The following is a 51653-nucleotide window of genomic DNA, read 5'->3' on the forward strand; positions in this document are numbered from 1 at the left end:
ACGCGGACGAGCCGGCGGACGACCGCCGCGGCGGGCAGCCGACCGCGGCCCGCCCGCCGCACGACCAGGCGCCCGCGGACGACGCCGCGCGCGCCGACGACGATCCCACACCGCCGGAGGACCAGCGACCCGTGCCCGAGAACGCCAGCACCCCGTCCGGTCTGCCCGTCCGCGTCCCCCAGGCCAACCTCGCGCCCCCGCTGCGGGAGGAGCCGGCCCCGGAGGACGCGGCGGACGAGGAGCCGGAGGATCCGGGCCGTTCGCCGGAAGAGGTGCTGCGGATCATGGGCTCGTATCAGAGGGGCACCCGCCGCGGGCGTGACGAGGCGGCCAGGGCGCTGGGCACGCGAACAGCAGAAGGCGAGGACGATCAGTGATGCAGAAGTCCGGTTCGTCGGCCGACCTAGGCTGGTTGCTGGACGATCTGGTGAAGCGGGTGCCGCACGCCCAGAGCGCGGTCGTGCTGTCCGCCGACGGCCTGCTGATGGCGGCCTCGCAGGGCATGAGCCAGGACGACGGAGAGCACCTGGCCGCCGTGGCCTCGGGCATCCAGAGCCTGGCCAAGGGCGCCGGCGCCAGGTTCGGCGGCGGTCCCGTGCGGCAGTCCATCATCGAGATGCAGTCGGCGTTCCTGCTGGTCACGGTGGCCGGCAAGGGGGCCTGCCTGGCCGTGCTCGCCGACGAGGAGGCCGACGTGGGGCTGATCGCTTACGAGATGGCCATGCTGGTCGCCAGCATGGGCCACCATCTGACCTCACCCGCCCGAGTACCGGGCGCCGAGGACCGGGTCGAGCGATGATTCCTCCAGAAGACGACGCCCTGTCGCAGGAGCCGCAGGAGCCGCACGGCGAGCGGTGGCTGGACGACCAGGCCGGTCCGATGGTGCGGCCGTACGTGATGACCAGCGGTCGGCTGGAGCCGACCCGCGGCGACTTCGACCTGATCACGCTGGTGGTGGCCATCGGCCCGGAGCCCGAGGGCGAGATCGGGCTCGGCCCGGAGCATCTGGCCATCATGCGGCTGTGCCAGCAGGTGATGTCGGTCGCCGAGCTGACCGGTCATCTCGACCTTCCCGTCGCCACCGTCCGGGTGCTGCTGGGCGATCTGCTCGACAAGGGGCTGATCACCATGCAGGAACCGCAGCCGGAGGCGGACATGCACGACATCAGGCTCTACAAGGCGGTGATCGATGGTCTCCGAGCCCTCTAGGCGCGCGCTGGACGGCCGCAGGCTGCCCACCGCGGTCAAGATCGTGATTGCGGGCGGGTTCGGCGTCGGCAAGACCACCATGGTCGGCACGGTGTCGGAGACGCAGCCGCTGCGCACCGAGGAGCTGCTCACCGACCAGAGCGTGGGCGTCGACGACGTGTCCGGCGTGGAGCGCAAGGCCACCACCACCGTCGCGATGGACTTCGGCCGCATCACCATGCGCGACGAGTACGTGCTGTACCTGTTCGGCACGCCCGGCCAGGAGCGCTTCTGGTTCATGTGGGACGAGGTGGCGTACGGCGCGCTGGGCGCGGTGGTGCTCGCCGACACCCGCCGGTTGAAGGACTGCTTCCCGTCGGTCGACTACTTCGAGCGCCGCGGCACCCCGTTCGTGGTGGCGGTGAACTGCTTCGAAGGCGCCCGCCAGTACGACCTCGAAGAGATCGAGATGGCGCTGAACCTGGGCCCGGACGTCCCGGTGATGCTGTGCGACGCCCGCAAGCTCGACTCGTGCAAGCGTGTTCTGATCAACCTGGTGCTGCACGCGATGAAGGTCCGCGGCGTCGGCGAACCCGCCGCCCTCACCGCCGAGGCGCACCAGGCCTGACGTCGCGGCGGTTTCCGCGAGGGGGCGGGCGGCGGACGCCGTCCGCCCTTTCTCATCGCGCGCGGGCGCCTGGGCGGCGCCGATGCTCAACGCCGCCGGCACACGGCGGCGGTCTCGTCGGTGCGGGTCGCGCCACCGTCTGGTTCCCTGACCTGCGGCGAACGTTGTCGAACGAGGTCGAACGAGCCCGTACGGCCGACGCCCTTGTCGGCGGCGCGGGCCCGCGGCGAGCGTGGGTGCGGCCGGTCCCCTTCACCGGGGCGGCCGGTTCTGTCGCTTTCCCGAGGAGGGTCGTATGGCAGCCACGCTCATCCGACGCGGCACGGCGCTCGCCGCCACGGGCGCCGTCGCCGGCGCCCTGCTGTTCGCGTCCGCCACGCCGGCCGCGGCCGGCGGCGACGACGCGGTCCTCACGGCCACCCGCGGCGGCGTCTCCCCGACCGCCGCCGCCGCGGACGTGATCAGATGCACGCTGCGGGTGCACCAGCCGCACTACTCCCACCACGCGCACGCCGCGGACAAGCACCGCGTCAACGTCACCGCCGACGTCAAGTGCACCAAGAGGGTCGCCCGTCTGCGCATCAAGGTGCGCCTCTACAAGAACGGGCAGCCGTACAAGACCACCGGCTGGAAGTCGAACTCCGGCAAGAACTGGATCTCGTACAACGCCGCGCGGCGGTGCGTCAAGCGGCAGCGGTACCAGGGCCAGGCGTGGGCCCAGGTGGTGTTCCCGCCCGGCTACCGGCCCCCGGCGGCGGCCGGCACCGTCAAGAGCAGGGTCGTCACGATCAACAGGTGCACCCGCTAGCCGGATCGCCGACCGCGCGTCCGCCGCGCTTTCCCTCCTCCCCGGGCGCGGCGGACGCCCCGCGGTTCAGCCCGTGTCGACGTTCAGCCCGTGTCGACGTTCAGCCCGTGTCGACGTTCAGCCCGTGTCGACGTTCAGCGCGCGTTGACGTCGTCGCCGGTCTCGCCGATCGGGTCGTGGAAGTCGGCGCGGACGGTCTCCAGGCGCGGATCGTCCAGCAGCTCGGCGATCAGCGCCGCCGAGCCGGCGACGTAGGTGGAGTCCAGGTCGATGTCCGTCGCGACGCACCAGGCGCGGTCGGCCGGCCAGAACAGGTTCGGCGACTGGGGGAAGAACCAGCCGGGGCCGCGGTCGCCGATCCGCGTCGCGTCCTCCAGGGGCCCGCGCAGCAGGAGGTAGTCGCGGAACGGCAGGCGGACGCGCGGGCCGTCGAGCACCTCGCGCGGGAACCCGGCGGGCTCCGGCGGGTCGCCGGGCGCCGCCCCCTTGCCCGCCTGCAGCACGGCGGCGGCGGGCGGCCCCTGGATCCACCCCCAGCCCTCCCAGAGGCAGAACAGGCAGTCGTGCGCCTGGGAGGTGTGCCGGGCCAGCACCTCGCACAGAGCGCTCAGCAGCGGCGCCGGCAGGTCGCCTCGGACGGGCGGCTCGTCCCAGGGGGCGGGGTCGTCGCGGGTGCCGCGCCGCAGGGACGCCAGCGCCGTGAACTGCACGCGCGGGTGCACGACGCCTCCGGCCCAGTCGGCGACCTCCCGCCAGCGGACGGGCTCGCCCTCCGGGGACTCGGCCGGGTGCAGCACGCGCGCGCACGCCGCGAACCGGCTCGGCAGCAGCGCCCCCACCAGGGGACGGGTCTCCGCCACCTCTTCTTCCAGCCAGGCCGCCGGGGACACGTCCGTGACGGGACGCAGCCGTCCCGCGATTCCGTCCACCTGTCACTCCTCCGCGGTCAGATAGAAGCTGAGGTCGGCGCGGTGCGCGGCCGTCCGCGCGCGGCCGCGCGGCGGCGGGGAACCGGTGGACGCGCAGCAGCCCGGCCCGCCGGTCGCGCGCAGCGTCAGCCGGGTCGGCAGCCAGGACCGCCGCGTCCTGGAAACGGCGTCGATCAGCAGCCATTGATCGGGATCGGACGTCGAACAGGCGCGCAGGCGCAGCGGATTCGCCGGGGCGTCCGGCTCCAACGCCAGGCATTCCGATCCGGTCGCGCGGATGTGAAAATATCTGCCCGCGTGCGTGAAATGGAAACGCTGCCGCGCGACGGCCGCGCATTTCTCGCGCGTGACCACTCGGCGCGGGCCGTCCTCGCGCACGCTCAGGCACCGGCCGTTCCCGACGTGGACCCGGTACCAGCCCGGAGTGAGCGGCCCGGTGTCGGCGTCGAAGGTCGCCGCGGCGGCCGTCACGGCCCGCTCGGGCCGCTGACCGGTCCGCGCCTGCACCTCGGGAACGCTGCCCGCGGCGCCGGCCACGATGACGGCGGCCACCGCCAGTATCCGGGTGCGCGGGGAGATCCGCCCGTGTCGGGACGCGCGCACAGGGTCTGCCGCCTCGGCCGCTCCCCGCGCCGCGGACCGGGCGGTCTCCTCGGGCGGCGCCGGAGCGGGTCCGCCGACGGCGGCCATCGCGATCCGCCGCCGGGCCCCGATCCACTCGTCGACCGTCTCCTGGTCGCAGCCGCAGGCCCGGACGAACGCCGCCATGAGCGCCTCCGACGGCAGCGACTCTCGGCCCAGCGCGGTCGCCAGCGTGCTCGGCGCGAGATGGTCCCCGTTCCGCGCCGCGCGCCGGGCCAGTTCCCGGTACGAAAGACCGGACCAGGCTTTCAGCCGGCAGGCAAAAGCGACATATTCCGCGACACTTCGGGCATGCCGCGGAGACGGCGGTGCATGGGTCACCGTCGCTCCCCCAAAGAAATCATTTCCCCCGATATCCCCCGGCGGTCGAATTATGATCACAGGAATCGACCGAACGGTGCCATTATCTCCGAACCGTCGCCGCACGCCGCATCGCGTGCGCCATTTCTCACCCACCGGCCATAACCGGACAACCGCGAACCGAACCGTCCGAACGAGCGTCATCGACAATGACGCGGCGATCAAATGACGCGGCGATCAACGGTGTCGCCTCGCCGATCCAGGGGCAGGAACGTCGGCGGGTCCGGCGTCGCGGCGAGGACATCGCGCGTGGAACGCGGTGGAAACGTCGCGGCGGAGCACACCGTCCACGGGCGGCGGGCCCCGCAGAGCCCATGGCCGGGCGTTCCGTCCGGCACGGAGAGGAGAGCGCGAACCCCATGCCCACGCGAACATCGGGCCGCCGGCCCTCGCCGTCCGTCCCCGGACGCGCCCGCGCCGCCGCCTGCGCGGCGGTCGCCGTGCTCGCCGCGGCCGGCTGCTCGGACTCCGACGAGTCCCCGCCGGACGCCCGCGCGCCGTCGGCCGCCGCCGTCCCGACGACGTCCGCGGCCGACGGAACGCGGATCGCGGCGTGCGCCGACGGCAACTGCGAGATCCTGGTGACCGGGCCCGTCGAGATCGACGTGGGCGGCCACGGCGGCCTCAGGAAGCTGTCGGTGGTCAAGGTCGCGCCCACCGGCCTCAGCTTCACCGCGACCGCGGACGGCGGAGGCGGCGGCACCGGGACCCTCGAACCCGGCTGCACGCTGCGCTTCTACGAGAACGGCCAGAGCAGCGCGTGCGTCGCCGGCGGCTCCCCGCCGCCCCTGGAGCGGCAGAAGGGCGTGCTGGCGATGCGGGTGACGGCCGCCGGCCGCGACGGGGTCGTGCTCCGGCTGGCCTCCGGAGGGATCGGACCGCCGCCGGCCTCCCTGGCTCCGCGCATCACACCGCCCCGCATCGAGCCGCCGCGCATCGAGCCGCCGCGCATCGAGCCACCGCGCATCGAGATCCCCACGCCCGACCCGCCGTGACCGAGGGCGGCCGTCCGGCACGTCGCCCCCGAGCGGTCACCGAAGGCCGGCGGGCAGAATGATCACATGAGCGCGGTGGAGATCCGCACCGCCCACACCGCGGACCTGGACGGCGCGACGCTCGCCTCGGCACGGGCGCTGCTCGTCGACGTCTTCGAAGGGGACCTGTCCGACACGGACTGGGAGCACGCGCTGGGCGGCGTCCACGCGCCGGCCTGGGACGGGGACGAACTGATCGGGCACGCCTCGGTCGTCCAGCGGCGCCTGCTGCACGGCGGCCGCGCGCTGCGCACCGGCTACATCGAAGCCGTGGGAGTCCGCCGCGACCGGCGACGCGAGGGCCACGGCGCCGCCCTCATGGCCGCCCTCGAACGCGTGCTGAAAGGGGCGTACGAACCGGGCGCCCTGTCCGCCGCCGACGAGGCCGCCGAGTTCTACACGGCGCTCGGCTGGACGCGGTGGCAGGGCACGTCCTACGCGCTCACCCCCCAGGGCGTCATACGGACCGAGGACGAGGACGGCGGCATCTTCGTGCTCCCCCTGACCGCACCGGTGGACGTGACCGGCGCGCTCACCTGCGACTGGCGCGACGGCGACGTCTGGTAGCGCACGAACGAGCGCGGCCCGGGGGTCCCGGACCGCGGATGCCGATGCCGGAGGCGACGTCAGCCCGTGCGGGACACCACGTAGTCGCACAGGCCCGTCAGGGCCGCGCGGGCGGGGATGTCGGGGAGGGTGAGCAGCTCGGCGCGCGCGTCCTCGGCCCAGTCGCGCAGGTCGGCGCGGGCGCGGTCCATGGCCGGGTGGGCGCGCAGCAGGCTCAGCGCCTCCGAGTGCAGCGCGTCGTCGGTCAGGTCCTGGGTGAGCAGGTCGCGCAGCCGGGCGTCGTCCGGCCCGGAGCCGATGCCGGACTCCACGTGGTGGATGGGCAGGGTGCGGATGCCCTCGCGCAGGTCCGTGCCGGGGGTCTTGCCGGACTGCTCGGTCTCCGACGCGACGTCCAGGATGTCGTCCGACAGCTGGAACGCCACACCGATCTTCTCGCACGCGGAGGTGATCGTCTCGACCACGTCGGACGGGGCGCCGGCCAGCATGGCGCCGAGCCGACCGGACGTGGCGATCAGCGACGCGGTCTTGTCGGCCACCACCTGCAGGTAGTGCTTGAGCGGGTCGGCGCCCTCGGCCGGGCCGACCGTCTCCTGGATCTGCCCGCGCACCAGGCGGGCGAACGAGCGGGCCTGGATCCGCACCGCCTCCGGGCCGAGGTCGGCCAGCAGGTCGGACGCGCGGGCGAACAGGTAGTCGCCGGTGAGGATGGCGACGGTGTTGCTCCACCGGGAGTTGGCCGACTGCTCCCCCCGGCGCACCGTCGCCTCGTCCATCACGTCGTCGTGGTACAGCGTGGCCAGATGGGTCAGCTCGACGACCACCGCGGCCGGGATCACGCCGGGCGCCTTCGGGTCGCCGAAGTGGGAGGCGAGCAGCACCAGCATCGGGCGGAACCGCTTGCCGCCCGCCTCCACCAGGTGCCGGGACGCCTCGGTGAGCAGCGGGACCTCGCTGCGCACCGAGGCGCGGAGCAGGTCCTCGACCGCGGCGAGCCGTTCCCGTATGTCCGCCGCGAGACCATCATCGACGGTCAGGTCGAACGCAACGGCACTACTCACCAGGACCCCCGGTCTAGCGGACGAACATCTGCGACGCGGCGTGCCCCGCGAGGTCCAGCACGGGCTGGGGCAGCACGCCGAGTACAACAGTAGCCGTCAGACCGAGCGCCACGGCCGCCGCGGTGGCCGGTCCGGCCACCACCGACGGGCCGTCGGCCTCCGGCTCGGAGAAGAACATCACCACGATGACGCGGACGTAGAAGAACGCCGCGATCGCCGAGGCGATGACGCCGACCACGACCAGCGGGGTGGCGCCGCCCTGCACCGCCGCGCTGAACACCGCGAACTTGCCGGTGAACCCGCTGGTCAGCGGGATGCCCGCCATGGCCAGCAGGAAGAAGGCGAACGTGCCGGCCACCACCGGGGAGCGGCGGCCGAGCCCGGCCCAGCGCGACAGGTGCGCGGCCTCGCCGCCGGTGTCGCGCACCATCGCGACCACCGCGAACGCGCCGATCACGGTGAAGCCGTAGGCGGCCAGGTAGAACAGCGAGCCGGACAGGCCGTCCCGGGACGTGGCGACCACGCCGGTGAGCAGGAAGCCCGCGTGCGCGATCGAGGAGTAGGCCAGCATCCGCTTCACGTCGGTCTGGGTGACGGCGATGACCGCGCCCACGACCATCGTGAGAATCGCCACACCCCACATCGCGGGCCGCCAGTCCCACCGCAGGTTCTCGAACGCGACGTAGTACACCCGCAGGATCGCGCCGAACGCCGACACCGTCGTGCAGGACGCCATGAGCGCGGTGATCGGGGTCGGGGCGCCCTGGTAGACGTCCGGCTTCCACATGTGGAACGGCACCGCGCCGAGCTTGAACAGCAGGCCCACCGACAGCAGCGCGGTCCCGGCCAGCAGCAGCGTCTCCTGTCCCGCGTTGCGGCTGAGCTGGTCGGCGATGGCCGACAGCCGCACCGAGCCGGCGTAGCCGTACAGCAGCGCCACCCCGTACAGGAAGAACGCCGAGGAGAACGCGCCCAGCAGGAAGTACTTGACGGCGGCCTCCTGCGACAGCAGGCGCCGCCGCCGCGCCAGCCCGCACAGCAGGTACAGCGGCAGCGACAGGATCTCCAGCGCCACGAACATGGTCAGCAGGTCGTTGGCCGCCGGGAAGGTGATCATGCCGCCGACCGCGAACAGCATCAGCGGGAACACCTCGGTCTGCACGGTGCCCGCCGCCGCGGTCTCCTGCTCGGCCTCGCTGCCGGGCAGCGCCGCGGCCTGCGCGGCGAAGTGACCCTGCTGGCGCTCGGCGATCAGCAGCAGGCTGACCAGCGCCAGCACCAGCACGGTGCCCTGCACGAACAGCGTGGGGCCGTCCACGCCCAGCGCGCCCTCGGCGGCGACGTGGAACGGCTTGTCGAAGGCGAGCACGATCGTGCCGAGCAGCGCCGCGGCCAGGCCGACGGCCGTGAGCGGCAGCTGCACCAGGTACCGCCGGCGGCGCCCGACGAACGCCTCCACCAGCACGCCGACCACGGCCGCGCCGAACACCACCAGGATCGGCGCGATCTGCCCGTACTCGATGTGCGGCGCGGGGATCTCGCTCTGCGCCAGCACGGCGCTCACCGAAGTCGAGGTGCTCACGGACGCGCTCCGTTCTCAGCGACGATCTGGGGCGCCGGGTCGGCCTTCTCGACCCGGGCCAGCGTGTGCTGCACCGAGGGGTTGATCACGTTGAGGACCGGCTGCGGGAAGAAGCCCATCGCCACGATGATCGCGATGATCGGGGCGATGACGATCCGCTCCCGCACCGACAGGTCCTTCATGCCGGTGACGGCCTCCTTGGCCGGGCCGCCCATGGTGCGCTGGTACATCCACAGGATGTAGATGGCCGCCAGGATGACGCCGGTCGCGGCCAGCACCGCCGCCACCCGGTAGCGGGTGAACGTGCCGGTGAGCACGAGGAACTCCGACACGAACGGCGCCAGGCCCGGCAGCGACAGGCCGGCCAGCCCGGCGATCAGGAAGCTGCCCGCCAGCAGCGGCGCCACCTTCTGCACGCCGCCGTAGGCGTCGATCCGCACCGACCGCCGCCGCGTGATCATGAAGCCGACCACCAGGAACAGCGCGCCGGTGGCGAACCCGTGGTTGATCATGTAGAGGGCGGCGCCGGACTGCCCCTGCGAGGTCATCGCGAACACGCCCAGCACGATGAACCCGAAGTGCGACACCGAGGTGTAGGCGACCAGCCGCTTGAGGTCGACCTGCCCGATCGCCAGGATCGCGCCGTAGATGACGCTGAGCACCGCGAGCGCGATGACGACCGGGGTGGCCCACTTGGCGGCGCCGGGGAACAGCTCCAGGCAGAACCGCAGCATCCCGTACGTGCCGACCTTGTCCAGCACGCCGACGATCAGCACCAGCGCCCCGGCGGGGGACTGCGCCGCCGCGTCCGGCAGCCAGGTGTGCACCGGCACCATCGGCGCCTTGATCGCGAACGCGACGAAGAAGCCGAGGAACAGCCACTTGGCCGTGGTCGGGTCGATCTGCAGCCGGGTCAGCTCGCTGAACAGGAACGTGCCGTGCCCGAGGCCGCCCTCGCTCGCCGGCCGGTTCGACAGCGGGTACAGCCAGATGACGGCCACCAGCATCAGCAGCCCGCCGAACAGCGAGTACAGCAGGAACTTGACCGCCGCGTACGACCGCTGCGCCCCGCCGTAGTACCCGATGATGAAGTACACCGGGACCAGCATGGCCTCGAAGAAGACGTAGAAGAGGAAGACGTCGGTCGCCGCGAAGACGCCGATCATCATCGCTTCCAGCGCCAGCAGGAGCGCGAAGTACGTCTTCACCGACCGGCGCGGCTCGGTGTCCACGCCGCCGGAGCGGTCCGCCTCGTGCCAGGACGCCAGGATCACCAGCGGGACGAGGACGACCGACAGCCCGATCAGGGTGAGCGCGACGCCGTCCACGCCGAGCGCCCAGTGCACGCCGAACGCGCGGATCCACCAGTACGTCTCGTCGAACTGGAAGCGCGGCCCGCCGGTGTCGAACTGGGACGCCATCACCAGCGTGACCGCCGCGACCAGCAGCGACACGCCGAGGGCGGTCCGCTTGGCCAGCTCCTCGCGGGCCCGCGGCAGCACGCCGACGACCAGCGCGCCCACCGCGGGGAGCGCGATCAGGACGGACAGCCAGGGAAAGTCCTTCATCAGACGTTCACCACCAGCAGCGCCGCCACGACGATGGCCGCACCGAAGAACATGGACAGGGCATAGGAGCGGACGAAGCCGGTCTGCACCCGCCGCAGGCGCCCGGAGCTGCCGCCGATACCCGCGGCCAGCCCGTTCACCAGGCCGTCCACGCCGCGGTTGTCGAACCAGACGGCCAGGCGGGTCAGCCACTGGCCGGGCCGCATCAGCAGCGACTCGTTGATGGCGTCGCCGTACAGGTCCTTGCGGGCCGCGACGGTGAGGAACGACCCGGCGGGCGCGGTGCGCGGCACCGGGCGGGCCCCGTACTGCCGCCACGCGATGCCCACGCCGATCAGCATCAGCACGAACGTCGCGGCGCCCGGGGCGGTGATCCAGTGGAACTCGCTCTCGTGCGGGTGGCCGACGACCGGGCCGAGGAACTCGGAGAACCCGCCGAGGATGAGGAAGCCGCCCGCGAACAGCGAGCCGACCGCCAGCAGCATCAGCGGCACGGTCATCACCTTCGGCGACTCGTGCGGGTGCGCGTCCTCGTCCCACCGCTTGTCGCCGTAGAACGTCATGAACATGACGCGGGACATGTAGTACGCGGTGATGCCGGCGCCGATGACCGCGCAGGTGCCGAGGATCGCGCCGGACGTGCCGCCCTTGTGGAAGGCGGCCTCGATGATCGCGTCCTTGGTGAACCAGCCCGACAGCAGCGGGAACCCGATGATCGCCAGGTAGCCCAGCCCGAACGTGGCCCAGGTGATCACCATGACGGCGCGCAGCGCGCCGTACCGGCGCATGTTGACGTCGTCGTTCATGCCGTGCATGACCGACCCGGCGCCGAGGAACAGGCCGGCCTTGAAGAACCCGTGCGCGATCAGGTGCGCGATGGCGAAGGCGTACCCGGCCGGGCCCAGCCCGGCGGCCAGCATCATGTAGCCGATCTGCGACATCGTCGAGCCGGCCAGGGCCTTCTTGATGTCGTCCTTGCCGCACCCGATGATCGCACCGGCCAGCAGGGTGGCCGCGCCCACGATCGTCACGGCCAGCTGAGCGTCCGGCGCCATCTCGAAGATCGGCGCGGACCGGACGATCAGGTACACGCCCGCGGTCACCATGGTCGCCGCGTGGATCAGCGCCGACACCGGGGTCGGGCCCTCCATCGCGTCCAGCAGCCAGGACTGCAGCGGCAGCTGCGCCGACTTGCCGCACGCGCCGAGCAGCAGCAGCAACCCGATCGCGGTCGCCGTGCCGGTGCTCAGCTGGGACGCGGCGCCCGCGTGCTCGGCGCCCTCACCGAGGATCTGCTCGAACCCGACCGTGCCGAAGGTCGCGAACATCAGCATCATCGCGGTGATGAAGCCGAAGTCGCCGACCCGGTTCACCACGAACGCCTTCTTGGCGGCGGTGGCCGCGCTGGGCTTGTGCTGCCAGAAGCCGATCAGCAGGTAGGACGCCAGGCCCACGCCCTCCCAGCCGATGAACATGGCCACGTAGTTGTCGCCCAGCACCAGCAGCAGCATCGCCGCCACGAACAGGTTCAGGTAGGCGAAGAACCGGCGCCGGTCGGGGTCGTGCTCCATGTAGCCGATGGAGTAGACGTGGATGAGCGTGCCCACCCCGGTGATCAGCAGCACGAAGCTGATGGACAGCGGGTCCACCAGCAGCCCCATGTCGATCTTGAACGATCCGACGTTCAGGAACTCCCACAGGTGCAGCGTGCGGCGCCGCTGCTCCGGGTCGTATCCGAGCATCTGGACGAACATCGCCGCGCCCACCACGAAGGACGCGGCCGACATGGCGACGCCGAGCAGATGCCCCCACCTGTCGGTGCGGCGCCCGCCCAGCAGCAGGACCGCCGCGCCGGCCAGCGGCAGCGCGATGAGGAGCCAGGCGGCAGCCTGGATGCCTTCCGCTTTCATCCCCGGCCTCTCAGTACTTCAGCAGGTTCGCGTCGTCGACCGACGAGGACCTGCGGGTTCTGAAGATGGTCATGATGATCGCCAGGCCCACCACGACCTCCGCGGCGGCCACCACCATCACGAAGAACGCGATGATCTGGCCTTCGAGGTTGCCGTGCATGCGGGCGAACGACACGAACGCCAGGTTCGTGGCGTTGAGCATGAGCTCGACGCACATGAACACCACGATCGCGTTGCGCCGGACCAGCACGCCGACGCCCCCGATGGTGAACAGGATCGCCGAGAGGGCCAGGTAGTGCGCTGCACTCATCGACCTGCCTCCCCTTCGCTCGTCGCGGCGCCGGCGCCGGAGCCGTCCGCGGCGCCGGACGCGGAAATGCCGCCCTTGGTCTCGCGCTCCTCGGAGCCGGCCTCGCCCGCCTCGGCGGCCGCGGCGCGCACCGCCGCCAGGTCCGCCTCGACGGCCGCGGTCTCGCTGCCGCCCTCCAGGTCGGCGTGCCGCCGCGCGGTGTCGACGCGGGCCGCGATGACCGGGCTGACCGACAGCTCCGACGGGGTGCCGTCGGGCAGCAGCGCCGGCATGTCGACCGCGTTGTGCCGGGCGTAGGTGCCGGGGCCGGGCAGCGGACCGGGGTGCTTGCCGGCGAGGAACCGCCGCTTGGACAGGTCCTTCTGCGTCGGCTTCGGCGTGAGGCGCTCGCGGTGCGCCAGCACCATCGCGCCCAGCGCGGCGGTGATGAGCAGCGCGCTGGTCGCCTCGAACGCGAACACGTACTTGCCGAACAGCAGCCGCGCCAGCCCGATGACGTTGCCGCCCTGGTTGGCCTGCGCCAGCCCGGCCGAGTCGCCCAGCGCCGCGTTGCCGAGCCCGGCGCCCAGCAGGACCACGAAGCCGAGCCCGGCGACCGCGGCCCACAGCCGCTGCCCGCGGATCGTCTCCACCAGCGAGTCGGTGGAGCTCACCCCGACCAGCATGAGCACGAACAGGAACAGCATCAGCACCGCGCCGGTGTAGACGATCACCTGGACGAACGCCAGGAACGGCGCGTCCTGGATCGCGTACAGCGCGGCCAGCGACAGCATCACCGTCGCCAGCAGCAGCGCCGAGTGCACCGCCCGGCGCATGAAGACCATGCCGAGGGCGGCCAGCACCGACACGATCGCCAGCAGCCAGAAGAAGAACGGCTCGCCCGACTGCTTGTCGGCGACCTGCGCCACCACGGGCGCGTGCTGGGCCGCCAGCGCCTGCGCGTTCACTTGTCGTCTCCGCTCTTGCGCGTGCGCCGGCCCTCGCGCGCCGCGGCCGCGTCGCCGCCCTCGCCCTGCGCGGCGGGCGCGGACTCCTCGGGCTGCAGGCCGAGGCGGTAGTAGTCCTCCTCGGTCTCGCCGAGCCGCATGGGGTGCGGCGGAGCCTCCATGCCCTCGCGCAGCGGCGCCAGCAGCATGTCCTTGGTGTAGATGAGGCTCTCGCGGCTGTCGTCGGCCAGCTCGTACTCGTTGGTCATCGTCAGCGCCCGGGTGGGGCACGCCTCGATGCACAGCCCGCACAGGATGCAGCGCAGGTAGTTGATCTGGTAGACGCGCCCGTACCGCTCGCCCGGGGAGTAGCGCTCCTCCTCGGTGTTGTCGGCGCCCTCCACGTAGATGGCGTCGGCGGGGCACGCCCAGGCGCACAGCTCGCACCCGACGCACTTCTCCAGGCCGTCCGGCCACCGGTTGAGCTGGTGGCGGCCGTGGAAGCGCGGCGCCGTCGGCTTCTTCACCTCGGGGTACTGGACGGTCTCGCTCTTCATGAACATCTGGTGGAACGAGACCCCGAACCCCTTGACCGGGTTCAGGAAGTCAGTGAGTGCCACGTGCGACCTCCTTGGACGAGGTACGGGACGGGGTGGGCTTCCCGGTCTTCCCGTGGTAGTGCGGGGCGTCCAGCGGCGGCACCGGGAAGCCGCCCGCGGCGTCGGCGGGAGCGCCGCCCTTGACCCGGTCCCGGGCGCCCGACGCGGCCTCGGCCTCCTCGGCGGGCTCGCCGCGGACCATCTCCCACAGCACGGTCGCGGCCAGGACGACGGCGGCGACGATCGCGACGATCAGCATGATCTGCCGGACCTCGTAGCCCTCGTTCTTGAAGGCCTGGATGGTGGCCACCAGCAGGATCCAGCCGAGCGAGAAGGGCATGAGCACCTTCCAGCCCAGCTTCATCAGCTGGTCGTAGCGGACCCGCGGCAGCGTACCGCGCAGCCAGATGAAGAAGAAGATGAACGCCCACACCTTCACCAGGAACCACAGCACCGGCCACCAGCCCTGGTTGGCGCCCTCCCAGAAGGTGGAGATCGGCGCGGGCGCGCGCCAGCCGCCCAGGAACAGGGTGGTGGCCAGCGCCGAGAGGGTCGCCAGGTTGATGTACTCGGCGAGGAAGAACATCGCGAACTTCAGCGACGAGTACTCGGTGTGGAACCCGCCGACGATCTCGCCCTCGCCCTCGGGCAGGTCGAACGGGATGCGGTTCGACTCGCCCATCATCGTGATCACGTAGACCGCGAAGGACGGGAACAGCAGCACCGCGTACCAGGCGTCCGCCTGCGCCGCCACGATCTCCGAGGTCGACATCGTCCCGGCGAACAGGAACACCGCCACGAACGACAGCGACATCGCGATCTCGTAGGAGATGATCTGCGCGGACGAGCGCAGCCCGCCCAGCAGCGAGTACGGCGACATCGACGACCAGCCGGCCAGCACCACCCCGTAGGCGCCCATCGACGCCATGGCCAGCACCAGCAGCACCGCCACCGGCAGGTCGGTGCCCTGCAGCGCGGTGCGGTGCCCGAAGATCGACACCTCGGGGCCGAACGGGATGATCGAGAAGGAGATGAACGCCGGGGTCGCCGAGATCACCGGCGCCAGGACGAACACCACCTTGTCGACCCCGCGGGGGACGATGTCCTCCTTCAGCGCAAGCTTGATGCCGTCGGCGAGGCCCTGCAGCAGCCCGAAGGGGCCCGCCCGGTTGGGGCCGACGCGCAGCTGCATCCGGCCGATGACCCGCCGCTCGACCCACATGGTCAGCAGGACGGTCACCACCAGGAAGACGAAGATGACCAGGACCTTGCCGCCGATCAGCCACCAGGGGTCCTTGCCGAAGTCCTCCAGGGTGGGCCCGTCGCCGGCGGGCGCGGCGGCCAGTGCGGTCAAGCTCATGCGGCACCTCCAGCCGTGGTCGCGGAACCGGCGGCGGCGATCTCACCCGGCGCGATCTTGACGATCTGGCCGGCGTCGGCGCCGAGCTCCCGGTACAGCGCGCAGCCCGCGGAGTTGGTGGGCAGCCACACCACGCGGTCGGGCAGGTCCGGGACGATCTCCAGCGGCAGCGTCAGCGAGCCGCGGGTCTGCGAGGACACCGTGACCGCGCCGCCCTCGGCCACGCCGATCTCGGCGGCGGTCGCGGGCGACAGCCGGGCCACGGCGGGCTTGGCGGTGCCCGCCAGGTGCGGCTCGCCGTCCTGCATGCGGCCCTTGTCCAGCAGCAGCCTCCAGGTCGCCAGCAGCGCCTCGCCCTCGCCGGGACGCGGCGGCACGAACGGCGTCGCGTCCGGCGCCGCCGGCCGCTCGCCCCGGTAGGCGCCCAGCTCGGTCAGCTCGCGGCGGGCGGCGGCCGGGTCGGTCAGGCCCAGGTGCACGTCCATCTCGTCGGCCAGGGCGTTGAGCACCCGCAGGTCCGACAGCTTGCCGGAGGACTTCAGCGCGGCGTCGAACGGGCGGCCGCGGCCCTCCCAGTCGACGAACGTGCCGGACTTCTCCTGGACCGCCGCGACCGGCAGCACCACGTCGGCGCGGTCGGTGACGGCGCTGACCCGCTGCTCCAGGCTCACCACGAACGACGCCGCCTCCAGCGCCTCCAGCGCGGCGACCGGGTCCGGCAGGTCGTCGGGGTCGACCCCGCCGACCAGCAGCGCGCCGCGCTCGGTCTTGGCGGCGGCGAGGATGCCGGCGGTGTCGCGGCCGGGCGCGGCGGGCAGGTCGGCCACGCCCCACACGCGGGCGACCTCGGCGCGCGCGTCCGGGTCGGTGACGGGGCGGCCGATCGGCAGCAGCCCGGGCAGCGCCCCGGCCTCCAGCGCGCCGCGCTCGCCAGCCCGGCGCGGCACCCACGCGATCTTCGCGCCGGTGACCTGGCCGAGCCGCACCAGGGCGGACAGCGCGCCGGGGCTGGTCGCCAGCCGCTCCCCGGCCAGCACGACCGCGCCGGGCTCCGACAGCAGCCGGTGGACCGCCGCGGCCTCCTCGGCGCCGAGCGGCGCCCCCGCGGACGGCTGGGAGCCGTCGCCGGCGGTGATGAGGGCCCCGATCACCTCGGCCTCGGCGCCCGGCAGGGTCCGCAGCAGGGTGCCGCCCATCTTCTTCAGGCCGCGGGTGGCGTACGGGGCGATGGAGTAGACCTTCACGCCCTTCTTGCGGAAGCCCTTGCGCAGCCGCAGGAAGACGATCGGCGACTCCTCCTCCGGCTCGAACCCGGCGAGCAGCACCGCCGGGGCCTTCTCCAGCTCGGTGTAGGACACCTCGATGGAGCGGCCCGCGACCGAGGAGGCGAGGAACTCGGCCTCCTCGCGCGAGTGCGGACGGGCGCGGAAGTCGATGTCGTTGGTGCCGAGCGCGACCCGCGCGAACTTGGCGTAGGCGTAGGCGTCCTCGAGGGTGAGCCGTCCGCCGGTGAGCACGCCCGCGTTGCCGCGCGCCGCCGCCAGCCCCTTGGCCGCGATGGCGAGCGCCTCGGGCCAGGACGCGGTCTCCAGCACGCCGTCCTCGTTGCGGACCAGCGGGTGGGTGAGCCGGTCGGGCTGGGTGGCGTAGGTGAACGCCCACCGGCCCTTGTCGCAGTTCCACTCCTCGTTGACCTGCGGGTCGTCCCCGGCCAGCCGCCGGGTGACCTTGCCGCGCCGGTGGTCGGTGCGCAGCGCGCAGCCGGAGGCGCAGTGCTCGCAGACGCTCGGCGTGGACACCAGGTCGAACGGGCGGGCCCGGAACCGGTACGCCGCGCCGGTCAGCGCCCCCACCGGGCAGATCTGCACGGTGTTGCCGGAGAAGTAGGACTGGAACGGCCGGTCCTGGGCGGCCCCGACCTGCTCCTTGGCGCCGCGTTCGAACAGGTCGATGAACGGGTCCCCGGCGATCTGGTCGGAGAAGCGGGTGCAGCGCGCGCACTGGATGCACCGCTCGCGGTCCAGCAGCACCTGGCTGGACAGCGCGATCGGCTTGGGGAAGGTGCGCTTGGTCTCGGTGAACCGCGACTCGCCCCGGCCGTTGGACATCGCCTGGTTCTGCAGGGGGCACTCGCCGCCCTTGTCGCAGATCGGGCAGTCCAGCGGGTGGTTGATCAGCAGCAGCTCCATCACGCCGTGCTGGGCCTTGTCGGCGACCGGCGAGGTGAGCTGCGTCTTGACGACCATCCCCGGCATGACCTGGGTGGTGCAGGACGCCTGCGGCTTGGGCATGGCGCGCCCGTTGCCGGCGTCGGGGATCTCCACCAGGCACTGGCGGCACGCCCCGACCGGGTCGAGCAGCGGGTGGTCGCAGAACCGCGGGATCTGGATGCCCAGCAGCTCGGCGGCCCGGATGATCAACGTGCCCTTGGGCACCTCGATCTCGAAGCCGTCGATCGTGACCGGCACCATCTCCTCGGCCGGGACAACCTCGTCGTCGCGGGACTTGCCCTGACCCGCGGCGCCGCCACTAACCGTCACCGTCATCGGTCCTCACCTCCGGCCCAAATCGTCGATTTGGCCGGGTCGAACGGACAGCCGCCCTGCTCGAAGTGCTGGAGGTACTCGTCGCGGAACAGCTTGATGGACGACGTGACCGAGCTGGTCGCGCCGTCGCCGAGCGCGCAGAACGACCGTCCGAGGATGTTGTCGGACAGGTCGAGCAGGGTCTCCAGGTCCTCCTCGGTGCCCTGCCCGGCCTCCAGCCGCTTGAGCATCTGCTTGTACCAGTACGTGCCCTCGCGGCACGGCGTGCACTTGCCGCACGACTCGTGGGCGTAGAACTCCGACCAGCGCAGCACGGCCCGCACCACGCAGGTGGTCTCGTCGAAGATCTGCAGTGCCCGGGTGCCCAGCATGGACCCGGCCGCGCCGACCGACTCGAAGTCCAGCGGGACGTCCAAGTGCTCCTCGGTGAAGATCGGGGTGGACGAGCCGCCCGGCGTCCAGAACTTCAGCCGGTGCCCCGCGCGGATGCCGCCCGCCATGTCGAGCAGCTCCCGCAGCGTCACGCCGAGCGGCGCCTCGTACTGCCCGGGCCGGGTGACGTGCCCCGACAGCGAGAAGATCCCGAAGCCCTTGGACTTCTCCGTGCCCATCGAGGCGAACCAGTCCGCCCCGTTGGCCACGATCGAGGGAACCGAGGAGATCGACTCGACGTTGTTGATGACCGTAGGGCCGCCGTACAGGCCGGCGACGGCCGGGAAGGGAGGCTTGAGTCGGGGTTGACCGCGGTAGCCCTCCAGCGAGTCCAGCAGCGCCGTCTCCTCGCCGCAGATGTAGGCGCCGGCGCCGGTGTGCACGACCAGGTCCAGGTCGTACCCGGAGCCGAGGATGTCCTTGCCGAGGTAGCCGGCCTCGTACGCCTCGGCGACCGCCTGCTGCAGGCGCCGGATGACGTGCAGCACCTCGCCGCGCACATAGATGAACGCGTGGTTGGACCGGATCGCGTAGGCGCTGATGACGATGCCCTCGACCAGCACGTGCGGGTTGGCCATCATCAGCGGGATGTCCTTGCACGTGCCCGGCTCGGACTCGTCGGCGTTGACCACCAGGTACCGCGGGTTGGGGCTGTTCGGCGGCAGGAACCCCCACTTCATGCCGGTGGGGAAGCCCGCGCCGCCGCGCCCGCGCAGCCCGGAGTCCTTGACCGCCTGCACGATGGCGTCGGGGTCCATCGTGAGCGCCTTGCGCAGCGCCCGGTAACCGCCCGTCCGCTCGTAGCCCTCGCGGGTGAACGAGTCGGGCTGGTCCCAGTTCTTGGTGAGGACGGGGGTGAGCGTCGTGGTCACTGATCGCCGCCTTCCTGGCTGCCGGACTCGGCCGGCCCCTCGCCGTCGCCGTCCGCCGGCGGAGCGGTCCAGCCGTTGCGCTTGGCGACCTCCAGGCCGCGCAGCGACTCGGGCCCGGCCTGCACGCCCTCGTGCGCCCGGCCGTCGGGGAACCCCGCCAGGATCCGGGACGCCTCCTTCCAGGTGCACAGCTTGTCCGGACCGCGCGTGGGGCGGACCTCCTTGCCCGCGCGCAGGTCGTCGACGAGCTTCTTGGCCTTCTCGGGAGTCATGTTGTCGAAGAACTCCCAGTTGACCGTCATGACGGGCGCGAAGTCGCAGGCCGCGTTGCACTCGATGCGCTCCAGCGACACCTTCCCGTCCTCGGTGGCCTCGTCGTGGCCGACGCCGAGGTGCTCGCTGAGCTCCTCCCAGATCTGGTCGCCGCCCATCACCGCGCACAGGGTGTTGATGCACACCCCGACGTGGTACTCGCCGACCGGCCGGCGCTTGTACATGGTGTAGAACGTGGCGACGCCGGTGACCTGCGCGGGCGTGATGCCGAGCTGCTCGGCGCAGAACTCGATGCCGTCCTGGCTGATGTAGCCGTCCTCCGACTGCACCAGGTGCAGCAGCGGCAGCAGCGCCGACCGGGGCTTGGGGTACCGCGCGATGATCTCCTTGGCGTCCCGTTCCAGCCGCTGCCGGGTCTCGACGGAATAGCTCACCGGTCGACTCCCCCCATCACCGGGTCAATGCTGGCGACCGCCGCGATCACGTCGGCGACCATGCCGCCCTCGCACATCGCCGGGACGGCCTGCAGGTTGGTGAACGACGGGTCGCGGAAGTGCACGCGGTACGGGCGGGTGCCTCCGTCGCTGACCACGTGCACGCCGAGCTCGCCGCGCGGCGCCTCGATCGCGGCGTACGCCTGCCCGGCCGGGACGCGGAAGCCCTCCGTCACCAGCTTGAAGTGGTGGATCAGCGCTTCCATCGAGGTGCCCATGATGTGCGCGATGTGGCGGGGCGAGTTGCCCATGCCGTCCGCGCCGATGGCCAGCTGGGCCGGCCACCCGATCTTCTTGTCCTCGATCATCACGGGGCCCTTGACCGAGTGCAGCCGGTCCACGCACTGCTCGACGATCTTGAGGGACTCCTCCATCTCGCGCATGCGGACCAGGTAGCGCCCGTACACGTCGCAGGTGTCCTCGGTGGCCACCTCGAAGTCGTAGGTCTCGTAGCCGCAGTACGGCTGCGACTTGCGCAGGTCCCACGGCAGACCCGTGGCGCGCAGCACCGGGCCGGTCACGCCGAGGGCCATGCAGCCGGTCAGATCCAGGTACGCGATGTCCTTGGTGCGCGCCAGGTAGACCGGGTTGTCGTCCATGAGCTTGCGCAGCGCCTGGATCCGCTTGGGCATCCGGTCCAGGTAGTCGCGGATCTTGCTGAGCGCGCCGCTCGGCAGGTCCTGCGCCACGCCGCCGGGCCGGACGTACGCCATGTTCATCCGCAGCCCGGTGATCTCCTCGAACAGGTCGAGCGTGTGCTCGCGATCGATGAACCCGTTGAGCATCACCGTGCTGGCGCCGAGCTCGAGGCCGAACGTCGCGATCGCCACCAGGTGCGAGGAGATCCGGTTGAGCTCCATCATCATCACCCGGATGATCTGGGCCCGCTCGGGGATCTGGTCCTCGATGCCGAGCAGCTTCTCCACGCCCAGGCAGTACGCCGTCTCGTTGAAGATCGGCGACAGGTAGTCCATCCGGGTGCAGAACGTGGTGCCCTGCGTCCAGGTGCGGAACTCCATGTTCTTCTCGATGCCGGTGTGCAGGTAGCCGATGCCCACCCGGCACTCCGTCACCGTCTCACCGTCGAGGGTGAGGATGAGCCGCAGCACCCCGTGGGTGGACGGGTGCTGCGGACCCATGTTGACCACCAGGCGCTCGTCGCCCAGGTCCTCGGCGGCGGACACGACCTGGTCCCAGTCCTGCCCGCTGACGTCGAAGACCTTGCCCTCGAACGCCTCCTCGGCGGCGTACGCGTCGTACTCGGTGTACTTGGTGGAGGGGCTCACGTGTACGACCTCCGCTGGTCAGGCGGCGGAGTCTGCGCTCCGCGGTACTCGACGGGGATGCCGCCGAGGGGGTAGTCCTTGCGCTGCGGGTGGCCCACCCAGTCGTCGGGCATCTCGATGCGGGTCAGCGCCGGATGCCCGTCGAACACGATGCCGAAGAAGTCGTAGGTCTCCCGCTCGTGCCAGTCGTTGGTCGGGTAGATCGACACAATCGACGGGATGTGCGGGTCGGCGTCGGGACAGGTGACCTCCAGCCGGACCCGCCGGTTGTGCGTGATGGAGCACAGGTGGTAGACGGCGTGCAGCTCCGCCCCGGCGTCCTGAGGGTAGTGCACGCCGGACACCCCGGTGCACAGCTCGAACCGCAGGTCGGGCTCGTCGCGCAGCCGCCGCGCCACGTCCGGCAGCCGCTCCCGCTTGACGAAGAACGTCAGCTCGCCCCGGTCCACCACGACGCGTTCCACCGCGTCGTCGAAGTCCGGAACGGACCGCTCCAGAGCGTCGGCGATCTCGTCGAACTCGCCCGGCTCGCCGGTCACGTCCGGTCCGCCGTACGGACGCGGCGTCGACACCTTGGGCGCCTGCCGCACCACCAGGCGGCCGTACCCGGAGGTGTCGCCGGTGGTCTTGGCGCCGAACATGCCGCGCCGGACGATCGGCTGCTGCAGCCGGTCCTGCGCGGCCTTCGCGGGCAGCCGGTCGGCGGACTGCTCGGCCCGCTGCTCAGGGTGCTGCGAGCTCATGCCGCACCTCCCGACTGGCCGAGCAGCGGCAGCTGCCGCCGCTTGGCCTCCTCCAGCTCGGCGATCTGCCGCTCGCGCTGCGCGCCGAGCTTGGTGTTGCGGATCTTGTCGTGCAGCTTGAGGATCGCGTCCAGCAGCATCTCCGGACGCGGCGGGCAGCCCGGCAGGTAGATGTCCACCGGGACGATGTGGTCCACGCCCTGCACGATGGCGTAGTTGTTGAACATGCCGCCGGACGACGCGCACACGCCCATCGCGATGACCCACTTGGGCTCGGTCATCTGGTCGTAGACCTGCCGCAGCACCGGCGCCATCTTCTGGCTCACCCGGCCCGCCACGATCATCAGGTCGGCCTGCCGCGGCGTGGCCGAGGCGCGCTCCATGCCCCACCGGGAGAAGTCGTGCCGCGGGTCGCCGGTCGCCATCATCTCGATGGCGCAGCAGGCCAGGCCGAACGTCGCCGGCCACACCGAGCTGGCGCGCGCCCACCCGGCGACCTGCTCCACCGTCGTCAGCAGGAAACCGCTCGGGAGTTTCTCTTCCAGGCCCATGTCAGTCCCACTCCAGACCACCGCGCCGCCAGATGTAGGCGTACGCCACCAGCACGGTGAGGATGAACAAGACCATCTCCACCAGACCGAAGAGGCCCAGCCGGTCGAACGCGACCGCCCAGGGGTAGAGGAAGATGATCTCGATGTCGAAGACGATGAACAGCATCGCCGTCAGGTAGTACTTCACCGGGAAGCGCCCGCCGCCCACCGGCTGCGGGGTCGGCTCGATGCCGCACTCGTACGCCTCAAGCTTGGCGCGGTTCCACCGCTTGGGGCCGGTGAGTGACGCCATCACCACCGAGAAGACGGCGAACCCGAAGGCGAGCACCCCCAGCACGATGATCGGAACATAGAGATCCATGTCTCTACAGCCCCTCCTCGGTTCGTACGACGCTGTACGGGGCACACGGTCCGATACCGCCCACGGGGATGCGGGCGGCGCGGGCCGGGCGCGCCGACGCGGTGGCATGACCTGCCGCGTGTCCGTGAGCCCCCTCACGCACACGGGTCGCCACCCTAGCCAAGGTGACCAAATGCACTCCCCTCGGGGGTCGCCTCCAGGCGCCGCCGCGCCCCTTCAGCCCGCTCATGCCCTGCCTCCCGCAGGCTTCCGGGGCGCACGCAAGGCGACGCCTTCCCTCGTCGCTCCTACGTCGCTCCTCAGTCCAGGCGCCGCCGCGCCCCTTCAGCCCGCTCATGCCCTGCCTCCCGCAGGCTTCCGGGGCGCACGCAAGGCGACGCCTTCCCTCGTCGCTCCTACGTCGCTCCTCAGTCCAGGCGCCGCCGCGCCCCTTCAGCCCGCTCATGCCCTGCCTCCCGCAGGCTTCCGGGGCGCACGCAAGGCGACGCCTTCCCTCGTCGCTCCTACGTCGCTCCTCAGTCCAGGCGCCGCCGCGCCCCTTCAGCCCGCTCATGCCGCCGGCGCCACCTTCTGCATCGCGTTGATGACGCGGTCCATCATGTCGCCGCCGCGCCGGTCGGTGAGGTTGGCCAGCAGCTTCAGCGTGAAGCGCATCAGGGTCGGGTGCGGCAGGCCGTGCGAGGTGAGGAACTTCATCACCCGCGGGTCGCCGATCGCCTGGACGAAGATACGGGCCAGCGTGAAGTAGCCGCCGTGCTCCTCCTTGAGGATGCGCGGGTACTCGTGCAGCGTGCGCTCGCGCTGCGCGGGGGTGCGCCGGGCCAGCGCCTGCACCATGATCTCGGCGGCCAGCCGGCCGGACTCCAGCGCGTAGTCGATGCCCTCGCCGTTGAACGGGTTGATCATGCCGCCCGCGTCGCCGACCAGCAGCATGCCGCGGGTGTAGTGCGGCTGGCGGTTGAAGCCCATGGGCAGCGCGGCGCCGCGGATCGGGCCGGTGGCGTGGTCCTCGTCGAACTGCCACTCCTCCGGCATCTGGGCGCACCAGGCGCGCATCATGCCGCGGTAGTCGACGTTCTGGAACGCCTTGCTGGTGTTGAGCAGGCCGAGGCCCACGTTGGAGGTGCCGTCGCCGACCGGGAACACCCAGCCGTAGCCGGGCAGCAGCCGCTCCCCGTCCCACAGCTCCAGCCACGCCTCCATGTAGTCGTCGTCGTGGCGCGGCGTGCGGAAGTAGCGGCGGACGGCCACGCCCATGGGGCGGTCGGGGCGGCGGCGCACCCCCATGGCGACCGACAGGCGGCTGGAGTTGCCGTCGGCCGCCACCACCAGCGGCGCGTGGAACTCCACCTCCTCGCCCTCGTACTTGGCGGTGACGCCGATGATGCGGTCGGTGCGCTCGTCGAGGATCGGGCCGGTGACGGCGCAGCCCTGCAGCAGCCGGGCGCCCGCCTTGGCGGCGTGCTCGGCCAGCAGCTGGTCCAAGTCCATGCGGGGGCGCACCAGGCCGAAGTCGGGGAAGCTGGCGAGCTCGGGCCAGGGCAGCTCGATCTTGACGCCGCCGCCGTAGATGCGCAGCCCCTTGTTGCGGGCCCACCCGGGCGCGTTGAGGTCGACGCCCATGGCGACCAGCGCGCGCACCGCGCGCGGCGTCAGACCGTCACCGCAGATCTTGTCGCGCGGGAACGCGGCCTTCTCCAGCAACAGCACGTCGAGGCCCGCCTGGGCCAGCCAGTAAGCCGTCGACGACCCGGCGGGGCCGGCCCCGACGACGATGACGTCTGCCTGTCGGGTGGAGTCGGTCACAGCGTTCCTTCTCAGCTCGTTCGCTTGTGAAGTACTTCACAAGGTTTTCGTCCGCGAGTCTATTCCTTCTTGACGGTGGATGGGTACTTCGGCCCCGTCCCGTTTTTGGACCGGTCCCAGCCACCCGTGCACGTCGTCACCCCGGGTTCACCGCGCGGTGGAGCGCCACCACCCCGAACGTCAGGTTCCGCCAGCGCACCGACGCCCACCCCGCCTCCTGCAGCAGGCGCGCCAGCGCCGCCTGGTCGGGCCAGGCCAGCGTCGACTCGGCGAGATAGCGGTAGGAGTCGGGGTTGGAGCTCACCCTGGCCAGCATCGGCAGCCCGAACCGCAGGTGCAGCCGGTGCCCGAAGCGCAGCAGCGCGTTGGGCGGGTGACTGACCTCACACACCACCAGCCGTCCGCCCGGGCGGGTGACCCGCCGCAGCTCCCGCAGCGCCGCGACCGTGTCGGCGACGTTGCGCAGCCCGAACGAGATCGTGGTCGCGTCGAACGCCCCGTCGGCGAACGGCAGGCGCAGCGCGTCCCCGGCCACGAACCGCAGCCCCTCCGTCCCGCCGTTGCGGCGCGTCCCCACGCGCAGCATCCCGAGGGAGAAGTCGCAGGCGACCGTGCGGGCTCCGGCGGCGGCGAACGGCACCGCCGAGGTGCCGGTGCCGGCCGCGAGATCCAGCACCGTCTCACCGGGCGCGACGTCCAGCGCCCTGACGACCTCACGCCGCCAGCGCCGGTCGCGTCCGCCGGTCATGAGGCTGTTGAGCAGGTCGTAGCGTTCGGCGGTGCGGTCGAACATCGCGGCCACGTCGCTCGGCCGCTTGTCGAGAGAGGCGCGGGTCATGGCCCCACCCTATGGGGCGCGTCAGGTGTCCTCTTTGGCGCGGGCCTCTTCGAAGCGGCGGCGGCGTTCGTTCAGGGCCGCGACCACGGCCGCCGACATCGCGTCGCGCTGGCCGGACAGCAGCACGTAGCTGATCAACCCGCTGATGAGCAGCGCGCCCAGCAGCAGGAACAGGGGCGCCTTCTGCAGCGGCGTCAGCCAGAGCACGCCCGCGGTGGCCAGGAAGATGCCCAGGCGGGCGGCGGTGTAGACGAGGACGGGTCGCATGGCGTTTTCGAGCGTACCCCCGCCCCTCGCCTGCCCCGCCACCGCCCGGGCCGTTGGCGACGGCGCCGGTTCTGGCGTGGACGTCGAGGAACGTCACGCGTGGACGTCGAGGTACGTCAGGCGTAGACGTCGAGGAACAGGGCCGGGTCGACGTTGCCGCCCGACAGGACCGACACGTAGGTGCGCGCGTCCGGCAGCTCGTGGCGGCGGAACAGGTACGCGGCGGCCCCCACCGCTCCGGCGGGCTCGGCGATGAGGCGGGCCTCGCGGGCCAGCCGGCGCATCGCCTGGCGGATCTCGTCCTCGGTGACCGTGACGATGTCGTCGACGTACTCGCGGATGTGCGCGAACGGCACCTCGCCGACGCACTGGACGCGCAGGGCGTCGGCGACGGTGCGGCCCGTCTCCTCCGGCGCCCACGCGACGGGACGGCCGGCGCGCAGCGAGTCCCGGGCGTCGGCGGCGAGCTCCGGCTCGACGCCGATCACCTTGGCCTTCGGACGCAGCGCCTTGACCGCGGCGGCCACGCCCGACAGCAGCCCGCCGCCGCCCACCGGGACGAGCACCGCCTCGACGTCCGGGCAGTCCTGGACGATCTCCAGTCCCACCGTGCCCTGCCCGGCGACGATCCGCTCGTCGTCGAACGGCGGGATCAGCGTGAAGCCGTGCGCCTCGGCCAGCTTGGCCGCGGTGGCGGTCCGGGCCTCCATGGTCGGTTCCACATAGACGATTTCGGCGCCGTGCTTCATGCAGGCGTCGACCTTCACGCCCGGAGTGGTGTGCGGAATGACCAGCACCGCGCGGATACCGAGCAGTCGCGCGCTGTAAGCGACGGCCTGTGCGTGGTTGCCGCTCGAGTGCGTCACCACGCCGCGGGCGCGCCGCTCCTCGGGCAGCGCCGAAATCGTCGCGTATGCGCCGCGCACCTTGAATGCGCCGATCGGCTGGAACGACTCGGCCTTCAGGACGAGCGCGGGGTCGGTCGACGGAAAGGCGATGAGCGGGGTCCGCGCGGCGACTCCCGCCAGCCGCTCCGCCGCCCGCTCGATGTCCGCCAGGGACACAAGATCCGACATGGAAGGGAGACTATGCGCCCCGCCGGGCCGGCCGGAAAGCACCGACCGGAATGCCGCGGTCACGGCGGGTCGGGGCGCCGGCGGGGCGGCGGAACATTCCAGCGCGCTGCCGGGACCGCTGTGGCCGCCGAGACCGATGTCTCCTTTACTTCTCGTTATTTACGCAGGTCAAGCGACTACGCTCGGTGATCTTTTACGAAAACAAGGGAGAAATCGGTCTTGAACCGCCACACTAGAAACCAGTCCACCCGCACCGAGAGCGGGACAAAGGGGGAGAGACAACGTGGAAAGCACCAGCGAGCGCCTGCTGACCCCCGGAGAGGTCGCCGCCCTCTTCCGGGTCGATCCGAAGACGGTCACCCGATGGGCCGCGGCGGGCCGGATCAGCAGCATCCGCACTCCCGGAGGCCACCGCCGCTTCCGCGAGTCGGAAGTGCACGCGCTGCTGCGCGGGGAAGAGCCGGTCGCCGAGCACTCGGCGCGCTGACCCGGCGCGGCCGGTCCGTCCGGCCCGGTCCGCCCGGCGGCGACCCCTCCGCCCGGCGCCCGGTCCCGCGATCACCCCTCCGCCCCGGACGGGCCGTCGCCCTCCACGCCCGCCTTCCACTCCTCGAACCGGCGCAGTAGATCCGCGTCCTCGTCCCGCCACCGGCGGCGCTTCTCCTCCAGCTCCTCCTCGGTCAGCGACTGGCCGAGGAGCCGGTCGTAGTCGGGGTCGTCGGGACCGATCTCCACATACGCCTGGGCGATGATCCGTCCCGATCCCTCCGCGGAGTCGGCCAGGACGCTGCGGGGAACGCGGAGCCTGCCGTCGGGCAGCCGGATCACGTACATCGTCGATCACCTTCGGTGCTGGTCGTCGCGCGTCGGCGTGCGCCGTTCGCCGGAGCGGGTCGGCCGGTCGTCGTCGCGGGTCGCGTCGCGGGTCGCGGGGATCGGCATGTCAGATTCCGAAGCGTCGGTTGAAGAAGAGCATGACGTCCAGCGCCAGCCGGATGTCGCCGGCGAGCATATCGACCAGAGCGGGGCGCTGGCGGGAGGAGATCGCGGCGAACGCGTCGGCGAAGAACTCGCGGCGGCCGAGCGCGTCGGGCTGCTTGTGGAAGTCGCTCGCCAGATGCGGGCGCACCCGGTCGTAGAGGGCGCGGAACTCCGGGCTGTCGGACGTCCAGCCGTCCGGGCCGCCGTCGATGTCGTCGAGGGCGTGGCCGACCTCGTGCATCATCACGTCCGGGGTCGGCGACGGCCGGTCGCCCACGACGATCTTCCGGTCGCCGTACGCGCCGGCGCAGACGTCCCAGGTGGCGGTGCCGGACGGCAGCGGCCGGTCGCGCAGGTGGCCCATGTCGTCCAGCTGGGGGACGCCGCCCGGCCCGACGTAGATGCCGTCCAGCCCGGCGGCCAGCTTGACCTTCAGCGGGTCGGGCAGGGCCGCCAGGCTCTCCACCGCGCGGATCACCTCGGGCGTGGGCGGGCCCTGCCGGGCGTCCCACTGCCGGTGCAGGATGCTCTCCAGGACGCCGCAGTGCCGCCGCCCGTCCGGGGGGTGCGGCACGCCCGGCGGGTGCGGTTCGGCCCGCGGCGGCCGCGGATCGTCGAGTTCGTAGTCGCTCCAGGAGAAGCCGTCGCCGGGGCCGACGCGCCTGCCGCGCGGCGGCCGGACCCCGCGGGCCGGGGCGTCCGGCCCGGCGGCGTCGGCGGCCGCGGCGGTGAACTCGTCGTCGCGCCCGGCCTTGCGGAACCGGCCGAAGCGGTCGCGCGGCTGGTTGGTCCGCGGCCGCACCCGGCGCGTGCCCCGGACCGGCTCCGGGGGCGAGTCCGGCGGCGACGGGGAGTACGTCGCGTCCCTGCCCCTGCTCTCCCGGAGCTTGCGGTGGATGCCTCTGAAGCGCATCGGGCTCCTCTGTCAGCGGGCCTGCTTCGGGCCCCTGTGGCAGGGTAAGCCCCCGACCGACTCCCCGTCATCCCGGCCAGTTAGGGATTACCCTCGTGTCATGGTGTACGCGCTGCTTGCTCTCGCGCTGGTCGGTGTGTGGCTGTTCTGCCTGTTCGACGTGCTGAGCACCGATGAGGGAGACGTACGCCATCTGCCCAAGTTCGGCTGGTTTCTGATCGTGCTGCTCGGTGCCCTTCCCGGAGCGGCCCTGTGGCTGATCCTGGGCCGCCCCCGCCGTCCCCTGGCGGTCGGCATGTCCGGCGCCTGGCCGGGCGCCGACAGCCGCCCGGACGCGCCCAAGGGCCCCGACGACGACCCGGCCTTCCTGCGCGAGCTGGACCGCCGCCTGCGCGGCGAGGACGGCCGCGCCTGACCTCCTCTCCGCGCGCGCCGGGCGCGCTCCCCCTGCGCGTCAGGCGTAGGAGTGCAGACCCGAGAACATGTAGTTGACGCCGAAGAAGTTGAACAGCAGCGCGGCGAAGGCCACCAGCGACAGGACCGCGGCGCGACGGCCCTTCCACCCGGCGGTCGCCCGGGCGTGCAGGTAGGCCGCGTACCCGATCCAGGTGACGAAGGACCAGATCTCCTTGGGGTCCCAGCCCCAGTAGCGGCCCCACGCCTCGTCCGCCCAGACGGCGCCCATGACGATCGCGGTCGTCCAGATCGGGAAGGCGAACGTGGTGACGCGGAACGCCAGCCGGTCGAGGGTCCCGGTCGCCGGGATGCGCGCCCACACGCCCTCGGCGGCGCCGCCCTTGGCCTCCCGCCGCGACTTGAGCATGTACAGGACCGTGGCCGCGCCCGCGACGGTGAACGCGCCGGTCGCCACGATCGCGGCGCTGACGTGGATGGCGATCCAGTACGAGTTGAGCGCCGGGACGACCGGACCCACCGAGTCGTAGAGCCAGATGTTGGCGACGCCGAGCGCGACCACCGCGGCCAGCATCACGAACGCGCCGAGGAACCGGGCCCCGGACCGCCACATGACGATCAGGAAGGCGGTCACCGCGGCGAACGCGATCGCGGTGAGGAACTCGTACATGTTCGCCCACGGCCACCGGCCGGCGGCGGCCGCGCGCGTCACGAGCACGCCCAGGTGCGCGCCCCAGCCCAGCACGTTGAGCACGACGGCCAGCCGCGCCCAGTCGACCTCGCGGCGTTGGGACGCGTCGTCGGCGTCCGCCGCGCCGGAACCGGCGGCCGCCGCGGCCCTGTCGTCGACCGCGACCGCGGCCGCGTCCGCGCCGCCGCGGCCTCCGACGCCGGCCGCCACCTTGACCTCGACCTTGGCCTTGGTCTTGGTCTTGGTCTCGACCTCGACCTCGGCCCCGGTCTCGGCGTCCGCCGGGCGGCGGCGGAAGCCCAGGTCGGCCGCGTAGGCGACCATGGCGACGATGTACAGCACGACGGTGCTCAACATGAGCTTGTCGCTCAGCTCGGCGAGCTCGGCGCTACTCACCTGGTCACTCCTTCGGTTCGGTTGCCGACGCGTCCGCCCCGCCGGACCCGGCCGTGGCAGGGGCGCCGGGCCCGGATTCCCCGGCGGCGTCCCGGGGCCCGCGCAACGCGGTGACGATGTCGTCGAATTCGGATGTCGGGTGGCCGAGCGTGAGCCCGCCGACGTCGACCACGGTACGCCCGTCGCCCGCGGCCCGCGCACGGACCCACACCCTGCGGCGACGCACCATGAGCGACGCGGCCACGCCCGCCACGGCCAGGATGGCCGCGACCAGAGCGGGCAGGCGGCCCGGGTCGTGGTTGACCGACAGGCTCGCCCACTCCCGGACGCCCTCGAACGTGATGGAGCCGGAGCCGTCGGGGAGCGTGAACGTCTGACCGGGCTCCAGCAGCTTCTGCCCGCCCTTCACCGGGTGCAGCGTCTTGCCGATGCCCTCCAGCCGGTACACCGACTGGGGGGTCCCCGAGTCCAGGCCGATGTCGCCCTTGAACGCGGTGATGGTCACCACCGGGCGCAGCGCCGCGGGGAACGCGGAGACGATCTGCTTGCCGTCCTTGGCCGACACCGCCGTGGGCCACAGGATCGCGTAGAACGCCAGCTGCTCGGGCTCGGCGTCCGGGGCCTTGACGACGCCCTCGGAGGTGTAGGTGCGCTGCTCCATCGGCAGGAACGGCACGGCGTCCTGGTAGGCGACGTTGCCCTTGGCGTCGCGCACCGTGAACACCGGCGCGTACCCGTGGTTGATCAGGTACACCTTGGCGCCGCCCACGTTGAGGGGGTGGTTGACGCGCAGGTCGTAGCGGGTCTCCGGCGCGTCGGGGGTCTCCCGGTAGCGCAGCTTTGCCACGTAATCGGTGGCCTGGCCGCGCCGCTCCCCCTTGGTCTCGTAGGTGGCGGTGAAGTCCTCCAGCCGGAACGAGAACGGGGCCAGGTCGCCGCTGTCGAATCGGCGCCCCGGGGTGAACTGGTCGTACTGCGCCAGCGAGTTGGCGAACGCCTTGCCCTCGGTCACCAGCACGCTGCCGCGGTACCCGAAGGCGTTGCCGATGCCCAGCGCGAACAGCAGCGCCAGCAGGGCCAGGTGGAACACCAGGTTGCCGGTCTCGCCCAGGTACCCCTTCTCGGCGGCGACCCAGCCGCCGGCGCCGGGCGTCTCGCCCGCGTCGACCCGGAAGCGGCGGCGCCGCAGCAGCGTGCGCGCCTGCGCCAGCGCCTCGTCGGGCGTCGCGTCGGTCTCGTACGACGCGGACTGCGGGAGCCGCAGCAGGTTCCGGGGCGCCGCCGGGGGACGCGACCGCATCGCCCGGTAGTGCTGGAACGCGCGCGGGATCACGCACCCGGCCAGCGACACGAACAGCAGGATGTAGATCGCCGCGAACCACGGCGCGGCGAACACGTCGAACAGCGAGAAGCGGTCCAGCCAAGGCGCCAGGGTCTTGTGCTGTTCGAAATAGTCGGCGACGCGCTCGGGCGCCTGCCCCCGCTGCGGCAGGATCGAGCCGGGCACCGCGCCCAGCGCCACCAGGAACAGCAGCACCAGCGCGGTGCGCATCGAGGTCAGCTGGCGCCATCCCCAGCGCAGCCAGCCCAGCACGCCGAGCCCCGCGGGCGCGGGCTCGCCGCCCTGGGGGGTCGACGCCCCCGCCGCGGCCGCGGCACGGCTGTCGTCAGCGGCGCGGGTCTCGTTGTCGGCGCGCGCGTCGTCCGCGGCGCGGACCTCGGCGGACGCCCGGCCGCCCGGCGGCGCGGCGTCGGTGGTGTCCGGCGTGTCGCTCATGGTCAGATCACCGTCTCGAAGCCGCCGATCCACGACTTCAGCTCGATGGTCAGCTCCCCCCACAGTCCCGTCACCAGCAGCACGCCGATCGCGACCAGCATCCCGCCGCCGATCCGCGTGACCAGGCCGTAGTGCCGTTTGACGGCGCCGAACGCGCCCAGCGCCCGGCGGTAGGCCAGCGCCGTGGCCACGAACGGCAGCCCGAGGCCCAGGCAGTACGCCAGCGACAGCAGCGCGCCGCGCCCGGCGGACGCCTCGCTGAACGACAGCGCCTGCACCGCCGCAAGCGTGGGGCCGATGCACGGCGTCCAGCCCAGCCCGAACAACGCGCCCAGCAGCGGCGCCCCGACCAGCCCGGCGGCCGGCAGCCGGCTCGACTTCACGGTGCGCTGCAGCCCGGGCACCAGGCCCATGAACGCCAGCCCGAACACGATCGTGATCGCGCCCAGCACCCGGGTGATCGGGTCGGCGTACTCCAGCAGCCAGCGTCCCAGCCCGCCGAACGCCAGCCCGGCGCTGACGAACACCGCGCTGAACCCCAGGACGAACAGGACGGCGCCCGCCAGCAGCCGCCCGCGGCGCTGCTCGGCCAGGTCGACGCCGGTCATCCCGGTGACGTACGACAGATAGCCGGGCACCAGCGGCAGCACGCACGGGGAGACGAACGACACCAGCCCGGCCAGGGCCGCCAGCGGGCCCGCCACCAGCAGCGACCCGCTGGTGACGGTCTGGCCCACCTCCGCGGCGCTCACCGGCGCGCTCCGCTCGGCGCCCTGCGGCCGCGGGCGCGCGCCGGCGTCCGGCGCCGCTCCGGTCGCACGCTTCCTCCGCTCCTCACTCCGGCCACCGCGGGGCTGCCCGTGATCACTTCTCCGCGAGGACCCGCGCGACCAGCGGGTTGAGCGTGGAGTAGGTGGTGGCGCCGATGACCCGCGCGGCGACCCGGCCCTGCCGGTCCAGGACGAGCGTGGTGGGGATGGCGTTGGGCGGCACGGCGCGGAAGGCCAGCGTGATGCGCCCGTCGGCGTCGAACAGGCTCGGATAGCCGACCTTGAACTTGCGCTCGAACGCCTGGGCGTTCTGCTTGCTGTCCTTGAAGGCCACGCCGAGGAAGGCCACGCCCTTGTCCTTGTTCGCCTTGTGCACCTGCTCGAGCGACGGCGCCTCGCCGCGGCAGGGGGCGCACCAGGACGCCCAGAAGTTCACGACCGTGACCTTGCCCTTGAGGTCGGCGAGCGCGAGCCGCTCGCCGTCCAGCGTCTCGCCCTGCACGCCCGTCACGGGCTTGCGGTCGGCCGCGGGGATCGTCTGGGTGGAGCCGTCGCCCGCGATGAAGCGGTTGTCGCCGCCGTCGGGCCCGTTCTGCGCCGCCTGCGACCCCGCGCAGCCCGCCAGCAGGCCGCACAGCGCCGCGGCCGCGGCGGCGCGGGCCGCGCGGACGGCCGGAACGGCGCGGGGCCGGGGCCGGGCGGCGGTCGGCACGGCGGAGATTCGGGGGGTCACCACACCCTCCTACTACTACAGGACGTAGTACTCAATGTAGCGGCCGGATCAGGCGCCCGCGATTCCGGGGTGCTTGGCGAGGCCGGCGGCCGGTTCGCTGTAGGAGACGTCCACCAGCCGGCTGCCCTCGAACGTCAGGCTCGTCACGCTGCACAGACCGCACTGCCGCTTGCCCGGGTGGTGCCACAGCCGCTTGTGCTCGGCGCGGCGGCGCAGCACCCAGATGGGCAGCTGGTGGCTGACGCAGACCGCCTCGTGGCCGCGCGCCGCCTCCCGGGCCCGGATCACCGCGGCCTTCATCCGGTCGGCGATCTGCCGGTACGGCTCGCCCCACGAGGGCTTGAACGGGTTCACCAGGTAGCGCCAGTGCTCGGGGCGGCGCAGCGAGCCCTTGCCGGCCCCGAACGTCAGGCCCTCGAAGTGGTTGTCGGCCTCGGTGAGACGCTCGTCCACCGTCACCGCGATGTCGAACGCGTCGGCCAGCGGCGCGGCCGTCTCCAGCGCCCGCTGCATGGGCGAGGAGAAGATCGCCGTGACGTCCCGGTCGGCGAACCACTTGGCGGCCGCCTTGGCCATGAGCACCCCGTCCTCGCTGAGCCGGAAGCCCGGCAGCCGTCCGTACAGGATGCCTTCGGGATTGTGCACCTCTCCGTGGCGCAACAGGTGAACGATCGTCGTGTCAGTCATGGCCTGGTCAGGGTATCCCGGCCGCGACCCCCGCCGGACCGTCGCCCTTCCAGGTCAGCGCCGTGCCGACGCCGCCGGGTCGGCGATGCCCGCGACCGCGCGTGCGTGAGATCGTTCTGCGTCATTCCCCGGTCGCGCTGGGCAAACCGGCGGCGGCATCGCTCGTGGACGCCCCGTCCCGCCGCACCCCGGCGACGGCGCGCGATCGCGCGGCGGTCCGGGCGGCGGCGCGGCCTCCTCCGGGCGTTCCCGGTCAGGCGGTTCCGGACGCGCCGGTCAGGGTTCCGGCGGCGTCCCGGAAGGCGTCCAGGGCGGCGCGCAGAGCGGGACGGCGGGCGGCCTCCTCCCGCCACACGGCGTAGACCCGGCGGGTCAGCGGGGTCTCCAGTTCGACGATCCGGACGCCTTCGGGCACGTCGCAGCGGCCCATGCGCGGCAGGACCGCGTTGCCCAGCCCCGCCGCGACCAGGGCGAGCTGGGTGGCGAACTCGTACGCCATGTGGGCGACGCGCGGCTCGGCGTCGACGGACCGCAGGGTGTGGGTGAGCCAATCGCAGCAGATGCTGCCGGGGGTGGACGCGATCCACGCGTCGCCCGCCAGCTCCTTGAGGTCGACGCGTTCCCGCCCGGCCAGCGGGTGGTCGGCGGGCAGCGCCACGTCCACCACGTCCTCGCAGATGGGGCCCTTGTGCAGCCCCTCGGGGATGGACAGCGGCTCGTTGCTCCAGTCCTGGACGATGGCCATGTCGTGGTCGCCGCGCACCACGAGCGGGATGCTCTGCATCGGGTCCTGCTCGCGCAGCTGCACCCGCAGCCCCGGGTGGTCGGCGCGCAGGCGGCGCAGGGCGGCGGGCAGCAGTCCCCGCGCGGCCGTGGGGAAGGCGGCGACGGCCAGCCGCCCGACCACGGCCCCGCGATGCGCCTCCAGGTCGGCCTGCGCCCGCTCCACCAGGGACAGGATGCGGTCGGCGTGGCCGACCAGCAGCTCGGCCGCGTCGGTGAGGCGCACCCCGCGCCCGTTGCGTTCCAGCAGCTTCTGCCCGGTCTCCCGCTCCAGCTTGGCCAGCTGCTGGGAGACCGCGGAGGTCGTCACGTGCAGGACGTCGGCGGCGGCGCTCACCGAGCCGTACGTGGCGACGGCGTGCAGGGCCCGCAGCCGTTCCAAGTCGAGCATGAAGCAATGCTAAAGCGTGCGGCCGTGCATCGCTAGGCGAACCTAAACACCATGACGTCGCCGTCCGTCCGTCGCCGCGAGGAGAGGGGGCTTTGCAGGACGGCGAATGCCGCAGATCATGGAGAAGTGGGCGGTCTTCGACACCGGCGAAGGCCGGGCCGGCCCCGGCGGGCTCCGCCGAGGTCGACCGCCCGCCCACGGCGACGACGGACGCCCGGCGGCTGTGTTCGGGTCCCACCCGGGAGTGGGAGCGTGCGCATCGAGCCGTTCGACTACGACGCCATGCCGGCCACCGCTCCGACCAGGTGGCGGGATCTAGGCCTGCACTGGCACTGCTACGCCTGGCGCGGCACCGGCGAGGACTGGAACGACGAGGCCCTGCGGCAGGACCCGGCCTCGCCCCTGCCGCCCACCCAGATCCGGGATTGGCTCGCCAAGCCCGCCTCGATGGTGCGGGCTGTGGAGCACACTCCCGAGAGCGCCGCCGAATGGCTGCGCGGCCGCTGGATGCCGCTCACTCGCGACGCCCTCTACGGCGACCCGGAAGGCTTCTTGACGAGCGACTACCGCTGGGCTCTCGCCCTTTACGACTTGCGCTCCGGAGCGGACATCTACTGGACCCTATGGACGAAAGGGCCCACGATCCACGCGCTCGCGGTGATCGGCACCTCCAACGCCTGCCACCGCCCCTGACGCGCTCCGTCCGTCTTCACTTCGCCCACAGGTTCCGCTGCGGCGTTGCGCGAACGGCCTCGCCGGTGCGTCGGAGTCCTGTGCGACGCGCCGCGTCTGCGCCCGCGCCGGACGCGGCGGCGCGGGCGCAGACGGCCGGGACATGGCCGACGAGGTCAGCGGGAGGCCGCGGCCGCCGCCGCGGCGGCGGCGTACGGCAGGGCGTCGGTAATGCGCTCCAACGCCTGGTCGTCGTGGGCGGCCGACAGGAACCACGCCTCGAACGCCGAGGGCGGCAGATAGACGCCGCGCTCCAGGGCGGCGTGGAAGAACGCCGCGTACGCCTTGGTGTCCTGCCGCTGGGCTGCGGCGAAGTCGCCGACCGGCTCGTCCGTGAAGAAGATCGAGAAGAGGTTCCCCGCCGTCTGCAGGCGGTGCGGGACGCCCTCCTTGGTCAGCGCCTCGCAGGCCGCGCTCGCCACGATGGAGGCGGCCCGGTCGATCGCCGCGTACACCTCGTCGGTGGCGTTGCGCAGCGTGGCCAGGCCGGCGGCGGTGGCGAGGGGGTTCCCGGAGAGGGTGCCCGCCTGGTAGACGGGGCCGGCCGGCGCCAGCCGGTCCATGATCTCGGCGCGGCCGCCGAACGCGGCGGCGGGCAGGCCGCCGCCCATGACCTTGCCGAAGGTCATCAGGTCCCCGGCCACGCCCTCGACGCCGTACCAGCCGGAGCGGGACGCCCGGAAGCCGGTCAGCACCTCGTCGATGATCAGCAGCGCTCCGTGGCGCTCGCACAGCGACTTCAGCAGCGCGTTGAACCCGTCCGCCGGCGGCACCACGCCCATGTTGCACGGCACCGCCTCGGTGATCACGCAGGCGATCTCGTGGCCGTGCGCGGCGAACGCCTCCTCCACCGCGCCGACGTCGTTGTACGACAGCACGATCGTGTCGGCCGTGGTGGCGCCGGTCACCCCCGGCGTGTCGGGCAGGCCGAACGTGGCGACGCCCGAGCCCGCCGCGGCCAGCAGCGCGTCCACGTGCCCGTGGTAGCACCCGGCGAACTTGACCACCTTGGCGCGCCCGGTGAAGCCGCGGGCCAGCCGGATCGCCGACATCGTCGCCTCGGTGCCGGAGTTGACCAGCCGGATCTTCTCGACGGGCGTGCGGGCGACGATCTCCTCGGCCAGCTCCACCTCGCCGGGCGTCGGCGCCCCGTAGGAGGTGCCGCGGCCGGCCGCCTCCCGCACCGCCTCCACCACGGCGGGGTGCGCGTGGCCGAGGATCAGCGGCCCCCAGGAGCAGATCAGGTCAACGTACTCGGTGCCGTCGGCGTCGGTGAGGTACGGGCCGCGCCCGGCGGTCATGAAGCGGGGGGTCCCGCCCACCGCGCCGAACGCCCGCACCGGCGAGTTCACACCGCCCGGAATCACCCCGTTCGCACGGTCGAACAGCTCTTGGGAGAGTTGGATGTCGGTCACCGGTACAGTCTCTCAGTTGCAGTTTGGCGACTCGGCTTGACCCGGCCCGTTTGCTGCCGATATTCCACGAAGTACGCGGTGCCGGGCGGACGGTGCCGCGCTCGTCACCGGCACCGGCCGTGAGCGGACCGTATTTCGAAAGGGATGGCGCGCCAAGTGGTTGACGGCTGGACGGTCCCGGGCTTCACCCACGTGCGAGAGCTGGGCGGCGGCGCCTCGGGCCGGGTGGTGCTGGCGGTGGACGACGTGACCCAGACCAAGGTCGCCGTCAAGTACCTCGACCGGCGGCTCGACGGGGACGAGACGTTCCTGTCGCGGTTCCGGCTCGCGGCCCGCCGGCTCGCCCAGATCGAGGACCCCAACCTGGTCGACTTCTACGACTTCGTGGAAGAACCGCGCGGCGGGGCCGCGATCGTCATGGAGTGGGTGGACGGCGTCACCCTGCGCCGTGTGGTGGACGCGCAGGGGCCGACCGGGCCGCTGGCCGCGCTGTCCCTGCTGGGCGGCGTGCTGGTGGGCCTCGCCGCCGCGCACGCCAAGGACGTGGTGCACGGGTCGCTGCGCCCCGCCAACGTGCTGGTCGACACCGAAGGCAACGGACGCCTGGTCGACCTGGCGCTCGCGCCGCCCGGCTCCGAGGCCCAGGGCGGCCCGCTGTACGCCGCGCCCGAGCTGTGGGAGGGCGCGCCCGCGACCCCGGCCAGCGACATCTACGCCGCCACCGCGATCTTCTTCGAGTGCCTCACCGGACGGCCCCCGTTCTCCGGACGCAGCCAGTCGGCGGTGGCCAAGGCGCACCGGGAGGCCCCGATCCCGGCCGACGACGTGCCCGGCCCCCTGCGCGACCTGATCCTGACGGGGCTGGCCAAGAAGCCGTCGGAGCGGCCCGCGTCGGCCGCCGACTTCCTCGGCGCGGTGGAGGAGGCCGCCGTCGCCGCCTACGGGCCCGCGTGGGAGGCGCAGGGCCGCAGCCGCATGACGGAGCTGGTGAAGCAGACGCAGGCGCTGCCCGAGCCGGCCCCCTCCCGCAACGGCGGCCGCGCCTCGACGAAGGCGCCGTCGGCCGCGCCGGGCGGCGGACGCAGGCGGCTGGCCCCTCTCCTCGTCGCGGGGGTCGTCGTCGTGGGCGCCGCCGGGGGCGCCGCGGCGCTCGCGCTCGGCGGCGGGGACGACGCCCGGAAGGCGGCGCAGCCGCCGCCCTCCCCCGCCACCACGGGCACGCCCAGCCCGGCCCTGCCCTCCGGCCCCGGCCCGGTGAACGCGGCCGCCGCGGCCGCGCTGGCCGGTCAGGTCGAGCAGGCGGTGGGACGCACGCCGAGCGGCGCGTTCGGCTACCGGCGGACGGGCGCCGGCGGCGTGATCAAGGCGCAGGGGACGTTCACGCTGGCCCCGGCCGCCTCGCCCGCGTACCAGCTGTCGGTGTCGGGGCAGAGCAAGGACGTTCGGCGGCCCGCCCACGCGCGGGTCGTGGCGAACGTGACGTACCTGCGGTCCGGCAAGGCGTGGCGGCCCGTCGGTTCCGGCGCGCGGGCGCGCGCCTACGCGAACCTGGTGTCGCACGTGCGGTGGAGCAGCTCGGTGTCCAACGTGGCGGCCCTGCTGCGTTCGAGCACCGACCTGCGGAAGACGAGCGCGTCGTCCTACCAGGGGACCGCGCCCCTGTCGCGCCTGGCGGCGACCCCCGGCCTCGGCCCCCTGTACGCGGAGATGGCCAGGGCGACCGGCGCCCAGCAGGTGACGTTCGTGGTGCAGCTGGACGGCGCGATGCGGCCCGTTCAGCTGCGGGTGAAGGCCGTGGGCCCCGGCGCCAAGCCCCGCTCCCAGCTGCTGCACACCAACTTCTCGCGGTGGGGGCAGAAGGTCTCGATCCCCGCCCCGCGCGGCGGCGCGCGCTGATCCTCTCGGTCTCTTTCGGAATCTCCCCCTGGGCCGTCAGGGCCCAGGGGCCGCCCCTGCGTCTCGCCCTACACGTCTCGGCTCTACGTCTCTCAGCGCTGCGTCTCTCAGCGCTGCGTCTCGGCTCCGCCGTCTCAGCCGACGGCGTCGCAGCTGTCGGACAGGACCTCCAGCAGCCGCAGCGGGTCCGGCAGCGGGGAACCGTCGGGCGGGCGCACCCACGTGACCTCACGCCCGTACGGGAGCACCGAGGGCGGCGCCACCACGTAGCTGTCGCGGCAGTGCCAGCGCATGCCGGGCGTCTCGGTCACCGTCTCGGGGAAGCAGTCCAGGTGGCAGGACCACCACTCGTCCTCGTCCTCGGGCGCGCCGCGGGTGGCCACGAAGAACAGGTACCGGTCGTCGCCCAAGGCGGCCACGGGGCCCACCGGCAGGCCCTCCCGGGCGATGCGCGCCAGGGCCGCCGTCCCGGCGGCGGCGGGCACGTCGAGGACGTCGAACACGCGACCGGTCGGCAGGATGATGTTGGCGTCGGGGCGTTCGGTCCACCAGCGGTTCAGAACGTCGATGTCGGCGCTGGCCTGCAGCGCCCACGTGGCCGACACCGGGTGCGCCCCCGGGTCGGGACATCCCACGCGGTCGCAGGAACAGGCCCGGTCGCCGGCGACGCCCGGATGCGCTCCCGGGGTGCAGGGCCACCCCAGCGCCGCGTAGTCGCGGGCCGCCGCGGCCATGTCCCGTTCACGTCCCCGCTGGCGTTTGCCCTGACGTCTGCGCGCTTTGCCGCCGAGCCGTTTTCCCCCGGAGACCGCCAGCATGATCGCCCCCTAGCCGAAACGCCGTAACGGGTCGTTGCTAACGATGATGCCGGGCGCGCCGAACGGCCGAGACGGCAACCCCCCGCAAACAGCACCAAGTGACTAGACCGATGTCACCCCGGCGTCGACGACCGCCCCGGCGGCCCCCGGGACGAGGCTCAGCGGCGGCGCAGCCGACGGGCCGCCTCGGTCGCCCAGTAGGTGAGCACGATGTCCGCGCCGGCGCGGCGGATCGAGGTCAGCGACTCGTCGATGGTGCGCTCGCGGTCCAGCCAGCCCTTCTCGGCCGCCGCCTCGATCATCGCGTACTCGCCGCTGACCTGGTAGGCGGCCACCGGCACGCGCACCTCGTCGCGGACGCGCCGCACGATGTCCAGGTACGGCCCGGCCGGCTTGACCATCACCATGTCGGCGCCCTCGTCCAGGTCCAGCAGCACCTCCCGCAGCGCCTCCTCGGCGTTGGGCGGGTCCTGCTGGTGGGACGAGCGGTCGCCGAACCGCGGCGCGCATTCGGCGGCGTCGCGGAACGGGCCGTAGAACGCCGAGGCGTACTTGGCCGAGTACGCCAGGATCGCCACGTCCCGGTACCCGGCCGCGTCCAGCGCCGAGCGGATCGCGCCGACCTGGCCGTCCATCATGCCGGACGGCGCCACCACCGCCGCGCCGGCGTCGGCCTGCGCCACCGCGATCGACGCGTACCGCTCCAGCGTGGCGTCGTTGTCGATCTCACCGGCGGGGGTGAGCAGGCCGCAGTGCCCGTGGTCGGTGTACTCGTCCAGGCACAGGTCGGTCATGATGACGACGGCGTCGCCGAGGTCGGACGTCAGGTCCCGCAGCGCGAGCTGGACGATCCCGGCGGGGTCGTCGGCGGCCGAGCCGGTCCCATCCTTGACCGCGGGCACGCCGAACAGCATCAGCCCGCCGACCCCCGCCTCGGCCGCCTCGTGCGCGGCCTTGCGCAGGCTGTCGCGGGTGTGCTGGACGACGCCCGGCATGGACGGCACCGGCTGCGGCTCGGCGATGCCCTCCTTGACGAACATCGGCAGCACCAGGTCGGCCGGGGACAGCCGGTGCTCGGCGACCAGGCGGCGCAGCGCCGGCGTGCGGCGCAGCCGCCGGGGCCGGGCGACGGGGAACTGAGCGGACATCCTCTTCCTCCAGGACGCACGGGCCGAGGGAACGGCGGCCGACGGCCCGGATCTCGATCTCGGTCGCCGGGACGGCTACCTGCGGCGGCGCGCGCCCCGGCGCATCTGGCTCGGCTTGCGCAGCGGCGCGCCCGCCTCGATCTGGGCGGCCCTCCTCCTGGCACCGTACTCGGCCAGCGCCTCGGCCAGGGCCGAGACGGACGGCTTGGGCGCCATGACGTCCACGCGCAGCCCGTACTCCTCGGCCGTCTTGGCGGTCTGCGGGCCGATGCAGGCGATCACCGTGACGTTGTGCGGCTTGCCCGCGATCCCGATCAGGTTCTTCACCGTGGACGAGGAGGTGAACAGCACCGCGTCGAACCCGCCGCCCTTGATCGCCTCGCGGATCGGGGCGGGCGGCGGCGCGGCGCGCACCGTGCGGTAGGCGGTGACGTCCTCGCACTCCCAGCCGAGCTCGGTCAACCCGGCGATCAGCGTGTCGGTGGCGATGTCCGCGCGCGGCAGCAGCACCCGGTTGATCGGGTCCAGGTCCTGGTCGTACGGCGGCCACACCTTGACCAGGCCCTCGCCGGACTGCTGCCCGGTGGGCACCAGGTCGGGCTGCACGCCGAACTCCACCAGGGCCTTGGCGGTCTGCTCGCCGACGGCGGCGACCTTCAGGCCGGCGAAGGCGCGCGCGTCCAGCCCGTAGGCGGCGAACTTCTCGCGGATCGCCCGCACGGCGTTCGTGGACGTGAACACCACCCACTCGTACCGGCCGGTGACCAGGCCCTTGACGGCCCGCTCCATCTGCTGCGGCGTGCGCGGCGGCTCCACCGAGATCGTCGGGACCTCCTCGGGCACCGCGCCGTACTCGCGCAGCTGCTCCGACAGCGAGGCGGCCTGCTCCTTGGTGCGCGGCACCAGCACCCGCCAGCCGAACAGCGGCTTGGTCTCGAACCACGACAGGGTGTCGCGGTGGCGCACCACGTCCCCCACGATGATCAGCGCGGGGGCCTCCATGCCCTTGGTGTCGGCGGCCAGCCGCTGCAGGGTCGACACCACGGTCTCCTGCTCGGTGGTGGTGCCCAGGCTGGTCATCGCGGCGGGCGTGGAGCCGGGGCGGCCCACCGCCATCAGCCCCTTGGCGACCTCGCCGACCGCGCCCTCGGCGCCGGTGACCACCAGCGTGACGTCGGGCGCGGCGAACCGCTGCCAGTCGACGCCGCCCTCGGACGCGTCCACGATCCGCACCTCGCGGTGCTCGCGGTCGGTCAGCGGGATGCCCGCGTAGCCGGGCACGCCGGTCACGGCCGACACCCCGGGGACGATCTCGAACGGGACGCCCGCCTCGGTCAGCCGGTCGCCCTCGGCGGCCAGGTCGCAGCCCAGCCCCGGGTCGCCGCGAAAGAGCCGGACCACGTAGGCGCCGCCGCGGGCCGCGGCCACGGCGGCCTCGACCGGTTCGGCCTCGGCGGTGTCGACGATCTCCACGTCCGGGCGGCAGTGCGACAGGATCTCCGCGGGGCAGCGCGCCCGGTCGACGACGACCACGTCGGCGCGCTCCAACGCGGCGGCCGCGCGCAGGGTCAGCAGGCCCGGGTCGCCCGGGCCCATGCCGACGAGGGCGACCCGGCCGGCCCGGAAGGACGCGCCGTCGCCCGTGCCGTCGGCCTTGTCGGCCGCGTCGTTCTTCTCCGCCGGTCCGGCCGGGGTGCTCGGGGCGGCCGGGGCGGTCGCGATCACCGCGCTCTGCTCATCGGGGTTCAATGTCGCGTTCCCCCATCACCTGATCGGCTCCCTGGTCGAGCAGCCGGGCGGCGAGCTCGCGGCCGAGCTCCTCGGGCCGCTCGAGGGAGCCGCTTGCGGACAGCCGGATCTGGCGGCTGCCGTCGTGCGCCACGACGGAGGCGGTCAGATGCAGCTTATGGTCTACTTCGGCAGCGTATGCTCCCACAGGTGCCGAACATCCCGCTTCGAGCACGGCCAGCACCGTCCGTTCGGCGGTGACCGCCGCCCGCGTCGCCGGATCGTCCACCGACGCCAGCAGCTCCCGCAGATCCTCCCGGTCGGCCCGGCACTCCACCGCCAGCGCGCCCTGCCCCGGGGCGGGCAGCATCTGGTCGGGCTCGAACACCTCGGCGATCTCGTCCTCGCGGCCGATCCGGCGCAGCCCCGCGTACGCCAGCACCACCGCGTCCAGCTCCCCGGAGGTCACCTTCCGCAGCCGGGTGTCGGCGTTGCCGCGGATCGGGACGACCTCCAGATCGGGCCGCAGCGCCCGCAGCTGCGCCACCCGGCGCGGCGACCCGGTGCCGACCCGCGCCCCCCGCGGCAGATCCGCCAGCTTGGCCGGACCGCACAGCACGTCACGGGGATCCTCGCGGGGCGGCGTGGCCGCCAGCACGATCCCCTCCGCCGGCGCGGTCGGCAGGTCCTTCAGCGAGTGCACCGCGAAGTCCACCTCGCCGGACAGCAGCCGGTCGCGCAGCGCGCTGACGAACACCCCGGTGCCGCCGATCTGCGCGAGCAGCGCCCTGGAGACATCACCCTCGGTGGTTACCCCGACCAGCTCCACCGCATGCCCCGTACGCTGGGACAACGCGTCGGCGACGAGCCTGGACTGGCTCATCGCCAGCAGGCTGCGGCGCGTCCCCAGACGCAACGGCGTTCGCTCGTTCACGGCTCGGTTCCTTCGGTGATGTCGGCGCGCGTGACCGCCTCCGGCGCCTTGGGATCGAGATCGAAAAGGCGGGACAGCGCGTCGGCGTAGGCGTCCCCGCCCGGCGCCGAGGCCAGCTCCTGGACCCGCACCGTCGGGGCGTGCAGCAGCTTGTCCACCACCCGGCGCACCGCGTGGGCGATCTCCCGGCGGGACCGCTCGTCCAGGTCGGGCAGGCGGCCGCTCAGCCGCGCCAGCTCGGCGTCCACCACCTCCGCGGCCTTGCTGCGCAGCGCCACCACCGTCGGCGTCACGGCGGCGGCGCGGGCGGCGCCGAGGAAGTCGGCCACCTCGTCCGCAACGATCCGCCGCACCGCCTCGATCGCCTCCGGCCCGATCGCGTCGGCGGCCTCCTGCGCGGTGCGCAGATCGTCCAGCGCGGCCAGCGCCGCGCCGGGGATCTCCCGCACGGCCGCCGGGTCGATGTCGTGCGGCAGCGCGAGGTCCAGGAAGAACCGGCGCCGTCCGTCGTCCCCGATGCCCTGGAGCTGGTCGGCGGTCAGCACCAGCCCCGTCGCGCCGGTGCAGGACACGATCAGATCGGCCTCGGTCAGCGCCTCGGGCAGCCGGTGCAGCTCCACCGCCCGCGCGGGCGCCTGCGCCGACTCGGCCAGCCGCACGGCCCGCTCGTGGGTGCGGTTCGCCACGATGATCTCCCGGGCCCCGGCGCGCGCCAGCGTCGCCACCGCCAGCCCGCTCATCGAGCCCGCGCCGACCACCAGGGCCCGCACGTCCTCCAGCGGCCCGAGGTGTGCGCGCGCCACGTCCAGGCCCACGCTGACCAGCGACGCGCCGACCTTGTCGATGCCCGTCTCATGGTGCGCCCGCTTGCCCACGCGCAGCGCCCGCTGCAGCACGTCGTGCAGGGTGCGGCCGACGGTGCCCTCGTCCTGGGCGAGCCGGAACGCCTGCCGCAGCTGCCCGAGGATCTGCCCCTCGCCCACGACCATGGACTCCAGCCCGCACGCCACCGAGAACACGTGCTGGATCGCCCGGTCCTCGTAGTGGACGTACAGGTGCCGCGACAGGTCCTCCAGCGGCACGCCCGAGTGCAGCGCCAGCAGCTCGGAGATGCGCGACACGCCGCGGTGGAACTTGTCGACCACGGCGTAGACCTCGACCCGGTTGCAGGTCGAGACGATCACGGCCTCCGCGACATGCGGCGCGTCGTGCGTCTCGTGCAGCAGCTTGACCAGCGAGTCGCCGGACACCGAGACGCGCTCCAGCAGCGCCACCGGCGCGCTGCGGTGACTGAGCCCGACCACCAGCACGCTCATCGGCAACCCATCCTCACGTCGACCCCGGCCTCACCCGCGCCGCGCACCGCCAGGAGCCCGCCCGAGCCTCCGACGCTCACCTCCAGGACGCCATCAAGGCCCGGCCTTCCCTCCTCGCTCGTCCCTCGCTCGTCGGTCCAGGCCGCGCCGCGTCCTTCCGGTTCGCCCGAGCCTCCGACGCTCACCTCCAGGACGCCATCAAGGCCCGGCCTTCCCTCCTCGCTCGTCCCTCGCTCGTCGGTCCAGGCCGCGCCGCGTCCTTCCGGTTCGCTCATAGCTCAACCGCCTCTACGTACTCGGCCTGGTCGGAGGGTCGATCGCCGTCGCCCGCGGGCTCGTACTCGACCGGCCCGCCGGCCTTGCGCTGCTCGTGGAACGCCAGGATCTGCAGCTCGATCGACAGGTCGACCTTGCGCACGTCGACCCCCTCCGGCACCGACAGCACCACCGGGGCGAAGTTGAGCACACTGGTCACCCCCGCCGCGACCACCCGGTCGCACACGCTCTGCGCGGCGGAGGCGGGAGTGGCGATCACGGCGATGGACACGCCGCGCTCGGCGATGACGTCCTCCAGCCGGTCGATGTGCTCCACGGTCATCCCGGCGATCTCCTGGCCGACGATGGCCTCGTCGGCGTCCAGCAGGGCCGCCACACGGAAGCCGCGGGAGGCGAACCCGCCGTACCCGGCCAGCGCCCGCCCCAGGTTACCCACCCCGATGATGGCGACGACCCAGTCCTGGGTGAGGCCCAGCTCACGGGAGATCTGGTAGACGAGGTACTCCACCTCGTAGCCGACGCCGCGGGTGCCGTAGGAGCCCAGATGGGACAGGTCCTTGCGGAGCTTGGCGGAGTTCACCCCCGCCGCGGCCGCCAGTTCCTCGGACGAGACGGTGGCCACGCCGCGCTCCTGCAGGGCGTGCAGAGCCCGCAGGTACACCGGCAGGCGTGCCACAGTGGCCTCTGGGATGCCGCGGTCAGCGCGGTCGCGGTTGCGAGTCTGTCGTGGTGTCACGGCCTGCTCTTCGGGGGCTCGACTCTGCGGGCGGGACCCGGGGGCCCTGCCCCCAGGTTAAGCCTGTGTGAATACATGCACGAAGCCACCCCCCGGCCGCAGGTTCCCACCATCCCGCCCGGAACAGCAGAAAACCACCGATAACGTGGGGCATCAGCGTTCACTCAGACGCGCCGCTGTGACGCATCGGACATCCGGCGGAACGGCGGCGGGCGTCAGCGGCCGCGCAGCTCCGCGATCGCCGCGCGCAGCCGGTTCTCGTCCACCCGCCAGAAGTCGTGCTGCACGCCGTTGATCAGCGTGACCGGGATCTGCTCCCAGTAGCGGCGGTAGTCCTCCTCCGACTGGGTGATGTCGCGCTCCTCCCAGCGCACCCCGGTGTCCGCCGCGACCCGCTCGATCACCGCGCGGGCGTCGTCGCACAGATGGCAGCCCGGCTTGCCGAGCAGAGTGATCACGATGTCCATGGGTCCGAGCGGGTGGTCAGGGGAAGTCCGGGGCGCCGTGCGCGGACGGCGGCCTGGCATGGGCCGACGGCAGCTTGGCGCTGCCGAGCCGCACCTCGATCACGTTGGTGGCCAGCACATGGGTGCGCGACTCGGCCAGGAAGCGCTGCAGGTGCGGCCCGCGCCGGTGCGCCGCGAACGCCGCCTCGTCGCGGAACAGCTGGTAGAAGATGCGCTGCGTGGGCGCGCCCACCACCTCGTGGCAGGCGAAGATCAGCGTGTCCGGCTCGGCGGCGGAGACCGCCCGCACCAGATCGTCGGCCAGCCGGTCGAACGCCTCCTCGCGCCCCTCCAGCAGCGTGTAGACGGTGATCTGCCCGCAGGCGGTCGGCGGCATCCCGGCCGCGGCGGCCACCGCGTCGTCCACGGTTGTGGACGGGCCGGACGGCTCGGCGAACCGCGGCTGCTCCGCCGGCTGCTCGGGGAAGCGCAGCTCCCCGCGCTTGCCGCCGCCCCGGGCGGACCTCGGGGCGGGGGGCGCCTGCTCGGCGTATCCGCGGTCGCCGTACTCGCGATCGTCGTAGCCCTGCTCGTCGTAGCCCTCGTCGTCGTACCCGGCGGCGTCGGCGTCGTCCGCGTACACGGGGATCGTGCGCATCGCGCCGTACCACACCAGCCCCGCGGCGGCGCCGAGCGCGATCACGGCCAGCGCGGCGGGCAGGAGCCCGCGGCTGCCGCTGACCACCAGCACCCCGGCCAGCGCCACCAGGGCGATCGGGATGAGCAGCTCGCCCGCCTCGCGGTCCTGCTTGCCGGCCAGGACGGCGGTCACGGCGGCGCACGCCACCAGCGCGATGACCGCGACCAGGTGCGCGCCGTCCACCAGCAGCAGCGGGATCGCGTCGTAGGTGTCGCCGGGCTTGGGCAGCGCCTTGCTGAACGAGCCGCGCAGCGGGTCCACCAGCAGGATGACGGTGGCCACCACCGAGTACGACACCACGAACAGCCACGCCCCGAACCGCACCTGGACGTAGCGGGCGATCAGCTCGATCATGCCGAGCGCCAGCCACAGCGGCGCCAGCAGGGCCGCGCCGAGCTCGCTCACCCGGAACAGCGGGCCCGCCCAGCCCAGCAGGAAGCCGATCGACATGGACGCCAGCGCCAGGCTCAGCCCGACCATGGTCACCGACCACGCGATCAGGTACAGCGACCGGTCCTTGGAGGCGCGCGTGATGAGCAACCCGGTGGCCACTAAGGCGCCCACGGTCGCCGGCAGCGCGAAAAGAGCATCGACCATCGCGCCCCATGGTGCCCGATGCGGAGCGATGACGGGTAACCGCTCCGGGTCGCACCCGCCATTGCCTGTCGTACGGATCGCTATCTACAGTTGCTTTTCCACGCCGGAGGTCGCGTACGCCCCGAGGAGAACTGCATGAGCAGCGTGACCCTCGATGCCCGATTGGCAGCGATCCCGTCGATTCCCCGGCGTCCCTTTCGTTCCGATCTTCGGCGCGACGGCGCGGCCCGGCGCGACGACGGCCCGCGGGCGCGCGAGGCCCGCGCCCAGGCCGACGCGTCCGACGCGTTCGCCGACGCCATGAGGGCGTTGGTGCTGCGGGCGCGCGACGGCGACATCGAGGCGTTCGGCACCCTCTACGACCACTACGTCGGGCTGGTCTACCGCTACGTCTACTACCGGGTGGGGACCCACTCGCTGGCCGAGGACCTCACCAGCGAGACGTTCCTGCGCGCGATGCGCCGGATGGCCGACTTCACCTGGCAGGGCAAGGATTTCGGGGCCTGGCTGGTCACCATCGCGCGCAATCTCGTCGCCGACCATTTCAAGTCCGGCCGCTACCGGCTGGAGGTCTGCACCGCCGAGCTGCTGGAGCCGCAATTCCCGCAGGAGGGGCCCGAACGCGCCGTCCTCGATTCGATGACCAACCGGGCGCTGCTGGAGGCGGTGCGGCGGCTCGGCTCCGAGCAGCAGGAGTGCGTGGTCCTGCGTTTCCTGCACGGGCTGTCGGTGGCCGAGACCGCCCTGGTGATGGGCAAGAAGACCGGCGCGATCAAGGCGCTGCAGCACCGCGCGATGCGGTCGCTGGCCCGGATGCTCCCCGACGACCTGCTGGCCTGACCGGCCCGCCCGGGGCGGCGCGCCGCACCGGTTCGGCGGGCGTGACCGAGGGGATGTTCTCGTCGTTGTGCGATGCAGGACCGCGTTCGCTGGGGGCCGGCATGAGAACCAGGCGGATCAAGGTCACGGCGGTGCGCGCCCCGCTGGCGCGGCTGCGGGTCGCCCCGATCGACCCCGACCCGGGCTTTCGGGCGGGGCTGCGTGAACGGCTGATGGCGACCGCCGCCGCCAGAAGTGAGGACTGTCCCAATTCTGGAGGTAAGAACGGGGTCCCGGGGGACCGTTGACTAGGCTCGGGCCCATGCGGCTCTTCTGGCAGCGCGGCAAGGGCGCCGATCACGTGGGCGCGGGCATGGCGGCCGCGGCCGCGGCGACCGGCCCCGGACGGCGGCTGCCCGAGCCCGACCCGTCGTCGGCGGCGTTCTTCGACGTCGACAACACCATGATGCGGGGCGCGTCGATCTACTACTTCGCGCGCGGGCTCGCCGCGAGGAAGCTGTTCACGCTGCGCGACCTGGCGATGTTCGCCTGGGGGCAGGCCGCCTTCCGGCTGCGCGGCACCGAGAACGCCGAGCACATCTCCACCGCCCGCGAGGCGGCGCTGGCGTTCGTGGCCGGGCAGCGGGTGAGCGACCTGGAGGCGCTCAGCGAGGAGATCTACGACGAGGTGATGGCCGACCGCATCTGGCACGGCACCCGCGGCCTGGCCCTGCAGCACCTGGACGCGGGACGGCGGGTGTGGCTGGTCACCGCCACCCCGGTGGAGGTGGCCCGGGTCATCGCGCACCGGCTCGGCCTGACCGGCGCGCTCGGCACGGTCGCCGAGACCCGCGACGGCGTCTACACCGGACGCCTCGTCGGCAACCTGCTGCACGGGGAGGCCAAGGCGGAGGCGATCCGGGCGCTGGCCGAACGCGAGGGCCTGGACCTGTCGCGCTGCTACGCCTACAGCGACTCGATCAACGACCTGCCGATGCTGTCGTCGGTCGGGCACCCGAACGCGGTCAACCCCGACTCGGACCTGCGCGCCCACGCCAAGAAGCACGGCTGGCCGATCCACGACTTCCGCACCGGGCGCAAGGTCACCATGGTGGCGCTGCCCGCCGCGGCCGGGGCGGGCGCGCTGGCCGGAGGCGTCGCCGCGGGCATCGCGCTGCGCAGACACTACCGCGGCTGACCCGGATCCGAGCGGCCGGGTCGAGCGGCCGCGCGGACGCCCGAGCGGGCGCCCGGCCGGTCAGAAGAAGGCGGGGCCGCGCCGCAGCAGCGTGTCGTAGACCATCTGCTGAACGTTCTCGCGGACGTGGTCGGTGATGTTGAACACCGTCATCGGGTCGTCCGCGGCGTCGGGGCCGTGCTCCTCCAGCCGCATCGGCTCGCCGAACTGGATCATCCACTTGGACGGCAGCGGCACCAGCCCGGCCGGGCCGAGCAGCGGCCAGGTCGGGGTGATCGGGAAGTAGGGCAGGCCGAGCAGCCGGGCCAGCGGCCGCAGGTCGGCGATCTTGGGGTAGATCTCCTCGGCGCCGACGATCGCGCACGGGATGATCGGCACGCCGGTGCGCAGCGCGGTCTCCACGAAGCCGCCGCGGCCGAAGCGCTGCAGCCGGTACCGCTCGGCGAACGGCTTGCCGACCCCCTTGAACCCTTCGGGGAACACCCCGACCAGTTCGCCCTTGTCCAGCAGCCGCGCCGCGTCGGCCGGGCAGGCCAGGGTGTGCCCGGCCTTGCGGGACAGGTGCCCCAGCAGCGGCACCTGGTAGATCAGGTCGGCGCCGAGCAGCCGCAGGTCGCGGCCGACGTGGTCGTGGATCGCCACGGTGAGCATGAGCCCGTCCACCGGCAGCGTGCCCGAGTGGTTGGCGACCACCAGCGCCGGGCCCTGCCGGGGGACGTGCTCCAGCCCGCACAGCTCGACGCGGAACCAATGCCGGTACATCGCCCGCGCCAGCGGCAGCAGCACGGCGGCGTTCAGCTCGGGGTCGAAGCCGAACTCGTCGACCTCGTACTCGCCCGTCAGGCGGCGGCGCAGGAAGGCCAGGCCGGCGGCGATGCGGCGCTCCAGCGGCCCCGGGCCCTCCTGGCGCTCGCCGTCGGGGTCGGCGCCGCCGGCCGACTGCCGCGCGGTGTCGAGCCGGATGACCCGCGCGCCCCGGTCGTCGTCGGCCCGGTCCTGCGCCTGCCAGGGGGCGACCGCCGCGTTCGCCCCCTGATCGGCGTCCGGTGCCGTGTCCGCGCCCCGCGGGACACGGCGGCGGTCCTGGTCGTGCTGCGCGTTCAAATCGGGCACCTCCCTCCGCGCGGGCCGGGACTTCCGCCTCGGCCCATCGTTCCCCTCAGCGCCCGTCCGTCAACGCTCCCGGCCGACACTGCCTCGTCGACAGCGCCCGGTGGGCACGGCCCCGGTCGGCGGCGCTCGGCCGCCGCTCCCGCCTTCGGCGCCGGCATGCGCGTCCGCGCCGCCCGTTCCGGCGCGCGGCGTCGGCGCCGCCGTCGGCGGCGGGTCAAGGGCAGGTCA

General features: G+C 72.8%; 53 protein-coding genes and 1 pseudogene. 14 read left to right on the plus strand and 40 right to left on the minus strand.

The window, feature by feature from the left end; genetic code table 11:
- The 5 genes and pseudogenes from AR3_RS31145 to AR3_RS15605 form a co-directional block, all read left to right on the plus strand.
- Positions 1–377: pseudogene (locus AR3_RS31145) on the plus strand (nitrate- and nitrite sensing domain-containing protein); the annotation flags it as partial.
- On the plus strand, positions 377–799 hold the full coding sequence (locus AR3_RS15590; RefSeq protein ID WP_174545452.1) for a roadblock/LC7 domain-containing protein: 423 nt from the start codon (positions 377–379) through the stop codon (positions 797–799). The pseudogene AR3_RS31145 and the gene AR3_RS15590, both read left to right, overlap by 1 nt.
- Entirely contained in the window at positions 796–1209 is a 414-nt protein-coding gene (locus tag AR3_RS15595; protein ID WP_067914880.1) for a DUF742 domain-containing protein, read from the plus strand. The genes AR3_RS15590 and AR3_RS15595 overlap by 4 nt, the downstream gene beginning before the upstream one ends.
- Positions 1190–1816: a GTP-binding protein gene (locus tag AR3_RS15600; protein WP_067914882.1), complete on the plus strand. Its 627-nt coding sequence runs from the start codon at positions 1190–1192 to the stop codon at positions 1814–1816. The genes AR3_RS15595 and AR3_RS15600 overlap by 20 nt, the downstream gene beginning before the upstream one ends.
- A gap of 295 nt (positions 1817–2111) precedes the next feature.
- Positions 2112–2624, plus strand: a complete 513-nt coding sequence (locus AR3_RS15605; protein ID WP_067914884.1) for a hypothetical protein — start codon at positions 2112–2114, stop codon at positions 2622–2624.
- 134 nt (positions 2625–2758) lie between these two features.
- On the opposite strand, the gene AR3_RS15610 is transcribed toward AR3_RS15605, so the two are convergent.
- Complete coding sequence (locus tag AR3_RS15610) at positions 2759–3553, minus strand: hypothetical protein (protein WP_067914887.1); 795 nt, start codon at positions 3551–3553, stop codon at positions 2759–2761.
- A gap of 3 nt (positions 3554–3556) precedes the next feature.
- Complete coding sequence (locus AR3_RS15615) at positions 3557–4651, minus strand: hypothetical protein (protein WP_157406684.1); 1095 nt, start codon at positions 4649–4651, stop codon at positions 3557–3559.
- Between the two features lie 263 nt (positions 4652–4914).
- Between AR3_RS15615 and AR3_RS15620 the strand changes: the two genes are divergently transcribed.
- A complete protein-coding gene (locus AR3_RS15620; protein ID WP_067914891.1) occupies positions 4915–5550 on the plus strand; it encodes a hypothetical protein in 636 nt (211 codons plus the stop codon).
- Between the two features lie 66 nt (positions 5551–5616).
- Positions 5617–6156 carry a GNAT family N-acetyltransferase gene (locus tag AR3_RS15625; RefSeq protein WP_067914893.1) on the plus strand — a complete coding sequence of 180 codons (540 nt, stop codon included), beginning with the start codon at positions 5617–5619 and terminating at the stop codon, positions 6154–6156.
- Positions 6157–6215: 59 nt separating this feature from the next.
- Here the strand turns inward: AR3_RS15625 and AR3_RS15630 are convergent, their stop codons facing one another.
- The 19 genes from AR3_RS15630 to AR3_RS15720 all read right to left on the minus strand — a co-directional run bounded on the left by AR3_RS15630 (position 6216) and on the right by AR3_RS15720 (position 27017).
- Complete coding sequence (locus AR3_RS15630; RefSeq protein WP_067914894.1) at positions 6216–7217, minus strand: polyprenyl synthetase family protein; 1002 nt, start codon at positions 7215–7217, stop codon at positions 6216–6218.
- Between the two features lie 13 nt (positions 7218–7230).
- On the minus strand, positions 7231–8799 hold the full coding sequence (gene nuoN, locus AR3_RS15635; RefSeq protein ID WP_067914896.1) for an NADH-quinone oxidoreductase subunit NuoN: 1569 nt from the start codon (positions 8797–8799) through the stop codon (positions 7231–7233).
- Complete coding sequence (locus tag AR3_RS15640; protein WP_067914898.1) at positions 8796–10367, minus strand: NADH-quinone oxidoreductase subunit M; 1572 nt, start codon at positions 10365–10367, stop codon at positions 8796–8798. Before AR3_RS15640 ends, nuoN begins: the two co-directional genes overlap by 4 nt.
- Entirely contained in the window at positions 10367–12277 is a 1911-nt protein-coding gene (nuoL, locus tag AR3_RS15645) for an NADH-quinone oxidoreductase subunit L (protein WP_067914900.1), read from the minus strand. Before nuoL ends, AR3_RS15640 begins: the two co-directional genes overlap by 1 nt.
- A 10-nt stretch (positions 12278–12287) precedes the next feature.
- On the minus strand, positions 12288–12587 hold the full coding sequence (gene nuoK / locus AR3_RS15650; protein ID WP_067914902.1) for an NADH-quinone oxidoreductase subunit NuoK: 300 nt from the start codon (positions 12585–12587) through the stop codon (positions 12288–12290).
- The gene (locus tag AR3_RS15655; protein ID WP_390098903.1) at positions 12584–13534 is read right to left on the minus strand and encodes an NADH-quinone oxidoreductase subunit J; all 951 of its coding nucleotides are present in this window, start codon (positions 13532–13534) and stop codon (positions 12584–12586) included. The genes nuoK and AR3_RS15655 overlap by 4 nt, the downstream gene beginning before the upstream one ends.
- Positions 13531–14133, minus strand: a complete 603-nt coding sequence (gene nuoI, locus AR3_RS15660; protein WP_083951561.1) for an NADH-quinone oxidoreductase subunit NuoI — start codon at positions 14131–14133, stop codon at positions 13531–13533. The genes AR3_RS15655 and nuoI overlap by 4 nt, the downstream gene beginning before the upstream one ends.
- Complete coding sequence (nuoH, locus tag AR3_RS15665; protein ID WP_067914906.1) at positions 14120–15472, minus strand: NADH-quinone oxidoreductase subunit NuoH; 1353 nt, start codon at positions 15470–15472, stop codon at positions 14120–14122. Before nuoH ends, nuoI begins: the two co-directional genes overlap by 14 nt.
- Positions 15469–18018 (minus strand): NADH-quinone oxidoreductase subunit G, encoded by a 2550-nt coding sequence (locus AR3_RS15670; RefSeq protein ID WP_067914910.1) that lies wholly within the window; start codon positions 18016–18018, stop codon positions 15469–15471. The genes nuoH and AR3_RS15670 overlap by 4 nt, the downstream gene beginning before the upstream one ends.
- Positions 18015–19322: an NADH-quinone oxidoreductase subunit NuoF gene (gene nuoF, locus AR3_RS15675; RefSeq protein WP_067914913.1), complete on the minus strand. Its 1308-nt coding sequence runs from the start codon at positions 19320–19322 to the stop codon at positions 18015–18017. The genes AR3_RS15670 and nuoF overlap by 4 nt, the downstream gene beginning before the upstream one ends.
- The gene (nuoE, locus tag AR3_RS15680) at positions 19319–20029 is read right to left on the minus strand and encodes an NADH-quinone oxidoreductase subunit NuoE (protein ID WP_067914915.1); all 711 of its coding nucleotides are present in this window, start codon (positions 20027–20029) and stop codon (positions 19319–19321) included. The genes nuoF and nuoE overlap by 4 nt, the downstream gene beginning before the upstream one ends.
- A complete protein-coding gene (locus AR3_RS15685) occupies positions 20026–21273 on the minus strand; it encodes an NADH-quinone oxidoreductase subunit D (protein ID WP_067914972.1) in 1248 nt (415 codons plus the stop codon). The genes nuoE and AR3_RS15685 overlap by 4 nt, the downstream gene beginning before the upstream one ends.
- 98 nt (positions 21274–21371) lie before the next feature.
- Positions 21372–22118, minus strand: a complete 747-nt coding sequence (locus tag AR3_RS15690; RefSeq protein ID WP_067914917.1) for an NADH-quinone oxidoreductase subunit C — start codon at positions 22116–22118, stop codon at positions 21372–21374.
- Positions 22115–22669, minus strand: coding sequence for a NuoB/complex I 20 kDa subunit family protein (locus AR3_RS15695; protein ID WP_067914919.1), 555 nt, complete (start codon positions 22667–22669; stop codon positions 22115–22117). The genes AR3_RS15690 and AR3_RS15695 overlap by 4 nt, the downstream gene beginning before the upstream one ends.
- A 1-nt stretch (position 22670) precedes the next feature.
- Entirely contained in the window at positions 22671–23030 is a 360-nt protein-coding gene (locus AR3_RS15700; RefSeq protein WP_067914921.1) for an NADH-quinone oxidoreductase subunit A, read from the minus strand.
- Between the two features lie 549 nt (positions 23031–23579).
- A complete protein-coding gene (locus tag AR3_RS15705) occupies positions 23580–24836 on the minus strand; it encodes a geranylgeranyl reductase family protein (protein WP_083951563.1) in 1257 nt (418 codons plus the stop codon).
- Positions 24837–24972: 136 nt separating this feature from the next.
- Positions 24973–25674 carry a demethylmenaquinone methyltransferase gene (locus AR3_RS15710; protein WP_067914925.1) on the minus strand — a complete coding sequence of 234 codons (702 nt, stop codon included), beginning with the start codon at positions 25672–25674 and terminating at the stop codon, positions 24973–24975.
- A 21-nt stretch (positions 25675–25695) separates the two neighbouring features.
- Positions 25696–25941: a DUF4229 domain-containing protein gene (locus AR3_RS15715; protein ID WP_067914927.1), complete on the minus strand. Its 246-nt coding sequence runs from the start codon at positions 25939–25941 to the stop codon at positions 25696–25698.
- Between the two features lie 116 nt (positions 25942–26057).
- On the minus strand, positions 26058–27017 hold the full coding sequence (locus tag AR3_RS15720) for a threonine ammonia-lyase (protein ID WP_067914930.1): 960 nt from the start codon (positions 27015–27017) through the stop codon (positions 26058–26060).
- Between the two features lie 283 nt (positions 27018–27300).
- On the opposite strand from AR3_RS15720, the gene AR3_RS15725 reads away from it, so the two are divergent.
- Positions 27301–27504, plus strand: coding sequence for a BldC family transcriptional regulator (locus tag AR3_RS15725; protein ID WP_021593176.1), 204 nt, complete (start codon positions 27301–27303; stop codon positions 27502–27504).
- Between the two features lie 71 nt (positions 27505–27575).
- On the opposite strand, the gene AR3_RS15730 is transcribed toward AR3_RS15725, so the two are convergent.
- A complete protein-coding gene (locus AR3_RS15730) occupies positions 27576–27851 on the minus strand; it encodes a hypothetical protein (protein WP_067914932.1) in 276 nt (91 codons plus the stop codon).
- A gap of 109 nt (positions 27852–27960) precedes the next feature.
- On the minus strand, positions 27961–28911 hold the full coding sequence (locus AR3_RS15735; protein ID WP_067914934.1) for a hypothetical protein: 951 nt from the start codon (positions 28909–28911) through the stop codon (positions 27961–27963).
- A gap of 100 nt (positions 28912–29011) precedes the next feature.
- Here AR3_RS15735 and AR3_RS15740 point away from each other — a divergent pair, with 100 nt between their 5' ends.
- Positions 29012–29326: a PLDc N-terminal domain-containing protein gene (locus AR3_RS15740; protein WP_067914936.1), complete on the plus strand. Its 315-nt coding sequence runs from the start codon at positions 29012–29014 to the stop codon at positions 29324–29326.
- Positions 29327–29365: 39 nt separating this feature from the next.
- On the opposite strand, the gene ccsB is transcribed toward AR3_RS15740, so the two are convergent.
- The 6 genes from ccsB to AR3_RS15770 all read right to left on the minus strand — a co-directional run bounded on the left by ccsB (position 29366) and on the right by AR3_RS15770 (position 35553).
- Positions 29366–30412, minus strand: coding sequence for a c-type cytochrome biogenesis protein CcsB (ccsB, locus tag AR3_RS15745; RefSeq protein WP_067914938.1), 1047 nt, complete (start codon positions 30410–30412; stop codon positions 29366–29368).
- 4 nt (positions 30413–30416) lie between these two features.
- Complete coding sequence (resB, locus tag AR3_RS15750) at positions 30417–32189, minus strand: cytochrome c biogenesis protein ResB (RefSeq protein ID WP_067914940.1); 1773 nt, start codon at positions 32187–32189, stop codon at positions 30417–30419.
- Positions 32190–32191: 2 nt separating this feature from the next.
- Positions 32192–32941 carry a cytochrome c biogenesis CcdA family protein gene (locus AR3_RS15755; RefSeq protein ID WP_174545453.1) on the minus strand — a complete coding sequence of 250 codons (750 nt, stop codon included), beginning with the start codon at positions 32939–32941 and terminating at the stop codon, positions 32192–32194.
- A gap of 112 nt (positions 32942–33053) precedes the next feature.
- Positions 33054–33692, minus strand: a complete 639-nt coding sequence (locus tag AR3_RS15760; RefSeq protein ID WP_227023227.1) for a TlpA family protein disulfide reductase — start codon at positions 33690–33692, stop codon at positions 33054–33056.
- A 48-nt stretch (positions 33693–33740) separates the two neighbouring features.
- Positions 33741–34379 (minus strand): histidine phosphatase family protein, encoded by a 639-nt coding sequence (locus tag AR3_RS15765; protein WP_067914942.1) that lies wholly within the window; start codon positions 34377–34379, stop codon positions 33741–33743.
- Between the two features lie 253 nt (positions 34380–34632).
- A complete protein-coding gene (locus AR3_RS15770; RefSeq protein ID WP_067914944.1) occupies positions 34633–35553 on the minus strand; it encodes a LysR family transcriptional regulator in 921 nt (306 codons plus the stop codon).
- A gap of 252 nt (positions 35554–35805) precedes the next feature.
- On the opposite strand from AR3_RS15770, the gene AR3_RS15775 reads away from it, so the two are divergent.
- Positions 35806–36246, plus strand: a complete 441-nt coding sequence (locus AR3_RS15775; RefSeq protein ID WP_067914946.1) for a hypothetical protein — start codon at positions 35806–35808, stop codon at positions 36244–36246.
- 155 nt (positions 36247–36401) lie between these two features.
- Here the strand turns inward: AR3_RS15775 and hemL are convergent, their stop codons facing one another.
- On the minus strand, positions 36402–37700 hold the full coding sequence (gene hemL / locus AR3_RS15780; protein WP_083951564.1) for a glutamate-1-semialdehyde 2,1-aminomutase: 1299 nt from the start codon (positions 37698–37700) through the stop codon (positions 36402–36404).
- 156 nt (positions 37701–37856) lie between these two features.
- Here hemL and AR3_RS15785 point away from each other — a divergent pair, with 156 nt between their 5' ends.
- A complete protein-coding gene (locus tag AR3_RS15785) occupies positions 37857–39596 on the plus strand; it encodes a serine/threonine-protein kinase (RefSeq protein WP_067914948.1) in 1740 nt (579 codons plus the stop codon).
- 134 nt (positions 39597–39730) lie between these two features.
- Here AR3_RS15785 and AR3_RS15790 read toward each other — a convergent pair whose 3' ends face one another.
- The 9 genes from AR3_RS15790 to AR3_RS15830 form a co-directional block, all read right to left on the minus strand.
- Entirely contained in the window at positions 39731–40330 is a 600-nt protein-coding gene (locus AR3_RS15790; protein WP_106258898.1) for a bifunctional DNA primase/polymerase, read from the minus strand.
- Positions 40331–40572: 242 nt separating this feature from the next.
- Complete coding sequence (gene hemB / locus AR3_RS15795) at positions 40573–41562, minus strand: porphobilinogen synthase (RefSeq protein ID WP_067914952.1); 990 nt, start codon at positions 41560–41562, stop codon at positions 40573–40575.
- Positions 41563–41637: 75 nt separating this feature from the next.
- Positions 41638–43311 (minus strand): bifunctional uroporphyrinogen-III C-methyltransferase/uroporphyrinogen-III synthase, encoded by a 1674-nt coding sequence (locus AR3_RS15800; RefSeq protein WP_083951566.1) that lies wholly within the window; start codon positions 43309–43311, stop codon positions 41638–41640.
- Entirely contained in the window at positions 43298–44224 is a 927-nt protein-coding gene (gene hemC / locus AR3_RS15805; RefSeq protein WP_067914954.1) for a hydroxymethylbilane synthase, read from the minus strand. Before hemC ends, AR3_RS15800 begins: the two co-directional genes overlap by 14 nt.
- A complete protein-coding gene (locus AR3_RS15810) occupies positions 44221–45540 on the minus strand; it encodes a glutamyl-tRNA reductase (RefSeq protein WP_067914956.1) in 1320 nt (439 codons plus the stop codon). The genes hemC and AR3_RS15810 overlap by 4 nt, the downstream gene beginning before the upstream one ends.
- A complete protein-coding gene (locus AR3_RS15815; protein ID WP_067914958.1) occupies positions 45537–45815 on the minus strand; it encodes a hypothetical protein in 279 nt (92 codons plus the stop codon). The genes AR3_RS15810 and AR3_RS15815 overlap by 4 nt, the downstream gene beginning before the upstream one ends.
- The gene (locus tag AR3_RS15820; protein ID WP_067914960.1) at positions 45812–46552 is read right to left on the minus strand and encodes a redox-sensing transcriptional repressor Rex; all 741 of its coding nucleotides are present in this window, start codon (positions 46550–46552) and stop codon (positions 45812–45814) included. The genes AR3_RS15815 and AR3_RS15820 overlap by 4 nt, the downstream gene beginning before the upstream one ends.
- Positions 46553–46767: 215 nt before the next feature.
- Positions 46768–47019 carry a glutaredoxin family protein gene (locus AR3_RS15825; protein ID WP_067914962.1) on the minus strand — a complete coding sequence of 84 codons (252 nt, stop codon included), beginning with the start codon at positions 47017–47019 and terminating at the stop codon, positions 46768–46770.
- 16 nt (positions 47020–47035) lie between these two features.
- Positions 47036–48295 carry a putative quinol monooxygenase gene (locus AR3_RS15830; RefSeq protein ID WP_067914964.1) on the minus strand — a complete coding sequence of 420 codons (1260 nt, stop codon included), beginning with the start codon at positions 48293–48295 and terminating at the stop codon, positions 47036–47038.
- A gap of 135 nt (positions 48296–48430) precedes the next feature.
- Between AR3_RS15830 and AR3_RS15835 the strand changes: the two genes are divergently transcribed.
- The 3 genes from AR3_RS15835 (at position 48431) to AR3_RS15840 (ending at position 50312) form a co-directional block, all read left to right on the plus strand.
- The gene (locus AR3_RS15835) at positions 48431–49135 is read left to right on the plus strand and encodes a sigma-70 family RNA polymerase sigma factor (protein ID WP_067914966.1); all 705 of its coding nucleotides are present in this window, start codon (positions 48431–48433) and stop codon (positions 49133–49135) included.
- Positions 49136–49236: 101 nt separating this feature from the next.
- Positions 49237–49422, plus strand: coding sequence for a hypothetical protein (locus tag AR3_RS30615; RefSeq protein WP_146150311.1), 186 nt, complete (start codon positions 49237–49239; stop codon positions 49420–49422).
- Between the two features lie 14 nt (positions 49423–49436).
- Positions 49437–50312, plus strand: coding sequence for an HAD family hydrolase (locus tag AR3_RS15840; RefSeq protein ID WP_083951568.1), 876 nt, complete (start codon positions 49437–49439; stop codon positions 50310–50312).
- Between the two features lie 60 nt (positions 50313–50372).
- Here the strand turns inward: AR3_RS15840 and AR3_RS15845 are convergent, their stop codons facing one another.
- The gene (locus AR3_RS15845) at positions 50373–51416 is read right to left on the minus strand and encodes a lysophospholipid acyltransferase family protein (RefSeq protein ID WP_390098921.1); all 1044 of its coding nucleotides are present in this window, start codon (positions 51414–51416) and stop codon (positions 50373–50375) included.
- Positions 51417–51653 lie beyond the last annotated feature (237 nt).

The organism is Actinomadura rubrobrunea NBRC 15275 (assembly GCF_001552235.1).
Lineage (GTDB): Bacteria > Actinomycetota > Actinomycetes > Streptosporangiales > Streptosporangiaceae > Spirillospora > Spirillospora viridilutea.

Excerpts from the sequence above, each read along its gene's own strand:
- nuoH (WP_067914906.1), bottom strand. The coding sequence starts at position 15,472 with ATGAGCTTGACCGCACTGGCCGCCGCGCCCGCCGGCGACGGGCCCACC.
- nuoK (WP_067914902.1), bottom strand. The coding sequence starts at position 12,587 with ATGAGTGCAGCGCACTACCTGGCCCTCTCGGCGATCCTGTTCACCATC.
- AR3_RS15765 (WP_067914942.1), bottom strand. The coding sequence starts at position 34,379 with ATGACTGACACGACGATCGTTCACCTGTTGCGCCACGGAGAGGTGCAC.
- AR3_RS15740 (WP_067914936.1), top strand. The coding sequence starts at position 29,012 with ATGGTGTACGCGCTGCTTGCTCTCGCGCTGGTCGGTGTGTGGCTGTTC.
- AR3_RS15735 (WP_067914934.1), bottom strand. The coding sequence starts at position 28,911 with ATGCGCTTCAGAGGCATCCACCGCAAGCTCCGGGAGAGCAGGGGCAGG.
- AR3_RS15770 (WP_067914944.1), bottom strand. The coding sequence starts at position 35,553 with ATGCTCGACTTGGAACGGCTGCGGGCCCTGCACGCCGTCGCCACGTAC.
- AR3_RS15840 (WP_083951568.1), top strand. The coding sequence starts at position 49,437 with ATGCGGCTCTTCTGGCAGCGCGGCAAGGGCGCCGATCACGTGGGCGCG.
- AR3_RS15825 (WP_067914962.1), bottom strand. The coding sequence starts at position 47,019 with ATGGACATCGTGATCACTCTGCTCGGCAAGCCGGGCTGCCATCTGTGC.
- AR3_RS15690 (WP_067914917.1), bottom strand. The coding sequence starts at position 22,118 with ATGAGCTCGCAGCACCCTGAGCAGCGGGCCGAGCAGTCCGCCGACCGG.
- AR3_RS15695 (WP_067914919.1), bottom strand. The coding sequence starts at position 22,669 with ATGGGCCTGGAAGAGAAACTCCCGAGCGGTTTCCTGCTGACGACGGTG.
- AR3_RS30615 (WP_146150311.1), top strand. The coding sequence starts at position 49,237 with ATGAGAACCAGGCGGATCAAGGTCACGGCGGTGCGCGCCCCGCTGGCG.
- AR3_RS15640 (WP_067914898.1), bottom strand. The coding sequence starts at position 10,367 with ATGAAGGACTTTCCCTGGCTGTCCGTCCTGATCGCGCTCCCCGCGGTG.
- resB (WP_067914940.1), bottom strand. The coding sequence starts at position 32,189 with ATGAGCGACACGCCGGACACCACCGACGCCGCGCCGCCGGGCGGCCGG.
- nuoL (WP_067914900.1), bottom strand. The coding sequence starts at position 12,277 with ATGAAAGCGGAAGGCATCCAGGCTGCCGCCTGGCTCCTCATCGCGCTG.
- AR3_RS15810 (WP_067914956.1), bottom strand. The coding sequence starts at position 45,540 with ATGAGCGTGCTGGTGGTCGGGCTCAGTCACCGCAGCGCGCCGGTGGCG.
- AR3_RS15605 (WP_067914884.1), top strand. The coding sequence starts at position 2,112 with ATGGCAGCCACGCTCATCCGACGCGGCACGGCGCTCGCCGCCACGGGC.
- AR3_RS15700 (WP_067914921.1), bottom strand. The coding sequence starts at position 23,030 with ATGGATCTCTATGTTCCGATCATCGTGCTGGGGGTGCTCGCCTTCGGG.
- AR3_RS15830 (WP_067914964.1), bottom strand. The coding sequence starts at position 48,295 with ATGGTCGATGCTCTTTTCGCGCTGCCGGCGACCGTGGGCGCCTTAGTG.
- AR3_RS15730 (WP_067914932.1), bottom strand. The coding sequence starts at position 27,851 with ATGTACGTGATCCGGCTGCCCGACGGCAGGCTCCGCGTTCCCCGCAGC.
- AR3_RS15595 (WP_067914880.1), top strand. The coding sequence starts at position 796 with ATGATTCCTCCAGAAGACGACGCCCTGTCGCAGGAGCCGCAGGAGCCG.
- AR3_RS15620 (WP_067914891.1), top strand. The coding sequence starts at position 4,915 with ATGCCCACGCGAACATCGGGCCGCCGGCCCTCGCCGTCCGTCCCCGGA.
- AR3_RS15720 (WP_067914930.1), bottom strand. The coding sequence starts at position 27,017 with ATGTCGGATCTTGTGTCCCTGGCGGACATCGAGCGGGCGGCGGAGCGG.
- AR3_RS15790 (WP_106258898.1), bottom strand. The coding sequence starts at position 40,330 with ATGGCCGCGGCGGCCCGCGACTACGCGGCGCTGGGGTGGCCCTGCACC.
- AR3_RS15625 (WP_067914893.1), top strand. The coding sequence starts at position 5,617 with ATGAGCGCGGTGGAGATCCGCACCGCCCACACCGCGGACCTGGACGGC.
- AR3_RS15590 (WP_174545452.1), top strand. The coding sequence starts at position 377 with ATGCAGAAGTCCGGTTCGTCGGCCGACCTAGGCTGGTTGCTGGACGAT.
- AR3_RS15835 (WP_067914966.1), top strand. The coding sequence starts at position 48,431 with ATGAGCAGCGTGACCCTCGATGCCCGATTGGCAGCGATCCCGTCGATT.
- AR3_RS15815 (WP_067914958.1), bottom strand. The coding sequence starts at position 45,815 with ATGAGCGAACCGGAAGGACGCGGCGCGGCCTGGACCGACGAGCGAGGG.
- hemB (WP_067914952.1), bottom strand. The coding sequence starts at position 41,562 with ATGTCCGCTCAGTTCCCCGTCGCCCGGCCCCGGCGGCTGCGCCGCACG.
- AR3_RS15600 (WP_067914882.1), top strand. The coding sequence starts at position 1,190 with ATGGTCTCCGAGCCCTCTAGGCGCGCGCTGGACGGCCGCAGGCTGCCC.
- AR3_RS15715 (WP_067914927.1), bottom strand. The coding sequence starts at position 25,941 with ATGCGACCCGTCCTCGTCTACACCGCCGCCCGCCTGGGCATCTTCCTG.
- AR3_RS15710 (WP_067914925.1), bottom strand. The coding sequence starts at position 25,674 with ATGACCCGCGCCTCTCTCGACAAGCGGCCGAGCGACGTGGCCGCGATG.
- AR3_RS15670 (WP_067914910.1), bottom strand. The coding sequence starts at position 18,018 with ATGACGGTGACGGTTAGTGGCGGCGCCGCGGGTCAGGGCAAGTCCCGC.